We start from the raw sequence: 57,671 nt of genomic DNA, 5'->3' as shown, positions 1-57,671 counted from the left end.
TGCAGCCCTGTGGTTTCAGGGATTTTCAAGGTATGCGGTTTATTGCGGGTCTGATCTTTAGCGTCTTGCTGGCAGGTTGCGAGCAACACGTCGCGCCGGCCCTCGACCAGCAACTCTACGTCTGGCAACGCCAATGGACACCTGCGCATGAACCGGCATTGCGCGACAGTCGCCATGATTTCTCCACCCTGCGCGTACTGGCATTGCAGGCCTTTCCCGGCGAGCGGTGGCGCAGGGCACGGGTTGATCCGGCGTTGTTGAAAGCTGATGGTCGCGCTCTGATCGCAGTGATTCGCCTCGATGGCCAGTTGCAGTCGCTGGACCAGCAGCAGGTCACCGAGCAGATTCTGCAGGTCATTGCCGATTGGCAAGCGCAAGGTCTCACGCTGAACGGTATCGAAATCGACCACGATGCCGGCAATGCACGGCTGCCGGCGTACGCTGAATTCCTCAAACATTTACGTGCGGCCTTGCCGCCATCGTTGCCTTTGAGCATCACCGCGCTACCGGCCTGGCTCGATAGCGCGCAGTTGCCGGCGCTGTTGCGAAGCGTCGACAGCAGCGTGCTGCAAGTCCACGCCGTGAGCGATCCGCGGCTGGGTCTGTTCGATCCCGAGCAGGCGTTGAAATGGGCCAAGGCCTGGGCACGTATCAGCGACAAACCGTTCTATCTGGCGCTGCCGGCCTACGGCGTTGCGCTGTTGAGCGATGACGGTGGCGCGCCGGTAGTGGAAAGCGAAGTGCAACTGGAGCGCGGCGGGCAGCGCCGGGAGTTGCTCGCCGATCCGCAGCAACTCAGCCAATTGGCCAAGACTTTGCGCGAGGATCCGCCCGAGCATCTGGCCGGGCTGATCTGGTTTCGCCTGCCGCTGGCCAACGATCGTCGCGCCTGGAGCCTGACTACTTTACGCGCGGTGGCGCGGGGCGATGTGCTGGACAGTCATCTGCATCTGTCATTCATAGAGCAGGGCGGACTCTATGACATCCAGCTCGAAAACCACGGCAATCTCGACAGCCCCTGGCCCGCGCAAATCTCGCTGAAGGCGCAGGATTGCGCAGGCGCCGATGCGCTCGCCGGTTACTCGTTGCAACAAAGTGCCAATCTGCTTACCTTCACCCGCCTGCGTGACGGTCGCTTGCCGGCGGGCGGACAGCGTGCTGTCGGTTGGGCGCGTTGTGCACATATCGATCAAGGAGGTTCGCATGTTGACCCGTAACTGGCCCCGCCATCTGCTTTGCCTGAGCCTCAGCCTGCCGCTGGGGTCGGCGCTGGCCTGCGGCCCGGACTTCCCGATGCGCCTGCTCGACAACCGCGCGCAGACCTTGGCCGATCTGCCCGAAGGCAGTTTCAGCTTCGAAATCAGTCGCCTCGGTAAAACCATTGCCGGGCTGAAAAATGTCACAGCGGCGACCCATAACCCCAACGACTATGCCGAAGACAACGCGGCTGAGCTGGCGCGCGAACAGGCTGAGCAGGTGGGCCTGAGCGCCGAGCAATACGCTGTGGTCAAGCGCCTGCGCGGGCTCAGCGATGCCCATCAGGCCGAGGAACAGGGCGCCGGTCTGCCGGTGGAAATCCGTTTGTACGTCGCCGGCGCGGTGGCCTTTGCCACCGGCGATCATCAATTGGCCACGGAGTATTTCAACAAGGTGCTGGCGCTGCCGGCAGACCAGCGCCCGTTGCGCAGCACGTGGGCGGCGTATTCCCTCGGGCGCATCGCCTTCGCCATGAGCAACGAGGCGCACGATCGCATCGAAGCGCTGGAAGAAGCGCGCGATGCCTTCCGCCAGGCCCGGCAACTGAGCATCGACGGCTTCAGCGATCCGCTGGAACTGGGCGTTGCCAGCCTCGGTGAAGAGGCGCGGGCGTTGCGCAGCGCGGGCGACTGGAGCGGCGCCATCGAACTGTACGAAGCACAGAACCTGCACGATTCGGCCGTCGGTTACACCTCGCTCAAGCAACTGATGAACGAGCTGGCCGAATTGCCGGAACCTCAGCTGGCCAAACTGCTGCAGCAGCCAGCGGTGCAGCAACTGGTCACGGCATCGCTGGTCAGCCGTCAGGGCTGGTCTTTCGGTGAGCAGCCGCCGAATGAAAAGAAACTCGTCACACTCTTGCAAAACAGCACCCGTGGCAGCCTCGACAATGCCGATCGACTGGCGGCGATGAGTTATCAACAGGGCGACTACGCGTCTGCCAAGGCCTTTCTGGTAAACGCCGGGGAAGGCGGACTGGCCTGGTGGCTGCGGGCAAAACTGGCAGTGCGTGACGGCGACACGACTGCCGCTGCCGCCGCCTACGCCAAAGCCGCCCAGGCCTTTCCACAGAATGAAGACTGGGGCTATCGCCGCACGCCGGACTGGGCGTTTGAAACGGTCCAGCCAAAATGCCGGGTCGACGGCGAAAGCGCGATCCTGGCGCTGCAACGCGGCGAATACCTGCAAGCGTTCGTGCAGCTGTATCGCAGCAACAGCCTTTACTGGTTCGATGCCGCCACCGTTGCCGAGCGGGTGCTGACAGTCGATGAGCTCAAGCAGTACGTCGATGAGAATGTGCCGGCGCCGCCGCCATTGACGCAGCAGGAGCGCGACAACTATGTGCCGCTGTCGGTGGCCGCCAATCTGCGCAATCTGCTCGGTCGGCGCTTGCTGCGTGAGGGCCGTTACGAGGAAGCGGTCGGTTATTTCGCCAGTGATGATCTGCAACACAAGGCCCGGCTCTATGGCGAGCAACGGCTCAAGGCCGAGTCGGCGTGGTGGCCGAGCAAACGCGCCAGTGCGTTGTACAACGCCGCGTGGACGGCCCGGGAGTGGGGCATGGACATCCTAGGTTATGAGATGGCGCCTGATTACGCCACCTTCGGCGGCAATTACACGCTGGAGAGCACGAAGCTGGATGTCGGCCCGCTGATTTCAGCGGCGGAAGTGCAGCGCCAGCAGGCCAGCGCCGCGCAACCGGATCTGCGTTATCACTATCGTTTTGTCGCCACGGCACTGGCCAGTCGCGCCGCCGATAATTTGCCGCACACCAGTCAGGCGTTTGCTGCGGTGTTGTGCAATGCCGCCGGCTGGAACAGCAGCCTTGAAGACCAGAGTGCGCTGTATCAGCGCTACGTCAAGGAAGGCCCTTATGTGCCGTGGGCGCAAGACTTCGGCAATCAATGCCCGTATCCGGACTTCGAAAATGCCGACAAGCGCTACGTCACCCAGGTGACCGATGCCGTGCGTGAAACACTGCGGCCGTACAAGTGGCCGGTGCAGATCGTCGCGGTCATGCTGGTCGCTGTTGCTGCGCTACTGCTGATCACCCGTCGTCAGCGCAAGGTGCGCAAAGGCTAGGCCTGTTGAATGAAGCTCAGGCGTACGGCGAAGCCAATCAACAGACTGCCGAACAGCCATTGCTGAGCGCGCTGGGCGGTTGGACTGTGTTGCAGCCAACGGCCCAGTGCCGCGCCGGTCATGGCGACAACACTGTCGAACAGCAGGCCGACGCTGACCAGCACCAGGCCGAGCATGGCGAACTGTGTCAGCACCGGCGCGCCGCCGCTGACGATAAACTGTGGCAACAGTACCGAGCAGAACAGCAACGCCTTGGGATTAAGCAGGTTGGTCAGCAAACCGCGACGGATCGCACCGCGCCACTGGCGGTGGGCAGGTGCCTGCTCTTGGGCTTGCAGGCTCGGCACCAGCGAGCTGCGAAAACACTGGATGCCGATCCACATCAGATAGGCCGCGCCGGCGATGCGCACGACGTCAAACGTCCACGGCGCCGTTTTGAACAGCGCCGCTAGCCCCAATGCCGCCAGTGCCACGTGGCAGGCGCGGGCGATGGCCAGGCCCAGCGCGGTGGCCAGCGCCGCAGCTCGACCTTGCCGCGCACCGGTTTGCAACAGCAGGATCATATCCGGTCCCGGCAGTAGCAGAACCACAGCCAGCGTCAGAACGAACAGCCACAGACTTGCCACATCACACCCCCTTTCGTTGTTGATTTGCTCGGGCCAGTCTAGAGCGAGAGGGCAGGGCAGGTGCTTGCGTAGTCGGCTTCAATTGTCCACAGCTTTGGCATAACCTGCTGGTTTTCAACCGTCAGACTATCGGGATCTGCCAAAGATGAAACTCGACGCCTATGACCGCAAGATTCTCGCCGCGCTGCAACGCAACGGGCGCTTGAGCAATGTCGAGCTCGCGGAAGAAATCGGCCTGTCGGCTTCGCCGTGTCTGCGCCGGGTGCGCATGCTGGAAGAGGCGGGGGTGATCCGAGGCTACCAGGCCAATCTGGATCGAGATGAAGTCGGGCTGGGGCTGACGGTGTTTGTCGGGGTCAAGGTTGAGCGGCACAACGAAGAACGCGCCGAGGCTTTTTATGCGGCCGTCACTGCGTTGCCTGAGGTGGTCTCAGCGTTTCTGGTGTCCGGCGAATCGGACTTTTTGTTGCAGGTAGTGGTGCCTGACTTGCGCGCTTATGACCGCTTTGTCAGCGGCCATCTGCTCAAGCTTCCGGGTGTGAGCGATATTCGCAGCAACTTTGCCATTCACACAGTGAAAGCGCCGGGGGCGTTGCCGTTGGGGCATCTGCCGCTGTAGACCGGGTGGCGCCATTCGCGAGCAGGCTCGCTCCCACATGGGGAACGCATTCCAAAGTGGGAGCGAGCCTGCTCGCGAAGACGGCGGCAAGGTTTGGAACCTACATCTGCGTCGCCATCCCCTCGACATTCATCGCTGCCTGACGCAACGCTTCCGAACGCGTCGGGTGCGGATGGCAGGTCAGGGCAATGTCCTCGGCTGACGCGCTGAATTCCATCGCCACGCAAAACTCACCGATCATTTCGCTCACGCTCGGCCCGACCAGATGCACGCCAAGCACCTCGTCCGTGCGCTCGTCGGCGAGGACTTTGGCGAAGCCCTCGGTTTCGTGATTGATCTTCGCCCGGCTGTTGGCAGTGAAGGGAAACTTGCCGACCTTGTAGGCGCGGCCCTCGGCCTTGAGCTGTTCTTCGGTCTGGCCGACGCTGGCCAGCTCCGGCTGGGTGTAGATGACGTTGGGGATCAGCGCGTAATTCACCTCGCCAGCCTTGCCGTGAATCTGTTCGACGCAGGCCATGGCCTCGTCTTCAGCCTTGTGCGCGAGCATCGGGCCGGACGTGACGTCGCCGATCACCCAGACCCCGGCGGCTTCGGTGCGATGTTGCTTGTTGGCGAGCATGCCGCGTTTGTCGGTACTGAGGCCGACGTTCTCCAGCCCCAAGCCCTGGGTGTACGGCCGGCGCCCGATGGCCACCAGCACATAATCGGCTTCGATCAGCTCAGCCGTGCCACCGGCGGCAGGCTCGACGCTCAGCTGCACGCCTGTGGCGGAGCTGGTGGCACTGGTGACCTTCGAGCTCAGTTTGAAGGCGATGCCTTGCTTGCTCAGCGCGCGCTGCAAGGTCTTGCCGGCCTCGCCATCGACGCCGGGGCAGATGCGATCAAGGTATTCGACCACGGTGACCTGCGCGCCGAGTCGGCGCCATACCGAACCCAGCTCCAGGCCGATTACCCCGGCACCAATCACTACCAGATGTTTGGGCACTTCACTCAACGACAGCGCGCCGGTGGAATCGAGGATGCGCTGGTTGTCGATCTCGACGCCAGGCAGGGGAGTGGGCTCAGAACCAGTGGCAATAATGATGTCCTTGGCGCTGAGTTCGCTCTTGTTGCCTTGGGCGTCGGTCACCGTCACTTTGCCCGGGCCGTCGATATGGCCCCAACCCTTGATCCAGTCGACCTTGTTCTTGCGAAACAGAAATTCGATGCCCTTGGTCAGGCCGGCGACGCTTTCGTCCTTCTGCTTCATCATCTGCGCAAGGTTCAGCGTCGGTTTGACCTCGATGCCGAGATTGGCAAACTCCTTGCCCACCGCAGCGGCGTACAGCTCTGAGGCGTGCAACAAGGCTTTGGACGGCATGCAACCGACGTTCAGGCAGGTGCCGCCGAGGGTCGCACGTCCTTCGACGCAGGCGGCCTTGAGCCCGAGCTGGCCCGCGCGGATCGCTGCGTTATAACCGCCGGGGCCACCGCCCAGAATCACTACGTCATAGTTGCTCATGCGCTTGCTCCAGATTGCTCGATGGGGATAGCCAAGATTAGTCGCGATAAAAATTATGTGCGTAATATGAGCTGCGCCGAACATTTCGGTCAAGGCTTCAGGCAAGCGACAGCTGCGGCATCCTTGAATAAGCGTAATTGTGTACGAATATTTCACAGTTTGCGTTATATCGTAACGCTATGAACGCAGAGCCTACATTTTCGGGGTGTTATGCAAGTCGATCTTGAGTTGGACGCCACGCCAGTCAACGGATTGCCGCGCTTTCAGCAAGCAGCTGCGCAGTCACGCGAATTACGTCGGCTGGCTTATGGACTTGGCGCATTGGTCGGTTTGGGCTGGGTGCTGGCGTTTTTCGTCGGCCTGTTTGCGCCGCAGTCCCTGTGGTTGCCGTTGTTGGTCAATCAGAGCGCGGCGTTGCTGGTGCTGGTCGCCGGTCTGCAATCGGCGTGGTGGGTGACGCACTGGCGCGCGCGGGTGATGCATCCGCCAGCTTCGCAACCGACCGTTGTGGAGGAGGGCGCTGCAGCCGAGGGCTGGTACGAAAGGCTGCTGGAGCGATTGAGTCAGCAGAGCCGCCATCTGCTTGGACAAATCGGTGCGCCGACGTTGTGGCTCGGCGGCTGGGCGTTGCTGGTTCTGCTTGGTATTGAGCAGGTGTGGAATCTCACGTTGCCTGCGGCGGCCTTGGGGCTGTCGGCGAGCATCGGTGGGGCATTGGCGTTGTTGCTGGCGTTTGCCCTGCTGGTGCTGGAGCGGCAACTGGCGCAGGAACCGCCGGCGCAATGGCCGGAAGCGGCTGCGCTGGCACAACTGACCCGGGTGGTGATCATCACCCTGTTGGTCGGTGCGCTATGTCTGTTGTTTGTCAGCGAAAGCGCAGTCTGGCCGGTACGCGTAGCGGTGCTCAGCGCAGTCGTGCCAATGTTGGTTGCCGGCGAACTGCTGTTGCGCGCGTTACTGTCTGTCTTCAGCCCGCGGCGTGAACAACTCGAACCGACCCTGCTGGCGCGCAGTTTTATCGCCGATATGCTGCGCTGGCCGCCGCAGCCGTGGCTGGCGTTGCAGCATGAAATGCACAATCGGTTCGGCATCGATCTGCGGCAGATCTGGGCCTTCAGTTACATGCGCCGGGCCTTGTTGCCGGTGTTGGCAGTGGTCGCCCTGAGCGGTTGGCTGCTGACCGGCGTACATGAAATTCCCCTGCACGGTCGCGGCATCTACGAGCGCTTCGGTAAACCGGTACAGGTGTTCGGCCCGGGTTTACATGCCGGTTTGCCCTGGCCATTGGGGCGTGTGATCTCCGTTGAAAACGGTGTGGTTCATGAACTGGCAACCAGTGTCGGCGACAAGCCAATCGCCGTGCAGTCCGACTCCGCTGAAGGCCCGGCGCCGCTGACCGCCAACCGTTTGTGGGACGCCAGCCACGTTAATGACAAGTCCCAGGTCATCGCCAGCAGCCGCGGCGCGCAACAGGGCCTGCAAATCGTCAATATGGACGTGCGCTTCGTTTATCGCATCGGTTTGAACGACGAGGCGGCACTCGCCGCGACTTATAACAGCGCCGATGTACCGACACTGATTCGCAGCACTGCCAGCCGCATCCTGGTTCACGATTTTGCCTCGCGCACCCTCGACGGTTTGCTCGGCGACGACAGGGCAGGGCTGGCCGAGGAAATCGGTCGCGCAGTGCAAAGCGATCTGAACAGATTGAACAGTGGCGTGGAAATCCTCGCCACAGTCGTCGAAGCGATTCATCCACCGGCCGGCGCGGCGAATGCATATCACAGTGTGCAAGCGGCGCAGATCGGCGCGCAGGCGTTGATCGCTCGTGAACGCGGGGCGGCTGCGCAGGCCACTAACGAGGCGCAGTTGCAGGCGAGTACGGCGCGGGATCAGGCTACGGCCAATGCGCGGGAGATCAATGTAGCCGCGCAAACCGCCGACCTGAAATTCAGCGCCGAACAGAAAGCCTTCGCCAGTGCTGGCCAGGCCTTCGTGCTGGAGCAATATCTCAGCCAGCTCAGTCAGGGCATGAGTAAAGCCAAGTTGGTGATACTCGACCATCGAATCGGCGGCAGCGCAAATGCGCCAACCATCGATCTGCGTACTTTCACACTGCCGACTGATCCGTCGTCCCCCCGCACCACCGCTCAACCAGGAGCCACCCATTGAGCCAGTCGCCTGTTCATGACGTTCAAGACCACAGCGGCCACGATCACGGCCACGGCGGGCATCACCATCATCATGGTCATCACCACCATCACGGCGAGGTGCCAGAAGTTGGACCATTTCCCTGGCGGCGTATGGGCTGGGCTGCGTTGCTGGTAGCGTTTGCCATTGCCGCCGCGAGTCTGGTGCAAGTGCGCTCCGGTGAAGCCACGGTCATCACCCGTTTCGGTAGTCCGTCGCGGGTCTTGCTCGATCCCGGGTTGAATTGGCGCTGGCCGGCACCGTTCGAAGCGGCGATCCCGGTGGACTTGCGTCTACGTACCACCTCAAGTGGTTTGCAGGACGTCGGCACCAAGGATGGTTTGCGCATCATCGTTCAGGCCTACGTCGCGTGGCAGGTGCAGGGTGATCCTGAACACGTGCAGCGTTTCATGCGTGCCGTGCAGAATCAGCCGGACGAAGCAGCGCGGCAGATTCGCACCTTTGTCGGCTCAGCACTGGAGACAACGGCCAGCAGTTTCGATCTGGCCAATCTGGTCAACACTGATGCCAAACGAGTGCGCATCGGCGATTTTGAAACGCAGTTGCGTCAGCAGATCGATCAACAGTTGCTCGCTACATATGGCGTGCGCGTGGTGCAGGTCGGCATCGAGCGGCTGACTTTGCCCTCGGTCACGCTCAGCGCCACGGTCGACCGCATGCGTGCCGAGCGTGAAACCATTGCTACCGAACGCACGGCTGTTGGCAAACGCGAAGCGGCGCAAATCCGTTCCGCCGCCGAGCGCGATGCGCGAATCGTCCAGGCTGATGCGACGGTGAAAGCCGCTGACATTGAAGCGCAATCGCGAGTCGAGGCTGCGCAGATTTATGGTCGCGCCTACGCCAGCTCGCCGCAGCTTTACAACCTGCTGCGCTCCCTCGATACCCTCGGCACCATCGTTACGCCGGACACCAAATTGATTCTGCGCACCGATGCCGCACCTTTCCGCGTATTGGTCGACGGCCCACCGACGCTCGACAACAAAGCCGGATCGCAGCCATGAGCGAAGAAGTTCCACGTGGAACACATGCGTTGAACAGTCCGTGGATCCAGGCCGGACGTCTGACCTTCATCGCCCTGTATGCGATCACCGTGTTGGCGGCGCTGGCATGGGCGTTCTCGAATGTCCGGCAGATTGATCCGCAAAACCGCGCCGTGGTGCTGCACTTTGGCGCGCTGGATCGCGTTCAGAATGCCGGGCTGTTATGGGCGTGGCCGCAACCCTTTGAGCAGGTGGCTCTGTTGCCGGCGGCTGACCGGGTGATCGAGCGTCGAGTGGAAAATCTGTTGCGCAGTGACGAAGCGTTGAAGGCTGACCGGGTGGCGTCCTTCGCCACGCCATTGAGCGATGCACTCGCCGGGTCTGGTTATTTATTGACCGGCGATGCCGGTGTAGTGCAACTGGACGTGCGGGTGTTTTACCAAGTCTCCGATCCGTACGAATTCGTGTTGCAAGGCGAGCATGTGCTGCCAGCTCTCGATCGGCTAGTGACGCGCAGCGCCGTGGTCCTGACCGCCGCGCGAGATCTCGACACCATTCTGGTCGCTCGCCCGGAATTGATCGGCGCCGACAATCAGGCGGCCGAGCGCCGTGAGCGATTGCGCGGTGATCTGGTGCAAGGCATCAACGCGCGTCTCGCTGAACTGAAGGCGAGCGGGCAGGGCATCGGCATCGAGGTGTCGCGGGTGGATGTGCAATCAAGTCTGCCGGAGCCGGCGGTCAGTGCCTTCAATGCGGTTCTGACCGCCAGTCAGCAGGCTGACAAAGCTGTGGCTAACGCGCGCACCGATGCCGAGAAACTTACCCAGTCGGCCAACGAACAGGCAGACCGCACGCTCCAGGTGGCTCACGCGCAGGCAGGCGAGCGTCTTGCAAAAGCCTCGACCGATACCGCAACCGTCTCGAGTCTGGCTACGTCTGCCGACCCGCAAATGCTCCTGCGTCTGTATCGCGAGCGCATACCGAAGATCCTTGATCAGGCCGGGTCGGTCACCACCGTCAATCCGAAAGACGATTCCCGGTTGATCATTCAAGGAGCCAGTCAATGACGGCGACCACCGCTGCTCCGAGTCTCTTGTCCTCGGCCGAACAACGTCGCGCCGCGCGCCAATTGACCCTGGCGATGCTTGCGCTCGGGTTGCTGGGTCTGGGTTTGCTCTGGCGCTGGATGCTCCCGGAGCAAACCGGTGTCAGCCAGTTGCTGCTCGGTTTCGCCTCGTTGCTGGTAGCGGTTCCGGTGATGCGTTCGGCGTGGTACAGCCTGCGTTACCCAAGCCTGCACGGCATCACCGATCAATTGATTGCGCTGGCCATGCTCGGCGCCTGGGCGACCGGCGATCTACTCACCGCGGCGTTGTTGCCAATCATCATGATCTTTGGCCATGTGCTGGAAGAGCGTAGCGTCATCGGTTCCCAGGAAGCGATCAATGCGCTTGGCCGGCTGACCCGCAGCCATGCGCGCAAGCTGCAAGCGGACGGTTCGATCATCGAAGTGGACAACGGCACGCTCAGTGCTGGCGATATTGTCGAGGTGCGGGCCGGTGATCGGGTGCCGGCGGACGGTCGTGTGTTATCAGGGCAGGCGAGCCTTGATACCGCTTCGATTACCGGTGAGTCAGTGCCGGTAGAAGCTGGCGTCGGCATGCTGGCGTTTGGCGGCGCGATCAACCTCGATGGATTGCTGCGCGTCGAAGTCACCCGCACCGGTGACGAATCCACCTTGGGCAAAGTCATCGCCCTGATGCAAAGCGCCGAGCGCTCGAAACCGCCGATCACGCGATTGCTAGAACGCTATGCCGGCAGCTACATGGTGCTGGTCTTGTTGCTGGCGGCGGTGACCTGGTTCGTCACCCATGATGCACAGGCGATGCTCGCGGTATTGGTGGCGGCGTGTCCGTGTGCGTTGGTGCTGTCGGCGCCGGCCACGGCGATTGCCGGTGTCGCCGTCGCCGCGCGTCACGGGATTCTGATTCGCAGCTCGGCGTTCCTCGAAGAACTCGCCGATCTGACCTCGCTGGTGGTCGACAAGACCGGCACGCTGACGTACGGCACCTTGCGTTTGCAGTCGATCGACAGCCTGGATGCGGACACCGCCGAAGTGCAGACACTGGCCGCCAGTCTTGGCGCGGCAAGCAGTCATCCGGTGAGCCGAGCACTCGCTGGGCTGGTTGATCAGGAAGCGTATTGGCCTCTGACCAACATCCATGAGCGCCAAGGCCTGGGCGTAGTGGCGACGACAGAGAAGGGCGAAGCTGCGCTCGGTCGTCCAGAGTTGTTCGCGCAACTGGGTATCACAACCACCCTTGTTCCTGAGCACGATGGCCCGATTGCCGGCCTGGCTTTGAACGGTGCATTCCTCGCCTGGCTTTTGCTCGCCGACAGCATCAAACCGGAAGCGGGCTTTGCCTTGAGCGAATTGCGTGAACTGGGGCTGGGACGCCAGCTCCTGCTGACGGGCGATCGCCAGAGCGTTGCGCGAACGTTGGCGCTGGAAGTCGGGCTGAACGAAGTCCAGGCGCAAGCGCTTCCGGAGGACAAACTCAATCGCGTGCTCAAGGAAATCGATCACGGCTTTCGTCCGATGGTGGTAGGCGACGGCATCAACGATTCACTCGCGCTCAAGGCCGGCGTGGTCGGCGTGGCGATGGGCGCTGGCGGGACCGACATTGCTCTGGCGTCAGCCGACATCGTGTTGATCGGCAGCGATCTGCGTCGCCTCGGTACTTGCGTGCGCTTGAGTCGTCAGTGCCGGCGTACTTTGCAGGTCAACGTGATTATCGGCCTCGGCTGGACGCTGGCCATCGTGGTCTTCGCGGCGTTCGGCTGGCTTGGTGCGGCCGGGGCGATGATCGCGGCGCTGCTGCATAACCTGAGCACCCTGTTGGTGTTGGGCAACGCCGGACGTTTGCTGCGCTTTCAGGAGCCATTGCTCAGGCTCGACCCTCGGGATAAATGAAAGAAAATTCATCGAACCGCCGAGTGCGCAGGCAGTCATCTATCGTAAGGCGCGTCGTCTGTGGCGTTCAGCCGATGTGCCGATCACGATAGACAAGGCCGATCGAATCGATAGCCTGCTATTTTTCCAGGTTGGTCTACCCTCAGATCAGACGTCTGAAACAAGGGGGGATTTTCCATGCTCGCGCAACTTCCACCGGCCTTACAGAATCTGCAGTTACCGCTTCGCCTGCGACTCTGGGACGGCCATGAGTTCAATCTGGGCCCGACGCCCAGCGTAACCATCGTCGTCAAGGACCCGCAGATGGTTACTCAATTCACCCACCCAAGCCTGGATGCGCTGGGTGCGGCGTTCGTCGAAGGCAAGCTGGAACTGGAGGGCTCGATCAGCGAGGTCATCCGGGTTTGCGATGAGTTGAGCAATGCGCTGCTCGACGAAGACGAAGAGAGTCAGCCGGTGCGTGCGCATCACGACAAAGACACCGACGCCAAGGCCATTTCCTATCACTACGACCTGTCGAATGCGTTCTACCAGCTCTGGCTGGACAGCGACATGGCGTATTCCTGTGCCTATTTCGAAACCGGTAGCGAAACCCTCGAACAGGCGCAGCAAGCGAAATTCCGCCATCTGTGCCGCAAGCTGCGCTTGCAGCCGGGCGAGTATTTGCTGGATGTCGGCTGCGGTTGGGGCGGTCTGGCGCGGTATGCGGCGCGAGAGTTCGGCGTAAAGGTGTTCGGTATTACTTTGAGCAAGGAGCAGTTGGCGCTGGCGCAGGAGCGGGTCAAGGCCGAAGGTCTGGAAGATCAGGTCGAACTGCAATTGCTCGACTACCGCGATCTGCCGCAGGACGGCCGCTTCGACAAAGTTGTCAGCGTCGGCATGTTCGAACACGTTGGTCATGCCAATCTCGCCGAGTATTGCGCAACGCTGTTTGGCGCGGTGAAGGAGGGAGGCCTGGTGATGAACCACGGCATCACCGCCAAGCACACCGATGGCCGCCCGGTTGGACGAGGCGCTGGCGACTTTATCGAAAAATACGTGTTTCCCAACGGCGAGTTGCCGCATCTGGCGATGATCTCAGCCGAGATCAGTGAAGCCGGGCTGGAAATCGTCGATGTCGAAAGCTTGCGCCTGCACTACGCGCGCACGCTCGATCACTGGAGTGAGCGACTGGAGGATAACCTCGAAGCTGCGGCGAAACTGGTGCCTGAGCAAGCACTGCGTATCTGGCGTCTGTATTTGGCCGGTTGCGCGTATGCCTTTGCGCGGGGCTGGATCAACCTGCATCAGATCCTCGCCGTGAAAGCGCATCCGGATGGCAGCCACGAACTGCCCTGGACCCGCGACGACATCTACCACCCCTGAAACGGGGCGCTCAGAGTATCGGCGAAATCAGCCGGGCGATCCGCATGCCGACCTGTTGCAGGCGGTGGATCTCCCGGCTTTCTTCTTTGGCCACTTCATCGGCCAGGGCGAAATCGTCATTGAGCATGTGTTCCACGGCGGCGGCGAACTCGCTGTCGACGGTCAGCAACATCACTTCGAAATTCAGGCGGAACGAGCGATTGTCCAGATTGGCGCTGCCGATGGCGCTGATTTCGCTGTCGATCAACACCACTTTCTGATGCAGGAAACCCGGTCGATAGCGGAACACCCGCACGCCGGCACGCACCGCCTCGAAGGCATACAGGCTGGACGCGGCATAGACAATGCGGTGATCAGGCCGTGACGGCAACAGCAGGCGCACATCGACACCACGCAACACCGCCAACCTCAATGCCGCGAACACCGCTTCGTCCGGGACGAAGTAAGGGCTGGTGATCCATACGCGTTTAGTGGCTGCGTGAATGGCTTCGATGAAAAACAGCGAGCAGGTTTCGTAGGCATCCGCTGGGCCGCTGGCGAGCAATTGGCAAAGCACGCCATCCTCCGGATACGCATCTGGAAGGATCAACGGCGGCAGAGTACGAGCAGCCCAGAACCAATCTTCGGCGAACGATTCCTGCATGCAGGCCACCACCGGCCCGCGGACTTTGACGTGGGTGTCACGCCACGGCGCCAATGGTGGCTTCTCACCCATGTATTCATCGCCGACGTTATGCCCGCCGACAAAGCCGACTACGCCATCGACCACAACGATTTTGCGGTGGTTGCGGAAGTTGACCTGAAAGCGGTTGAGCCAGCCGCTGCGCGTGGCAAAGGCTTTGACCTCGACGCCGGCATCACGCAGCGCCTGCACGTAATGATGGGGCAGGGCATGGCTGCCAATGCGGTCATAGAGCAAATGAATGGACACGCCTTCGGCGGCTTTCTTCAACAGCAAATCACGCAAACGCTGGCCCAGCCGATCGTCGTGAATGATGAAGAACTGGATCAGCACGGCTTCCTTCGCTTGTGCGATCGCCTGAAAAATCGCATCGAAAGTCGCGGTGCCGTTCACCAGCAGTTGCACCTCGTTGTTCGCCAGGCACGGCATGCGCCCCAGTTTCGGCATTGCGCGCAGTGAGGCGTAGGCACTCGACGCGCGAGCGGCCAGGGCTTCTTCAACCCATGGGCGCCAGTTCAATTCTGAGATGGCCAGGCGCATCTGCTCGTTGGCCTGGCGCCGCGCCTTGATGTAGCCATCGAAGGTGCTGCGACCAAATACCAGATATGGAATAAGCGTGAGGTAGGGAATGAAGATCAGCGACAATGCCCAAGCGATCGAGCCTTGCGCAGTGCGCACGGTGAGCACCGCATGGATCGCAGCGATCGAACCGAGTGTGTGCAACAGGGCGATCAGGTAACCGAAAATGTGCGGTCCGAAAAAATCCATGGGGCAGCCTTGCTCCGTGAGATGCAATGCTTAACAGACCATGTTCTGCGGCGAATGTCTCCATTTAATCGGTGCATGAACCGACGCAACCGGCCGGCGTCTAACGGCCACAACTGATCAGGAGTTACTCGATGAACGTTCGTCTGCTGGGTTTGGCGCTGGGCCTGGGTTTGGCATTACCGGTGGTTGCGCAGGCGCAAATGCTGCAGCCGGGGTTGTGGGAAATGTCTTCGAGCAATCTGAAGGTCGATGATCAGGCCATGGATGTGCAATCGATCCTTGGCCAGATTCAAGGCCAGATCACCCCGCAGCAGCGCGCGGCGCTGGAGAAGAACGGCATCAACATCGGCGGCAAAGGCATCCGCGCTTGCCTGACGCCGCAGCAGGTTGCGACCAACGACATCCCGTTGGCCGACCCGCAATCGGGCTGCAAGCAGCAAATCACCGAGCGCACCGGCAACCAGTGGAAATTCCGCTTCAGCTGCCCGAAAGCCCAGGGCACAGGCGTGGCGACATTCCTCAGTGACCGCGAATTCACCACCGTTGCCAATGGCACCTTCAACGCCATCGGCATCAACCAGAAGGGCAGTCTCGAAACCCGTGCGGTGTGGCTGGGTCAGGATTGCGGCACGGTAAAACCCCGCGCTTAAACCCTCTGCGACGCCCACAGTTGGAACCCATTCCAACTGTGGGAGCGAGCCTGCTCGCGAATAGATCGGAAGTGCACCTCAAGTCATGGCTGACTCAACGCCTTGTACAGCGTATTGAGGTTGTATTCGAACAGCCCGGTAAAGGTGCTCGCCGGTCCACGCGCCGCCAGTGCATCCGAGTACAGCGTGCCGCCAATGTGCGCGCCGCTTTCATCCGCGATCTGCTTGAGCAGGCGCGCGTCCTTGATGTTTTCCATGAACACCGCTTTGACCTTGGCCTGGCGAATCTGCGTGATCAGCGCAGCCACTTCGGCGGCAGAGGGTTCGCGTTCGGTGGACAAACCCTGTGGCGCGATAAAGTCGATGCCATAGGCCTGACCTAGATAGCCAAAGGCGTCGTGGCTGGTGACGATCTTGCGATTGCCCGGCGGCAGCGCGCCGAGTTTGTTTTTGGCTTCGGCGAGCAGGGCATAGATCTGCTTGAGGTAGGTCTGGCTGTTGCGCTCGTAGTCAGCCTTGTTGCCCGGGTCGGCGGCGATCAGTGCCTTGGTAATGTTGGCGACGTACAACTCAGCGTTCGCCAGATTGTGCCAGGCGTGTGGATCCGGAACGGTTTCGCCATCTTCATCGAGCGAACGTGGAATCACCCCGCGACTGGCACTGATCACCGTTGCCTTACTGTCGGTGCTGGTCACCAGGCGATCCAGCCAAGGTTCGAAACCGAGGCCGTTCTTGATGATCACTTTGGCTTTGAGCAACGCCTTGGCATCGTCCGGGGTCGGCTCGTAGGTATGCGCATCGGCATCCGCGCCGACCATGTTGGTGATCTCAACGTGCTCGCCGCCGACCTGATGAACCATGTCGGCAAGGATGCTGAAGCTGGTGACCACCGGCAGTTTTTCGGCGGCTGACAATGACATCGACAGCATCAGGCTGAACAGCACGAGTAGAGCGCGCATCGGGAAACACCTCATTGGGATGTGAGCAAAGGCGGGCGGCGCAGCAAACCGTGAACCGGTCCGAACACCACCGACAGCAGATAGCCGACCCCCGCGACCAGCACGATGGCCGGGCCGCTGGGCAGCGAGTAGTAGAACGACAGCAGCAAGCCGAGCCACACAGACACGCAGCCCATGACCGCGGCGATGGCGATCAGTAGTGGTAGGCGGCGACTCCAAAATCTCGATGCAGCAGCCGGAAGCATCATCAGGCCGACTACCATCAGTGCGCCGATGGCCTGAAAGCCGATCACCAGATTCAGCACGACCAGAGTCAGGAACACCCCATGAGCCAGCGGCCCGAGACGACTGACCGTGCGCAAGAACAGCGGGTCGAGTGTGTCCAACAGCAGGGGTTTGTAGATCGCGGCCATGGCCATGAGGCTGATGGCCGAGACCCACAGCATGCCGGTCAGCGTCGGTCCATCCACGGCTAGCGCCGAACCGAACAGCAAGTGCAGAAGGTCGAGGCGCTTGCCGGCGATGCCAAGGATCAAAACGCCGCTGGCCAGTGAGATCGGATAGATCGCGGCGAGGCTGGCATCTTCTCGCAACCCCGTTCGCCGGGTGATCCAGGCCGCAAGTCCGGCCATGCTCAGCCCGGCTCCCAAGCCACCGAGGGTGAGTGCGGGAAGACTCAAACCGGCAAACCAGAATCCCAGCGCTGCACCAGGAAGAATGCCGTGGGCGACCGCGTCACCGATCAAGCTCATACGTCTGAGAATCAGAAACACGCCCAAGGGCGCCGTGCTGCACGCCAGCACCAGGCCGCCGAGCAAGGCGCGGCGCATGAACACGAATTCGCTGAACGGCTGCCAGAAATTGCTGACGGTGGCGAGCATCAGGCGACCTGCATGTGCGGTGTTGGCTGGATCAGTTCTCTGCTGGTTCCGTACACGCAGTGGCCGTTTTTGATCAGCAGGGTATGCGGAATGTGTTGGCGGACAGCCGCCAGGTCATGGCAGACCACAAGCAGTGTCCGGCCTTCGGCGTGCCAGTGGTGAATGTGCTGCCAGAGCAATTGCTGGCCGAGTTCGTCGAGTGCGGCGTGCGGTTCGTCCAGCAACAGCACCGGGGCGTCAGCAAGGCTCAGTCGCGCGAGCAGGGCACGTTGTAGCTCACCGCCGGACAGGGCCATCAACGGGCGCTGTTCGAGTCCACTCAGATGCCAGTCTTCCAATGCGTTTTTCAGTCGCTGCGTGCGCAGCTGTGTCGAGAGCCGACGGCCCCAGAAACCTGCGGCGATGAGCTCTTCGAGGCTGATTGGAAACTGCCGATCCAAATGTTGCTGTTGCGGCAGAAAGGAAATGCCGCTTTGGCGTGGAACAGCCATTTCCACCTTGCCGGCCAAGGGCTTCTGCAAACCGGCGATGACTTTCAGCAGACTGCTTTTGCCGCAGCCGTTGGCGCCGATGATTGCGGTCAGGCTGGCGCTTTCGAACTCAAGACTCAAAGGCGTCGTCAGCGGTTGGCCGGGTGCGCCCCATACCAAGGATTGACAGCGGATCATTTTTGCTCCCGTCGCCAGCTGCTTTCGGCGACGGCGTCATGGGCATGCAGGCTTTCGGCGTGGATCACGCGGATGTGGAATTGGTTGATGCCGGGCGTGCGCTGCAGTGCCAGATTGAGGCGGCGCGCGGCGTCTTCACAGAACATAAGGTTTTGCCCATTGGCGAGTGCGAAGGCTTGCTCGTCGGGGCGCTTTACTGCGGTCTGCACGGCGGTGCCGAGGGCTGCTTCAGCGTCATTGATGATCGCGGTCAGCGGTAGCTCGTCGATGAAATTGTCGAGATGCAGGTGCAGTTGCGCATAGCTGCGCTGGCTGTGCGGAGTGGCTACGATCCCTTTGGTTGAGCCAAGCCATGCCAAAACATCTGCGTGTTGCAGAGCCTTGTTGGCGAAATCGTCGACGAATTGCTGCTGGATCAATTGTCTTGCCAAGGCTGCGGAGCATGGGCACGTCGAGGAATAGGGCAGTTCAATTTTTAGTTCCACGTGGAACATTTGCTGTTTCAGGCTCGCTGAAATGGACGCCGGATAGGATTTCCAGCCGGCCAAGGGGCTGACCAACGCGGGTCGTTTCAGCAACAATTCGGTGTGAATATTCAGATACGCGCAGGCGGATAGACCTTGATGGCTTGTCAGAAAACACTTGAGTACCTGATGCAGCAAAGCGGGAGAAAGGCTTCGCTGTTCGAGGGTTTCGAGTGCCAGATACAAGCGCGACATGTGAATACCACGCGCTTCACCATCATCGAGACTCACGCCAGCGTCGACTCTGGCGCTGAGGCATTGGCCTTCAAGCACAACGGGTAGAGCAATCCCACGCATGCCTACCCAGTCGAGGGGCAGTGCCAAGCGTGCAGATTGGGCGGCGATATCCGGGAGAGTAAGAGCATTCATGGTTGAGACCGTCGTATTGATCTCTATTTACGTTACATTATAACAATCCATTCAGCGATGCTTTTTTCATGAAAAGGATTTCACTAGCAGCCCGTCATCCGGCTGCAAGTGAACCTTGCGCTGCTCCCTCCCGAGCTGGAGAAGCGGTTGATGGTTGTCCAGCCGACACGGCGGGTATAGCCAACCCAAGCCTCGCCATCGGAGGCAATACCGGTAAAAAAGGTTAATTGGCCGAAGCGGCTGTTGGTCTGCGCCCAATAGCGATGGCCGTCCTTCTCGAATCCGCGCAGGTAAAGCGTGGTGCCTACCGTATTGACGCTATAGGCATTGCCGTCGACGTCTACACACGCCAGCAGATTAGCGCTGCGTGTGCAGTGCGCCGGCCCCGGCATGTGCGCCTGTGCTTGGCTGGCCAGCGACATGGCAAAGCTCAAAAGCAGGCATTTCAACCCCTGGTTCATTGCGAGTTTCCACGATCGGTGGTGCAGCAACTTGCGAAATCTCCTCTGCCGGACTGGCAAAATCAAGTTGTTATACTATAACATAAATCGCAACCAGCCTGAGCTGCCGATCACAATCGTATGCCTTCTTTGACCCGGTTAAATGAAGCGCAACACGCCAAGCGCACCTCAAAGCGCAAATCGGCTGCCATTTATGAGGATTATCCAATGTCAGCCAAATTGCCCGTCACCGTACTTTCAGGATTTCTCGGTGCCGGAAAAAGTACACTTTTGAATTACGTACTACGTAACCGAGACGGCTTGCGCGTTGCGGTGATCGTCAACGATATGAGCGAGATCAACATCGATGGCAGTGAAGTCCAGCGCGATGTCAGCCTGAACCGTGCGGAAGAAAAGCTCATTGAGATGAGCAACGGCTGCATTTGCTGTACGTTACGCGAAGACCTGCTTGAAGAAGTCAGCAAACTCGCCCGCGAGGATCGTTTTGATTACCTGCTGATCGAATCCACCGGCATTTCCGAACCGCTTCCGGTCGCTGAAACCTTCACCTTCCGCGATGATCAGGGGCAAAGCCTCGCCGACATTGCTCGCCTCGATACCATGGTCACCGTGGTCGACGGTGTGAATTTCCTGCTCGATTACCAGGCTGCCGAAAGCCTTGCCTCTCGCGGCGAAATCCTCGGTGAAGAAGACGAGCGCTCCATCACCGATCTGTTGATCGAGCAGATCGAGTTTGCCGACGTCCTGCTGATCAGCAAAATCGACCTGATCAGCCAGCACGAGCGTGAAGAACTCACCGCCATCCTCAAGCGCCTGAATACCCAGGCTGAAATCATTCCAATGGTGATGGGCGAAATCTCACTGGAGAAAATCCTCAACACCGGTCGTTTCGATTTCGAACAGGCCGCACAAGCGCCCGGATGGCTACAGGAATTGCGCGGTGAGCACGTCCCGGAAACACAGGAATACGGCATCGCCTCCACGGCGTACCGCGCCCGCCGGCCATTTCACCCACAACGCTTTTTCAGCTTCATCGATCGGCCTTGGCTGACCGGCAACCTGCTGCGCTCCAAAGGCTTCTTCTGGCTCGCCAGCAAACCCACCGATGCCGGTAGCTGGTCGCAGGCCGGCGGCTTGATGCGGCATGGATTCGCCGGTCGCTGGTGGCGTTTCGTGCCAAAGAATCAATGGCCCGAGGATCAGGAAAGCGTCCAGACGATCATGGAAAATTGGACCCAAAGCGTAGGAGACTGCCGGCAGGAGCTGGTTTTCATCGGTCAAAACATAGATTTCCTACAACTGTCCGCCGAACTCGATGCCTGTCTGCTGACCGACGAAGAAATGGCAACGGGTGTAGAAGGCTGGCGCTTGCTGCCTGATCCATTCGGTCCTTGGCACGAAGAGGCCGCCTGATGCTCGCACTCAAAGATCAGCCGCTGCTTACCCGTCATCAGCACCAGGGCGTGACCCCGCAAACGTTGACGCGAATCCTGGAAGACCAGACCAATCTCGCCGTCTGGCAACGTCAGCTGCCCGTGCACATTGCCGATTTTGCGCAATTGGTGCTGTCACTCAACGAGCCCTTGGCCGAGTCGCTGTGTCTGGAATTGCCCGACGAAGATGCCGAACCGGATCTCGCCGGTCTGGCTGCAGGGCTGCGTGATCTGCAAGGTTTCGAAGGTTTCATGAGCGATCTTAAATGGCTGATCAGTGCCTTCGCCTGCCTGCTCGGTGCGCGGCGTATCGGCGTGCGTTTGCGTGTGCTGGACAAGGCCATGTGTCCGCGTTTCCACGTCGATCACGTGCCGGTGCGCTTGATCACTACTTACGCTGGCATTGGCAGCCAATGGCTTGAGGAGGGCGCGATGGATCGCCTGCAACTTGGCCAGGCCAATGCCGAACCGCAAGGTGCAGCGTCGATTCGCCAGCTCAACAGCGGCGACGTCGCGTTGCTCAAAGGCGAAAAATGGCACGGCAATGAAGGCTTCGGCCTGATCCATCGTTCGCCGCAACCGGCGCCCGGTGAGCGCCGTCTGCTGCTGACCCTCGACTGGCTCGGCTGAAATTCAGGGCTTGCGCCAGGCGCCCTGGCTCTGGCCTTCGCAATACGGCTTGAGATACGCCGCATCAGTGGCCACGCCGTAATAGTGGATATCCTGGCGATAGGGCATATTGGCGACTTGCGCGTTGCTGCACACGCCGAAAGCGCCGCTGGGACACTGGTCGACGTATTGCACCTCGACCTTCTGCCCGGCCAGCGTCGGTTGGCAGAAGCCGTCATTGAACAATTTCTGCGGAATCGTCCGGTTCTGCTGACAGACTTTGACGTCGAGCCGTTCGCCCTGTGTGTGCACCACGCAGGCCTGAGCCCACGCTTCACTCGACAGCAGCGCAAACAGCAACGACCATCCCGACCAGCGCATCTTCGATCTCCTCAATAACTGTCCGCAGAAAGTACCCACCATGTTGCAGAACATTCCGACCCACGTCATCGCCGGCCCGTTGGGCGCCGGCAAGACTAGCCTGATTCGCCAGTTGCTGGCGCAACGGCCTGCGGACGAACGCTGGGCGGTGCTGATCAACGAGTTCGGCCAGATCGGTCTGGATGCTGCATTGCTGACGAATGACGCCGATGGTATCGCACTGGGTGAGGTGGCCGGGGGCTGCCTGTGTTGCGTCAATGGCGCGCCATTCCAGATCGGCCTCGGCCGTCTGTTGCGCAAGGCCAGACCGGATCGACTGTTTATCGAGCCATCCGGGCTGGGCCATCCGGCGCAGTTGCTCAAGCAATTGAACGAGGCGCCGTGGCTGGGCGTGCTGGCGGTTCAGCCCTGTGTGCTGGGTCTGGACGCTCAGTCATTGCACGCGGATAGGGCCTTGCCGGACGCCCAGCAGCAAGCATTGACCAGCGCGGGTTTGCTGCTGTTGAACAAGGCGGAAAATCTCGATGAAGCGGTTCGAGAGACAATCGCCAGTCGGTTACCGCCCGTCAGACTGATTTGGACGCAGCAAGCCCAGCTATCTCTGAGCGAGCTTCCGGGGCTGGCAGTAAAAGCGAACGAAGGCGCAGGGCATCTGCCGCTGCCGACTGGATTGGCACAGCTGCCAGCGGTCTGGAGCGATCCGGCCGAACCGATTTGCCTGAGTCAGGCGCAGGAGGGTGGGTGGAGCATCGGTTGGCGCTGGCATCCGCGGCAGGTATTTGATCAAGCACGCATCGCCGATTGGCTGAGAGCGCTGGACTGGAAGCGGGCGAAACTGGTTATCCACAGCACGGATGGCTGGGTTTCGGGCAATGCGCTGGAGCATGCCGAGCTGAGTTGGCAAGCCAGCGAATGGCGAAAAGACTCAAGAATCGAGCTGATCTTCGCCGAACCGCAGAATATCGAACAGCTGCAAGCCGGTTTGGCTGAATGCCGGATTCAGTGAGTCAGCTCAGGGCTTCCACTTGGTATGTTCCTGGCGCCACTGGCTCAGCTCGATGACTTCGGCGCGAGGCTTGTGCACTTCGACTACCGGCGGCGTATCGTCGAACGGCGCCGGGTAGGGTGCCAGTTCAATCTGCGCACTGTGCGCGCCGAACTGGGTGACGGTGCCGTTGTGGCGGCTTTCGCCGGTCACGGTGAACTCGAAGTTGTAGACCCGCGCCAGTCGCCGGCGACCGTTGGCATCCCTGATCAGACCGATCTTTTTCAGCGCGACGTTACCGTCCAGCAGTTCAACGCCAACATTGGTGCAATGCTGCTTGACCCGCTCCAGCGCGCGCTCGCGCAAGCCGTGGTTGTGCCATAGCCAGGCACCAGCGGCGGCGAACAGCATCAGCACGAAGATGTTTTCCAGGGTCAGCATCTACATCGAACTCCAAATGATGGCGTCAGCTTAACTGCCTCGCCGGTCTGTCGTACAGGCTGTGTTTCGTCGCATACTGCGCGGCTTGAATTTCAATCGTTTTACGGAATGACCCGAATGAAACGTACGCCTCATCTGCTCGCCATCCAGTCCCACGTGGTGTTTGGCCACGCCGGCAACAGCGCTGCGGTTTTTCCGATGCAGCGGGTCGGGGTCAACGTCTGGCCGCTCAACACCGTGCAGTTTTCCAACCACACCCAGTATGGTCAGTGGGCCGGTGAGGTGCTGGCGCCGCAGCAGATCCCCGAGCTGATCGAAGGCATCGCCGCAATTGGCGAGTTGGGCAATTGCGACGCGGTGCTGTCCGGCTATCTCGGCAGCGCCGCGCAGGGACGGGCGATTCTCAGCGGTGTGGCGCGGATCAAAGCGGTCAATCCGAAGATGCTGTACCTGTGTGATCCGGTGATGGGCCATCCAGAGAAGGGTTGCAGCGTGCCCACCGAGGTCAGCGATTTCCTCCTCGATGAAGCTGCGGCCGTGGCGGACATCATGTGCCCGAACCAGTTGGAGCTGGACAGTTTTTCCGGGCGCAAGCCGCAGTCGCTGTTCGATTGCCTGGCGATGGCACGGGCGCTGCTGGCGCGCGGGCCGAAAGCGGTACTGGTCAAGCATCTGGATTATCCGGGCAAACCGGCGGATGGCTTCGAAATGTTGTTGGTGACCGCCGAGGGCAGCTGGCATCTGCGCCGTCCATTGCTGGCGTTTCCACGTCAGCCAGTGGGCGTCGGCGATCTGACCTCTGGTCTGTTCCTGGCGCGGGTGTTGCTGGGCGAAAGCCTGCTGGCGGCATTCGAATTCACCGCAGCAGCAGTGCATGAGGTGTTGCTGGAAACCCAGGCGTGCGCCAGTTATGAGCTGCAACTGGTGCGGGCGCAGGATCGCATTGCGCATCCGCGGGTGAAGTTCGAGGCTACAGCGATCAGTCTCTGAGACCGAGTCGTCTTTATTCGCGAGCAGGCTCGCTCCCACAGGAAGAATGCATTCCAGATGTGGGAGCGAGCCTGCTCGCGAAAGCGATCAATTGAGCGCTATCCGTTTCAGGCGTCGCCCTTGATTTCCTGATAACGCTTTTCCAGCTCTTGGCGAATCTGCCGGCGCTGCTGCGCCTGCATGAAGCGGCGCTTGTCTTCGCTGTTCTGCGGTTGCAGCGGTGGCACGGCGGCCGGTTTGCGCTGATCATCCACCGCGACCATGGTGAAGAAGCAGCTGTTGGTGTGGCGCACCGAGCGTTCGCGGATGTTTTCGGTGACCACTTTGATGCCAACTTCCATCGACGTGTTGCCGGTGTAGTTGACCGAGGCCAGGAACGTCACCAGTTCGCCAACATGAATCGGCTCGCGGAAAATCACCTGATCCACCGACAGGGTCACCACGTAGCGCCCGGCATAACGGCTGGCGCAGGCGTAGGCCACTTCGTCGAGGTATTTGAGCAGGGTGCCGCCGTGGACATTGCCAGAGAAGTTGGCCATGTCGGGGGTCATCAGTACCGTCATCGACAGCTGGGCGTTTCCGGGTTCCATAACGTTCTCACGGATCAAGGCTGATTGCAGGAAGCGCCTCTGCGGGCACCTGGTGGCTTTTCAAAAAGCACCGTTATCGGGACGCCGCGCGGCGGGCCGCCGTCACGCTGGTAGCGATCTGTTTCCATATATTGCACCGGCTTCCAGAGCGAAGTCGCGGTGTTAACCTGCAAAAGCCCTGCCCAAGGGCAATTCCTACATTAAAAGCGGATTTTTACCCTGCTCGCGCAGAATGTCTGACGTCTGTCCGCGCGCCTCGTCATCAAGGAGCCCACGCCATGCATGCCATCAGTTTCATTCAGGATCTGGCAGTGATCATGCTGGTCGCGGGGGTGGTAACCGTGCTGTTTCATCGTTTCAAGCAACCGGTGGTGCTCGGCTACATCGTCGCCGGCTTCATCATCGGCCCGCATACGCCGCCGTTCGGCCTGATTCACGACGAAGAAACCATCAAGACCCTGGCCGAACTCGGGGTGATCTTCCTGATGTTCTGCCTTGGCCTGGAGTTCAGCCTGCGCAAGCTGTTCAAGGTCGGCGCCACGGCGTTCATTGCCGCGTTTCTCGAAATCATCCTGATGATCTGGATCGGCTACGAAATCGGCCGCTGGTTCGACTGGAACACCATGGATTCGTTGTTCCTCGGCGCGATTCTGGCGATCTCCTCCACCACCATCATCGTCAAAGCGCTGAATGACCTGAAGATGAAGAACGAGCGCTTTGCGCAGTTGATCTTCGGTGTGCTGATTGTCGAGGACATCCTTGGCATCGGCATCATCGCGCTGCTGTCGAGCATCGCCGTCAGCGGCACGGTGAGTTCGGGTGAAGTGTTTTCCACGGTCGGCAAGCTGTCGCTGTTCATGATCGTCGCGCTGGTCATCGGCATTCTGTTGGTGCCGCGTCTGCTGGCTTATGTGGCGAAATTCGAAAGCAACGAGATGCTGTTGATCACCGTGCTCGGCCTGTGTTTCGGCTTCTGCCTGTTGGTGGTCAAGCTTGAATACAGCATGGTGCTCGGGGCTTTCCTGATCGGCGCGATCATGGCCGAGTCCCGGCAATTGCTGAAAATCGAACGGCTGGTCGAGCCGGTCCGCGACCTGTTCAGCGCAATCTTTTTCGTCGCCATCGGGCTGATGCTCGATCCGCTGATTCTCATCGAATACGCCTGGCCGATTGCGGTAATCACCGTGGCCGTTGTGCTGGGCAAGATGTTGTCCTGCGGCCTCGGTGCGTTTATCGCTGGCAACGACGGACGGACCTCACTGCGGGTCGGCATGGGTCTGTCACAGATCGGCGAATTTTCCTTCATCATCGCCGCGCTGGGCATGACCTTGCAGGTGACCAGCAACTTCCTCTACCCAGTCGCTGTGGCCGTGTCGGTGATCACCACGCTGCTGACGCCGTACCTGATTCGCGCGGCGGACCCGCTGTCGATCAAGCTCTCGGCCGCTGTGCCCAAGCGGCTCGGGCGGGTGCTGGGTATGTATGGCGAATGGTTGCGCAGTATTCAGCCGCAGGGCGAGGGTGCGCTACTGGCGTCGATGATCCGACGGATCCTGTTGCAGGTCGGGGTCAATCTGGCACTGGTGATTGCGATCTTCTTTGCCGGCGCATACTTCGCCGAGCGCATGTCGTTGTGGCTGCAGGACTGGATCAGCGATCCGAGCTGGCAGAAGGCACTGATCTGGGGCGGAGCGTTGTTGGTCTCGCTACCATTTCTGATCGCGGCTTATCGCAAGCTCAAGGCGCTGTCGATGCTGCTGGCGGAGATGGGCGTCAAGCCGGAGATGGCCGGGCGTCACACGCAGCGAGTGCGCCGGGTGATCGCCGAAGTGATCCCGATCCTCTCGCTGCTGGTGATTTTCCTGCTGTTGGCGGCCTTGTCGGCCAGTATCCTGCCGACCAACAAGCTGCTGGTGCTGATCGCCGTCGTCGCGGCCGCCGTAGCGGCGCTGCTCTGGCGCTGGTTCATCCGCGTGCATACGCGGATGCAGGTGGCGCTGCTGGAAACCCTCGACAACCACAAGGAGTCGTCGGGGCATTGACCCTCAGGGGCGTTTGGCGGCTCAGCTTTCCAGCCAGACGTCCCGCGCCCAGTGCCACACCGATTCCCATGATTCTTCGGTGATCAGCTCTTCTTCGCCGGACCACAGCACCACGGTGCCGTCTTCTTCAACGCAGTAGTAGTCGTCGCCGTCCTGGCAGATCGGGATCAGGTCGCGCGGCACGCCGGCGTCCCAGGCATTGGCGGCAACGTCCGGCAGATAGGTGTGCGATTGCGGGTCGGTGACGGTCACCGGCTCGAGGCTGCCATAGACCACGTCGCTGACGGTCAGCAAAAACTCTTTGAAGACGAACGGAATGTTGATGAAGAGTTCTTCTTCGATCTCCACCAATTGGTCTTCGTCTGGCAATTCCAATGGAACCGGCACGGGTTCGTTGGCTTCGCGCAGTTGTTCGATGATTTCTTCCACGTCCGGGATCCTCTTGCTTGAATGGCGCGGTTTATATGGGCCGGTTTATACAGTAGCTCGCCATAGATGCAACCGTGAAATGAAAAACCCCGGCCGAGGCCGGGGTTCTGTTACCGCAAGTGAAGCGCAGCAGGGATCAGCCGTTCTGGCGGATACCGGCGACCAGCCAAGGCTGGTTGTCGCCCTGCGGACGTTCCATGTTCCAGCTTTCGCTGAACACTTCGCCCTGGTCGAAACGCGAAGTTTTCGACACGCCGGTGAAGGTCAGGGTGGCGATGGTCTTGTCGGCACGATCGTCGACGCCGTCCAGCTGCACCTGCAGGTTGTCGATGTAGGTCGACTGGAAGCCGTCGCCCAGATCCGCACGCTCACGCTTGAGGAACTCAAGCATTTGCGGGGTCACGAACTCGGCGATCTTGTCCATTTCGTTGGCGTCCCAGTGCTGCTGCAGCGACTGGAAGTGGCTGCGCGCAGCTTCAAGGAAGCGCTCTTCGTTGAACCAGGCCGGTGCGTTGATCACTGGACGGGTGGCAGCCGGAGCAGCCGAACCACCGAAGATCGAACCCATGGCGGCAGGCTTCTGCTCGAACACTTCACGCTGCATCGGCGCGCCGGCCGGAGCGAATTGCTCCTGCTGCTTGCGACGACGGGCGGCGATGAAGCGGAAGATCACGAACGCGATCAGCGCCATGATCAGGATGTCGAAGATCTGCATGCCCTGGAAGCCGTCGCCCATGAACATCGACGCGAGCAGGCCACCGGCGGCGATGCCCGCCAATGGGCCGAGCCAGCGCGACGCACCGCCGGCCTTGGCCGCGGCGCCAGCAGCACCGGCAGCGCCAGCGGTCGCTGCTGCGCCGCCCACGCCTGGAGAAGAAGGAGCCATCTGGCTGGTCTGGTGCGTCGGCGCAGCGCCGGCGCTTTTGCCACCACCAAAGCGCTTGGCGTTGGCGTCGAGGCTCATCGTCAGGCCGATGCACAACGCCATGGCGATGCTAAGAAAACGTTTCATAAAGGGTATTCCCGTTTTGTGGAGACACGCGCGCCATGTTGCACAGCTGAAGTGTTACTGGCTAGCGAGAGAGTGTTTCGGGCTTTTGCCTGACAGGTCGCGTTCAGCTTGGCGAGGCAATCAGCCGATGTACTTTTGTCTGTAGGAAAAGGCGATAGGTTCAGAGGGATTGATGCACTTGCGCCGCATAACCTGTGGGAGCGAGCCTGCTCGCGAAGGCGTCGTGTCAGGCAAATGATTGCTTGATGTGACAGCGCTTTCGCGAGCAGGCTCGCTCCCACATGGGTTGAGTGCCGGTGATTAGATCGCTTCCAGCTTGGCGTAGCCGAGCATCAGCCACTTGCTGCCTTCGCTGAAGTTCACCTGTACCCGGGCCTGGGCGCCGGAGCCTTCGAAGTTGAGGATCACGCCCTCGCCGAAGATCGAGTGACGTACGGCCTGACCGAGCACAAAACCGGTTTCCGGAATCTCGCTGCCGCTGAACAGGCTGCTGCCGCTCATCGACTGGTTGCCGCCGAACGGTCGGCTGACGCTGTTGGACAGACGCACTTCCTGAATCAGGCCTTTCGGCACTTCCCGTACGAAACGCGACACCTTGTTGTAGGTTTCGCTGCCGTACAGGCGCCGGGTTTCCGCGTAGGTCATGACCAGATTCTGCATCGCCCGGGTGATGCCCACATAGGCCAGACGGCGCTCTTCTTCAAGGCGACCCGGTTCTTCCAGGCTCATCTTGTGAGGGAACAGGCCTTCTTCCATGCCCACGAGGAACACGTAAGGGAATTCCAGGCCTTTGGCGCTGTGCAGGGTCATCAGCTGCACGCTGTCTTCGTGCTCGTCGGCCTGAGTATCGCCGGCCTCCAGCGATGCGTGGCCGAGGAACGCCGCCAGTGGCGTCAGTTCTTCGTCTTCTTCGGTGTTCTCGAAGTTGCGTGCGGCGCTGACCAGTTCCTCAAGGTTTTCTACCCGGGCTTGGCCTTTCTCACCTTTTTCCGCTTCGTGATAAGCGATCAGGCCGGACTGCTCGATGACGGTTTGCGTCATCAGGTGCAGCGGCATCTCGGCGCACTTGGCGGCGAGGTTCTCGATCAGTTCGATGAACGCACCGAGCGCACTGGCGGCGCGACCGGTCAGGCCTTTGTTGGCCACCAGTAGGCGCATCGCTTCCCACATCGACACGTCGCTGTGCCGCGCATGCTCGCGAATCGCTTCGACAGTTTTCTCGCCGATGCCCCGCGCCGGCACGTTGATCCCCCGCTCCAGCGCCGCGTCGTTGCCGCGACCTTCAAGCAAGCGCAGGTAGGCCATGGCGTTCTTGATTTCCGCGCGTTCGAAGAAGCGCTGACCGCCATAGATGCGGTACGGGATGCGCTCGCGCAGCAGGGCTTCTTCAAGCACCCGCGACTGGGCGTTGGAGCGGTACAGAATGGCGATATCGCTACGGGCCAGACCAGTTTTCAGCGCGCTTTCGATGGTTTCCACCACGTAACGGGCTTCGTCGTGCTCGTTGAACGCGGCGTACAGATTGATCGCTTCGCCGTCGCCACCGTCGGTCCACAGCTCTTTACCGAGACGCCCGGTGTTGTTGGCGATCAAAGCGTTGGCGGCTTTGAGGATGCCGGCAGTGGATCGGTAGTTCTGCTCCAGACGAATCGTCTCGGAGTCCGGGAAGTCGGAAGAGTACTGATGGATGTTCTCGATCTTCGCCCCGCGCCAGCCGTAAATCGACTGGTCGTCGTCGCCGACCACCATCAGGCTGTCGCCGCCCTTGCCGAGCAGGCGCAACCAGGCGTACTGCACGGCGTTGGTGTCCTGGAACTCGTCGACCAGAATATGCCGGAAGCGCTTTTGGTAATGCGCCAGCAGGCCCGGGTGATCGCGCCACAGATCGAGGGCGCGCAGCAGCAGTTCGGAGAAATCGATCACACCGGCACGCAGGCACGCCGCCTCGTAGGCTTCGTAGATGCCGCGCATGGTGGCCAGGAACAGGTCGCCGCTGGCCTGAATGTGTTGCGGCCGCAGACCTTCGTCTTTCTGGCCGTTGATGAACCACTGCGCCTGACGCGCCGGCCAGCGTTGCTCGTCCAGGCCCAGCTCGCGGATCACCCGCTTGACCAGACGCTGCTGGTCATCGCTGTCGAGAATCTGGAAGGTCTGGCTCAGGCCCGCCTCCTGCCAGTGAGCCCGCAGCAAGCGGTGCGCGAGGCCGTGGAAGGTGCCGACCCACATGCCGGCCGGGTTGATGCCCAGCAACTGCTCGATGCGATGGCGCATCTCGGCAGCGGCCTTGTTGGTGAAGGTCACCGACAGGATGGAGTGAGGCGAGGCGTTTTCGACCTGGATCAACCAGGCGATACGGTGCACCAGCACTCGGGTTTTACCGGAACCGGCGCCGGCCAGGACCAACTGACGGCCAACGGGGGCTGCTACGGCCTGGCGTTGGGCATCGTTGAGGGAGTTCAGCAGAAGGGAGAGATCATCGCGCATCGGGGCATTCTAGGGTGCGCCGCAGGCCCGGGCAAACCGTGCGTTGCATTAGCCGATGAAAGTGCTGCCGATGACGACCGGTCGGTCACTGGCTGCAGGCTTCGGCCCGTCTCGCCTGAGGGGTTGCAGTAGTGCGCAAGCGACGGAAAATTTACCTGCAATTGTGCTCGGCAGCAGTTTGGCAAAGGGATCGGCTTGTGTATGCTCCGTGCACGTTTCGGGCGCACGCCCTCCTTATAAGAACAAGAACGTTGCCCATGATCCTCAGCGCCGAACTGTCGGGGCCCTCCGTGGACCCCCGGGTGATCCGCAAGCACTATGCCGTCGAAATGGCGGTGGAGCGCACGCGTCTGCTGTATCAGGGCTCGTTGTTGCCCACGCTGTTCATGTTGATCAATGGTCTGGTCTGCGCCGCTTTGCTCTGGAGCCCGCAGCGCTACTTCGTGGTCAGCGTCTGGCTGGTGTGGCTGCTGTCGCTGGTCGCGCTGCGGGTGATTCAGGTGGCCGCGTTCGATTCGGCGATTCCTGATCGTCAGGCCCAGCCGATCTGGTTCCGCATGTTCCTGCTCGGTTCGACCATGACCGGTCTGACGCTGGCCGGAGCCGGCATCGCTCTGGTGCCCGCTGACAACTTCATGCAGCAAGCCTGGGTGTTCGGCCTGATCGGCGCGGCAACGCTGTCGGCCAGCGTCGCCTACGCGGTGAGCCTGCCGGCGTTCCTCTCGTTTACCTTACCGTGCCTGCTGCCAGCGATCGGCTACCTGTTCTGGGGCGGCGACGATCAGGCCCGGGGCTGGGGCTGGCTGGGTCTGATCCTGCTCGGTTCGCTGAGCGTGGTGGCGTGGCAGGTCAATCGGCTGATCGACCGTGGATTGCTTCGGCGCTTCCAGAATCAGCACCTGATCGAGCATTTGCAGCAAGCGCAGACGCGCAGCGAACAACTCAATCAGGAGCTTGGCAAAGAGATCGAACAGCGCCGCTGTGCCGAGGCGCAATTGCGTGAAGCGCAGGTCGATCTCGAAAATCGCGTGGCCCAGCGCAGCCGCGAACTGGATGCCGCCAATCAGGCCCTGAGCAAAAGCGAAGCGCGCCTGGCGCTGGCACTCAAGGCCAGTGAGCTCGGATTGTGGGACTGGAACCTGCAGACCGACGAAGTTCACCACACACAGATTCAGGAACTGTTCGGCCTCGCCCCGGAGTACGTCACGGCGCTGCTGCGCGACCTCAAGCCGCGACTGCACCCTGAAGATGTGCCGTCACTCAAGTTCGCCCTGGTCGAGCATCTGAAGGGGCGCACCGAGGATTATCAGGTCGAATATCGTCTGCGCCACGGCGACGGCCATTGGGTGTGGATCGAGGACCGTGGCCGCGCCGTAGAGCGCAGCGCCAACGGCCGGGTGATCCGCATGGTCGGCACTCGCCGCGATATCAGCGCCAGTAAAAGCCTCGAAGAGCAGCAACGACTGGCGGCCACGGTGTTCGAAGCGGCCAGCGAAGGCATCGTGATTCTTGACCCGGATTACGCGCTGATCGCGATCAACCAGGCTTTCAGCCGGGTTACCGGTTACGAGATCGACGACATGCTCGGGCGCAACGTCGTCGAGTTGCCGTGCAGCCGTGATGCCCGTCGTCACTATGTGGCGATCCGTCATGCGCTGGAGCAGTACGGCAGCTGGCAGGGCGAACTCGTGGAAACCCGCAAGAACGGCGAGCTGTATCCGCAGTGGCTGCAACTCAATGCCGTGCGTGATAGCCGGGGCAATGTCAGCCATATCGTCGGCTTCTTCGCCGATCTCTCGGCGCGGCGGGCGTCGGAAGAGCGCATGCGCTATCTGACCCATTACGACGAGCTCACCGGCCTGGCCAACCGTTCGCTGTTCCGCGAACGCCTGCACGAAGCCCATCAGCGGGTGCGCCAGGGCGGGCGCCGCAGTCTGGCGTTGCTGCACATCAATCTCGATCGCTTCAAATTGCTCAATGACAGCCTCGGCCACGAAGTCGCCGATCAGCTCCTGCAGAAGATGGCCCGGCGGCTGGTCAATGCCTTGCCGGAAGCCGACACCATTGCGCGCCTGTCCGGTGACGAATTTGCCGTGCTGTTCGATGCCTACGGCAATCTGTCGAGTCTGGCACGGGTCGCGACGCGGTTGTCGGCCAAGCTGCGTTTGCCGCTGAGCGTCGACGGGCATGAATTGGTAGTCAGCGCTTCGATGGGCATCAGCCTGTTGCCGGACAACGCGCGGGAAATCTCGGCGCTGGTCAGCCAGTCGAACATGGCCATGCAGCATGCCAAACATCTGGGCGGCAACAATTTCCAGTTCTTCACCGACAGCCTGCAAGCCAGCACACTCGAACGTTTGCAGCTGGAAAACCACCTGCGCAGAGCCATTGAAGAACAGCAACTGACGGTGTTCTACCAACCGAAACTGTGCCTGCAAACCGGCCGCATGAATGCCGCTGAAGCGCTGGTGCGATGGGATCATCCGAGCATGGGCCAGGTGCCGCCGGCGGATTTCATTGGCCTGGCCGAAGAGACCGGTCTGATCAGGCCGATCGGCGAATTCGTTTTGCGTCAGGCGTGCTGGCAAGCGTGCGAATGGCAGCGCCAGGGCCTGGCGCCGATCCGCGTGTCGGTGAACCTGTCGGTGCATCAGTTGCGTCAGGGCAAACTGGTCAGTCTGGTCCGGCAGGTGCTGGAAGAAACCGGGCTGGCGCCGCACTACCTCGAGCTGGAGCTGACCGAAAGTCATTTGCTCGACAGCGTCGAACACATCATTGCGACGTTCCAGCAACTGCGCGATCTGGGAGTGAAACTGGCGATCGATGATTTCGGTACCGGGTATTCGTCGTTGAGTTACCTCAAGCGCATTCCGGTGGATTACGTGAAGATCGATCAGGCGTTCATTCGCGGCTTGAGCGAGGGCAGTGCGGACGCAGCGATCACTCGCGCGATCATCGCCATGGCCCACGGGCTGGCCCTGAAAGTCGTGGCCGAGGGCGTCGAGCGTGAGGATCAGCTGGCATTTCTGCGCGCCGAACACTGCGACGAGGTGCAGGGTTATCTGATCAGCCGGCCGGTAGACGCTGCTTGTCTGGCCGGGCTTTTGCGTGATCAGAAAAACCCGCAGTAAGGGCTACATGCTCCTCAGCGTGCCTGACGCCGGGACATCGAGTTACGCATTGAGCAGGCAAAATGCCCATTCATGTAGTATAACTACAAGCTTGCTACATCCTTGCCCACAAGAAGAGTCCAGCCCCTTGAATCTGCTGCAACACATCGCCCAGTCACGTCACCTGTTACGCAAGTCGGAGCTCAAGGTCGCCGACCACGTGCTGCTTGACCCTGCGGCAGTGATGCACAGTTCCATGGCCGACCTGGCTCACAGCGTCGGCATCAGCGAGCCGACCATCGTGCGCTTCTGCCGCGCCATCGGTTGTTCCGGCTTTCAGGATCTCAAACTGAAACTGGCTCAGAGCCTGGCCGCCGGCGCCAGCTTCGGCCAGTTCGCGATCCACGAAGATGACTCAGTCGCCGACTACAGCCTGAAGATTTTCGACACCACGCTGCACACCTTGATGGAAGTGCGCGAGAAGCTCGACCCGGTCGAGTTGCAGCGCGCAGTGACGCTGATGTCCCAGGCGCAGCGTGTCGAGTTCTACGGCTTTGGAGCGTCCGGTGCGGTGGCCGCGGATGCACAGCACAAGTTCTTTCGTTTGCTGCTGACCGCGGCGGCGTATTCCGATCCGCACATGCAGGCGATGTCGGCTGTGACGCTGAAGCCTACCGATGTGGCGATCTGTATTTCCCAGTCAGGGCGCTCCAAGGATTTGCTGATCACCGCTAACCTCGTTCGCGAGAGCGGGGCATCGCTGATCACCCTGTGCCCGAGCCAGACGCCGTTGGCCGAACTGTCGACCGTCAATCTGGCGATCGATGTGCACGAAGACACCGAGATCTACACGCCGCTGACCTCGCGAATCGCGCACCTGGTGGTGATCGACGTGCTGGCGATGGGCGTGGCCATGGCGCGCGGGCCGAGCCTGGTCAATCACCTCAAGAGCGTCAAGCGCAGTCTGCGCAGTTTGCGTTTGTCTCCAAAAGCCGTGAAAGCCCTGGATGATTGAGCAAGGTCGTTCCAACCTTGTTCGCGAGCAGGCTCGCTCCCGCAGGGGACCTCCCGAGAACACAAACTCTGGGTCATAACGGGATCAAATGTGGGAGCGAGCCTGCTCGCGAAAGCGTCTTCAACAACAGCACATCCCTGCGCACATTTCATCACATTGTCATCCCCGCGCAGCCAAACCGTCATCCCCCACGCCTATCGTGAAACTCCCGTACTCGCCCTGGGAGACTCGAAATGGCTCAGCCCTACGAAGAACGCAACAGCGCCGCGAAAACCCGTCGTCAGCAGGAAGATCAGCGCCGCATGGAATTTCGCCGCGCAATCGAAGATCGCTTCCAACTTCGCCAGCTTCAGGCCGAGATCGGCGATTTTCCCGAGATCACGCACTGGCAGGCGACGCCCGCAGCTTCCCGTCGAAACGCTCAACCAACGCAATAATCTGCGCCCGCTCGCTGCGGATGAACGCCAGGAAGGCGTGCGCCACCGGTGACAGCCGCTTGGCTTTGGCCTGCACCAGACACCAGCTGCGCAGCAGCGGCAACTCTTCGACCGGCAGCTCGACCAAGCCGCCGGTCGCCAGCTCCAGGTTCAGGGCGTGGCGCGTCAGCAGCGCCAGGCCCAGACCCGCCACCACGCATTCGCGCTGGGCTTCGGCGGACGCTACCTCCTGGGTCTGGGTGAAGTGCACGCGCTTTTCCTTGAAGTATTCCTCGCAGGCCAGACGCGTGCCAGAACCCGTCTCGCGGATCAGCAGCGTATACGGCTCCAGATCCTGCAAGCGCAACGGGCCCATGTGCGCCAGCGGGTGATCCGGGCGCGCCACGGCGACAATCGGATTGTTGAGAAACGGCAGAAATTCCAGGCCCATGTCCTGCGGCACCATCGACATGATCACCAGATCATCGCGGTTGTCCGAGAGGCGGCGGATGACCTGGCCACGGTTGACCACGGTCAGCTGCAAATTGACTTCCGGATGCTGGCGCTTGAACGCAGCAAACAGATGCGGCACGAAATATTTGGCGCTCGATTCCACTGCCAGTTTCAGCTGACCCTGCAGCGAACCCTGCATGTCCGACAGTTGCATATCGAGGTTTTCCAGCCGCCCGAAAATGTCGCGACTGGCACGCTGAAGCGCTTCCGCCGCCTCGGTCATGTAGAGTTTTTTGCCGACATAGTCGAACAGCGGCTGACCGATCAGCTCTTCAAGCTGCCGAATCTGTAGGCTCACGGCCGGTTGTGTGAGGGACATTTCCTCGGCGGCGCGGCTGTAGGAGCGTAGATCACACACCTCATTGAAGATCTGCAACTGACGCAATGTCATACGCATCAATGACTTACGCATTTTATTCAGGCTCTCAAGGCACACGGATGTTCCGACTATAAGTGTTTACTTATGCCTGACCCAATTTTTATTCATTTTTGTTAATCCCTCAGCGGCGCTAGTGTGGACCTGCGACTGAATTGAAACATTTGGTCACGCGTCGACCTGGCTCCAGCAGGTCGTGGTGCCACCGGCTCAAGGGAACCTCCAAGTGATAAAAAAGATCCTGATCGCCAACCGTGGTGAGATTGCCGTACGCATCGTACGAGCCTGCGCCGAAATGGGCATTCGCTCGGTTGCGATTTTCTCCGACGCCGATCGCCATGCCTTGCATGTGAAGCGTGCGGACGAGGCCCACAGCGTCGGTGCCGAGCCACTGGCCGGTTACCTGAACCCGCGCAAGCTGGTGAACCTCGCCGTGGAAACCGGCTGCGATGCGCTGCACCCCGGCTACGGTTTCCTGTCGGAAAACGCCGAGCTGGCGGAAATCTGCGCTGAACGCGGTATCAAATTCATCGGCCCGTCGGCGGAAGTCATCCGGCGCATGGGCGACAAGACTGAAGCGCGGCGCAGCATGATCAAGGCCGGCGTACCGGTGACGCCCGGCACCGAGGGCAACGTCTCCGGCATCGAAGAAGCCTTGGTTGAGGGCGACCGCATCGGTTACCCGGTAATGCTCAAGGCCACCTCCGGTGGTGGCGGTCGCGGTATCCGTCGCTGCAACAGCCGCGAAGAACTCGAACAGAACTTCCCCCGGGTCATCTCCGAAGCCACCAAGGCGTTCGGTTCGGCGGAAGTGTTCCTGGAAAAATGCATCGTCAATCCCAAGCACATCGAAGCGCAGATCCTTGGCGACAGCTTCGGCAACGTCGTGCACCTGTTCGAACGTGACTGCTCGATCCAGCGCCGCAACCAGAAGCTCATCGAGATAGCGCCAAGCCCGCAGTTGACCCCGGAACAACGCGCCTACATCGGCGACCTGTCGGTCCGTGCGGCCAAGGCAGTGGGTTACGAGAATGCCGGCACCGTGGAGTTCCTGCTCGCCGAGGGCGAGGTGTACTTCATGGAGATGAACACGCGGGTGCAAGTGGAACACACCATCACCGAAGAAATCACCGGCATCGACATCGTCCGCGAACAGATTCGCATCGCCTCCGGCCTGCCGCTGTCGGTGAAGCAGGAAGACATTCAGCACCGAGGCTTTGCGTTGCAGTTCCGTATCAACGCTGAAGACCCGAAGAACAACTTCCTTCCAAGCTTCGGCAAGATCACCCGTTACTACGCCCCCGGCGGCCCGGGCGTGCGCACCGACACGGCGATTTACACCGGTTATACCATTCCACCGTTCTACGACTCGATGTGCCTGAAACTGGTGGTCTGGGCGCTGACCTGGGAAGAGGCGATGGACCGTGGCTTGCGTGCCCTTGATGACATGCGTTTGCAGGGCGTGAAGACCACCGCCGCCTACTACCAGGAAATCCTGCGCAACCCGGAATTCCGTAGCGGCCAGTTCAACACCAGCTTCGTTGAAAGCCACCCGGAACTGACCAACTACTCGATCAAGCGCAAACCCGAAGAGCTGGCCCTGGCCATCGCCGCCGCCATCGCCGCCCACGCAGGCCTGTGAGGAATACAAGAATGAGCAAGAAAATCTTCGTAACAGACACCATCCTGCGCGACGCTCACCAATCGCTGCTCGCCACCCGCATGCGCACCGAAGACATGCTGCCGATCTGCGACAAGCTCGACAAGGTCGGCTACTGGTCGCTGGAGTGCTGGGGCGGCGCGACGTTCGACGCCTGCGTGCGCTTTCTCAAGGAAGACCCGTGGGAGCGCCTGCGCCAACTGCGTGCGGCGCTGCCCAACACCCGTCTGCAAATGCTCCTGCGCGGGCAGAATCTGCTCGGCTATCGCCACTACAGCGATGACGTGGTCAGAGCTTTCGTCGCCAAGGCAGCGGTGAACGGCATCGACGTGTTCCGCATCTTCGATGCGATGAACGATGTGCGTAACCTGCGCGTGGCCATCGAAGCGGTGAAGGCGGCCGGCAAACATGCGCAAGGCACCATCGCCTATACCACCAGCCCGGTGCACACCATCGATGCTTTCGTCACCCAGGCCAAGCAAATGGAGTCCATGGGTTGCGACTCGGTGGCGATCAAGGACATGGCCGGTCTGCTGACTCCATACGCCACCGGTGAACTGGTGCGCGCGTTGAAAGCCGAGCAGTCGCTGCCGGTGTTCATCCACTCCCACGACACCGCCGGTCTGGCCGCCATGTGCCAGCTCAAGGCGATCGAAAACGGTGCCGACCACATCGACACCGCAATCTCCAGCTTCGCCTCGGGCACCAGCCACCCGGGCACCGAATCAATGGTCGCCGCGCTCAAGGGCACCGAGTACGACACCGGCCTGAATCTGGAACTGCTCCAGGAAATCGGCCTGTACTTCTATGCCGTGCGCAAGAAGTACCACCAGTTCGAAAGCGAATTCACCGCCGTCGACACCCGTGTGCAGGTCAACCAGGTGCCGGGCGGGATGATTTCCAACCTCGCCAACCAGTTGAAAGAGCAGGGCGCTCTGAACCGCATGAGCGAAGTGCTCGCAGAAATCCCGCGCGTGCGTGAAGACCTCGGCTTCCCGCCGCTGGTGACCCCAACCTCGCAAATCGTCGGCACCCAGGCGTTTTTCAACGTGCTGGCCGGCGAGCGCTACAAGACCATCACCAACGAAGTGAAGCTGTATCTGCAGGGCGGCTACGGCAAGGCGCCGGGCGTGGTCAATGAAAAACTGCGGCGTCAGGCGATCGGCAGCGAAGACGTCATCGACGTGCGCCCGGCCGATCTGCTCAAGCCGGAAATGACCAAGTTGCGTGCCGATATCGGCGCACTGGCCAAGTCCGAAGAAGACGTACTGACCTTCGCCATGTTCCCGGACATCGGCCGCAAGTTCCTCGAGGAGCGTGCCGCCGGCACCCTCACGCCGGAAGTGCTGTTGCCAATCCCGGAAGCGGGCGCGGTTGCCTCGGCGGGCGGCGAAGGCGTGCCGACCGAGTTCGTCATCGACGTCCACGGCGAAACCTATCGCGTCGATATCACCGGTGTCGGCGTCAAGGCTGAAGGCAAGCGCCACTTCTATCTGTCCATCGACGGCATGCCGGAAGAAGTGGTGTTCGAGCCGCTCAACGAATTCGTTGGCGGCGGCAGCAGCAAACGCAAACAGGCCTCGGCACCAGGCCATGTCAGCACCACCATGCCCGGCAACATCGTCGATGTGCTGGTCAAGGAGGGCGACACCGTCAAGGCTGGCCAGGCGGTACTGATCACCGAAGCGATGAAGATGGAAACCGAAGTCCAGGCCGCCATTGCCGGCAAGGTCACCGCGATTCATGTGGCCAAGGGCGACCGGGTCAACCCGGGCGAAATCCTCATCGAGATCGAAGGCTGAGATAACAGTCGCGATCCAACGCTTTAAACCTCGGGGGAGCATGTGCTCCCCTTTTTTTGCCTGTAATTTTCGACCTTGTCAGGTCATTGCCAGGGATCACATGTGGGAGCGAGCCTGCTCGCGAATGCGCCAGGTCAGCCAATAGCATCTTTGTATGATCCAGCGCTTTCGCGAGCAGGCTCGCTCCCACAGGAGGCGTGCTTAATGCATCAGAACGCCATGCGCCATTGACCCGCCACGCCATACGATCGGCTGTCATTACCCAGCTCACCCGTTAAGCCCACGCCCAGTGTGTGCGCCGCCGAAAGACCAAGGTCGAGCCCCGCATCCACCGCGAGGCTGTTCCGATCCAGTGCCGCCCCGGTCACTTCAAAGCGCTTGCCGCCCTTGCGCAGTTGCTGGCGGGTGTCGCTGTCGATCTCGCCGAAGGTATGTTTCCAGCCTGCGCTCAAGCGCGGGGTCAAATGCATGCCGTTATCCAGCGTATTGATCTGCGCAAGCCGCAGGCCAAAGGTGCTGCTGAAGTTGTCGCGAGTCTGCCCGAAGACTTTCAGCGCCGCGTCGCCGCCCTTTTCGTTGTAGCTGTCGCGTTGATAACGCTGATAGCCGAGGCTGGCGTAGGGCTCGAGGGTGACGCTATCCCGGCCCAGATTGAACCCGGCTTCGGCGAATGCCTGTTGAGTATGGGCGTCGTAGTTGACCTTGAGACGATCGCTGAAACCCTTGAACGCGACCCGCCGTGTGCTGCTGCCGTCATGGCTGGCGTAGGTCGCGCCGAGGCGCAGTGACAGCGGGCCATCCTGACGCATGGCGTAGGCGCCCAAGTGCCAGCTGTCGAGGTCGCCGTCGTACTGGCGGGCATCGAATTTCGTCTGCGATTTGCCGCCAATCAGGCCGACATGCCAGTGCTCGTCGAGTCGCCAGTCAGCGCCCACGACCAGCCCTTGCGTGGCATGTTGGAGGATGCCGTCAGCGTCGCGATCAACCTTGCCGCCCTGGCCCAACGCCTGAATCCACACCCGCCCGGAGTCTTCGCTGCCTGCGGCCTGACGCGGTGAACTGCGCGAGCCGTAGGTCAAGGCGGAATGATTGTCCAGCTGCCGCATTGCCGAAAGCATGCTCGCACTGACCGGGGTGATACTGCTCAGCGTGGCTTTGGCGAGGTTGGCATTGCTGCCTGCGGCAAGTTGATCGAGGGCGATGGGCGCGGTGGTTTTATCGCTGGTCAGCAGTGCGGCGACGGCCCTGTTGGTGCCGATATCGAAAGCTTGAGTGGAAGCCCCTCGATTATCCAAGCTCTGCGCAATCGAACGAGCACTGCGCGTTCGGGCCAGTTGTTCGAACCCTACATCGTTGCGCACGTAGTGCAGGTTCACCGCGTTTGGCTCATAGGAGAGCGTTGGTGTCATGTAGGCCAGATTGGTGGTGACCTCACCGAACTCGCCATCAATGACGTTTGCAGACAACAGCCGATACTCATTGGTGCGAGCGTAGTCGCCCGGTACGCCATAAATCTCGACACGCGCACCTCCCAGGCTCGCGGTGCCCTGAACATGCACGGGATCTGAGCCGCGGTCGGCAGATACGCCGTAAGAAAACACAGCGTCCTGATGGAGCGTCAGATTGCCTTTGATATTGGGAGAGCCGTGTTGCTGGCTGGCAAGCAGAGTTCCTGCGACATACAGTCCCGTCACATGTCCATAACCGCCAAAAACCGCTCCCGGGTCGACATCGACACCATTGATCGATGCGTAGTTGAGCAGCACGGCGTCGGCTTTGACGTCAGCATCACCCCCGAAAGCGTGACGCAGGGTCCACTGTCCACGTGCGATACGCATGGCTGAGAAATTGCGCGTCTCACCGATCTCGCCGCCTTCTACGGCATTGAACAGCAGCCCGTTCGCACCCTTGCCACCTTCCAGGCGACCGTCCCATCGGGCGCCCTTATTGATCACCAGCAGGTCATCTCCATCGCCCAGTTGCAGGGATACGCCGTCGATATTCTCGAGCGGGCTCGAGACAAAAGAGCGCTGCGTCGTGATCGCCAACATGTCGCGTTCAAACGGGTCGACGAGGTCGAATTCCTCATCGCCGGTTTCCTCCGCCACGAACTCTGGAAACTCCAGCCCTTCATAAAAGGCCGGACTGAAATCTTCGATCGCAACCGTCGCGCGTATGGCATCGACCGAAGGCGCTTCAGAGGCCTGCCCGGGCGACGGAGAAGTGTGCTCCAGCGGGCCGATGAATTCCTTGATCGCAAACAAGTCATCAGGATCCACTTTCGGTGTGGGTGTTTTCTTCTTTCGAGGCTTGGCGGTTTTGTCTTCGCTGATCTGCGCAGAAACCTGGACGTCAGGTAGCTGTTCGATGGACGCCTCGGCAGATCCGATCGTCAGCGCGATCGCCAGAGCGAGGTGATGGGGACGGTATTTGTGTAGGGCAGGCATCGAGTTCAACCTCCTTGTATGAAAGGCTCAACTCTATTGCTGCGTTGAAAAAAACGATGTCGGTCGGTTCCTGATGCTGTGCAGGCGACGTCGGATCGTTCTGTCGAAAATCCTCTCGGGATTTCGCAAACAAGGCTTTTGCGCGGTGGCGGCGGTTCGTTTTCCTACAGCCGATATCGGGTCACAGCGACATACGTCGGGGGACCATCCGCATTGTTTTGCGTCGATTGAAGCCCCAGCGGCTGCCGTCTGCATTTTGTTGCAGTTTAATTACCAAAGCTGTCATCACGCTGCATTAAATTGCGTCTTTCACAAAACGAATCTGCCGCGTCATGAGTAAACTCAAATCTGCACGGAACCTTACTGTCCTTGATCGCATGGCGCTTATCGACAGCATCAAGGAATCATTGGCCGAAGGCACTCTGGAAATCGGTGACGCCGTGCGCCGTTTACGGGTCGAAGTCACCGGTCTGCATCAGACTCAGTTCGCGAAGATGTGCAAGATTTCAGTGCGCACGCTGGTGCATATCGAACATGGCGAAGGCAATCAGACCCTGAAGTCGCTGAACGCGGTGTTCCGCCCGTTCGGCATGAAAATGGGCGTTGTGCGGATACGTCGGGACACCGTTTGAATACGCTTCAGCCACGCCGCACATACGCCTTGCCGTAATGCCGCTCCATCCGTGCCTGAATCAGCTCCAGCCCGATCGACATCAGCCAGTAGATGATCGCCGCCGTGGTGAGCATTTCGATGTAGCGATAGCTTGAGCGCCCGTAGGACTGGGCGAGAAACATGACTTCCCAGACACCCATCACCGAGATCAGCGACGAGTCCTTGAGCATCGAGATGAACTGGTTGGTAGTCGGCGGGATAATCGTGCGCATGGCCTGGGGCAGGGTGATGCGCCAGAAGATCACGCTTTCGCGCAGGCCCAGCGCCAGGGATGCTTCGCGTTGGCCGTGATCGACGCCGAGGATGCCGGCGCGGAAGATTTCGCTCAGGTAGGCGCCATAGTTCAGCGACAGGGCAATGATGCCGGCGACGATGGCGCCGGGGACGATGCCCAGTTGCGGCAGGCCGAGGTAGATCAGCAGGATCTGGATCAGCAGCGGCGTGCCGCGAAAGAACGAGGTGTAGAAACTGGCGATGCCGAACGCCACGGCGCTGTTCGACAGGCGCGCCAGCGCGGTGATGAAACCGAGCAGCGACGAGGCGATGATCGAGCAGGCGCACAGAAACAGCGTCAGCGCTGCGCCTTGCAGGAAGCCGTTCGGCGCCAGCTTCAGGCCAACGAGGTTGGGCAGCTTGTCGAGGATGATCGCGAACTTCAGGTCGAAGCTGAGGAAGAATCCGGCAAACAGGCAGAACAGCGCCGCCCACGTCAGGTACAGGCGCGTACGGAAACCAAAGAGCTTTTGCAGGCGTGTTTCAGCCACCGGTTGCGGTGGCTGTGGCGGGGTCGGAAAGGAAGTCATTGGCTGATATCGGCGCCGATCCATTTCTGCGACAGCTTGCTCAGGGTGCCGTCCTGTTTCAGTTGCGCGAACACCTCGCGTACCTTGGCGTCCCACTGCGGGTCACCCTTTTCGATGGCTACCGAATTGGGCTCCGAGTACAGCGGTTCGCCGGCCAATTTGAAGCGCTGGTCCTGGTTCAGGCGCGGCTGCGCGGTGACCAGATTGGTGAGGATCGCATCCAGGCGCACGCCGGCGCCCAGGCCCAGATCCTGGAAGGCGACGTTGTCGGTGTCGTACGGAGCGATCTGCACATCCTCGAACGGATATTGCAGCTGCGTATCCTCGGCGCCTTCGATGATCAGGTTCTTGTTCAAGTAACTTTCATAGCTCGAGGCGCTGGTCAGGCCGACCTTTTTGCCGCTCAGGTCCTTGGCGCTGTGGATGCGCTCGTCCTTGGCATTGACCACGATTACCGCTGGCGAGGCGTAGTACTCGACCGGGAAGTCGAACACTTCGGCGCGGGCCTTGCTCGGGGTCATCGAGCAGATGCAGATGTCGTAGCGCCCGCTCCAGCGGCCGGCGGCGATCACGTCCCAGGACGGCGTTTCGAGACGCAGTTTGACGCCAAGCTTGTCCGCCACAGCTTTGGCAACGTCGACATCGAAACCGTCGAGTTGATTCTGCTCATTGAGAAACGAGAAGGGCGGATAGCTTTCCATGAGCACGCCGACCAGCTCTTTTTTCTGTTCGACACGATCCAGCGTCGCGCCGCCGAAGGCTTGGGTGGAGGCCAGAATGGTCAGGCCCAGGGCCAATAGCGGTTGGAGTTTCACAGTCGCTTCCTGTTGAAAAAGAGGTTGTTATTAACCGAGTGGTGCGTATTAAATAGTTATAAGAACGACTCTGATAGTGAGTTATTTTCATAAGCATATGAGTGAAAAGCATATGGGCGCAGCGAACAGGGTCATTCTCGATGGCGGCATGGGCCGCGAGTTGCAACGCGCCGGCGCGCCGTTTCGCCAACCGGAGTGGTCGGCACTGGCGTTGAGTGAAGCGCCGCAGGCGGTCGAGGCGGTGCATGCCGCTTACATCAACAGCGGCGCGGACGTGATCACCAGCAACAGTTACGCGGTGGTGCCGTTTCACATTGGCGAAGCGCGCTTTGCGGCTGAAGGCCAGGCGCTTGCGGCACTGGCGGGGGAGTTGGCACGGCGGGCGGTGCAGGCATCCGGCAAGTCAGTGCGTGTTGCCGGTTCGTTGCCGCCGCTGTTTGGTTCGTATCGTCCGGATCTGTTCGAAGCGGATCGCGTGACCGAGCTGCTGACGCCGCTGGTCAATGGGTTGGCCCCGCATGTTGATCTGTGGCTGGCGGAAACCCAGAGTTCAATTATCGAGGCACGCGCCATTCACGCCGGGTTGCCGAAGGACGGCAAACCGTTCTGGCTGTCGTTCACCCTCAAGGATGAAGACACCGATGAAGTGCCACGCCTGCGCTCCGGTGAGCCGGTAGCCGAAGCGGCTGCGCTGGCGGCTGAACTCGGCGTCGAAACCCTGCTGTTCAACTGCAGTCAGCCCGAAGTGATTGGCGCGGCCATCGACGCGGCGCGCGCAACCTTTGAGCGTCTCGGCGTCACGATCAATATCGGCGCGTATGCCAACGCGTTTCCTCCGCAACCGAAAGAAGCCACGGCCAACGACGGGCTCGACCCGTTGCGTGACGATCTCGATCCGCCGGGGTATCTGCACTGGGCGCTGGACTGGCAACAGCGCGGCGCCAGTCATCTGGGTGGTTGCTGCGGGATCGGCCCGGAGCACATTGCGGTGCTGGCGCAAGAACTGCGTCGTTAAGAAAGACCCCGCCAATTGTGGGAGCGAGCCTGCTCGCGAAAGCGGTCAGTCAGTCAATATTTCAGTGACTGGCACAGCGCCTTCGCGAGCAGGCTCGCTCCCACAGGGGCTTTGTGATGATCAGCTACGGCACTCGGCCAAGCCTTTCACCTGGCCATCAGGCGTCTGGTTTTCATCGCTCAGCCAGCGCTCGAACCCAGCACCGATCGCCGGCCATTCCGCATCCAGAATCGAATACCACGCGGTGTCGCGGTTCTGCCCCTTGACCACCATGTGCTGGCGAAACACGCCTTCGAAACTGAAGCCCAGACGCTCGGCCGCGTATTTGGAGCGGGCGTTGCCGTTGTTGCACTTCCACTCCAGGCGCCGGTAACCCAGCTCGAACGAATACTTGGCCAGCAGGTACACCGCCTCGGTGCTTTTCGGCGAGCGTTGCATTGGCGCACCGAAAGTGACGTGGCCGATTTCGATGCGGCCCTGCGCCGGGACGATCGACATCAGGCTGAGGATGCCTTGCACCTGACCAGTCGCGCGGTCGATGACGCTGAAGAAATATGGGTCGCTGTTGGCCGCATGATTGTTCAGCCAGTCGTTGAACGCGCTGCGCTCGCGAAACGGACCGTAAGGCAAGTAATCCCAGAGCTTCGGATCGGCACCCGGCCCTTGGAGGGCGGCGTAAAGCTGCTCGGCATGGCGCGCCGGGTCGAGTTTTTCCAGGCGGATGAAACGGCCTTCGAGGAGGGTGGTGGAAGGGGCGGGGACGCCTTTCCAGTCAGCGAGTGAAGCGGTCATGTGCGCGTCTCCTTACAGTGCCTTGCGAAATTGGATGAAGCCCGGGCGTTCAGCGATGCGCTCGTAGAGCTGGATCGCGGTGGCGTTGGTTTCATGGGTCAGCCAGTGGACTTTGCAGCAACCATCGGCTTTGGCGGTAGCGTAGACATGCTCAATCAACAGCCGACCGACACCGGTGCCACGGGACTCGGGCACCACCAGTAGATCCTGCAGATAACAGGAGTTTTCGATGCTCCAGTTCGAGCGGTGATAGATGTAATGCACCATGCCCAATGCTTTGCCATCGGCCCAGGCGAGGGCGGCGTGGGTCGGTTCGTTCGGGTCGAGAAAACGCTGCCAGGTGCTTTGGGTGACAGCGTCCGGCAGTTCCGTGTTGTAGAAGCGCAGGTACGCCTGCCACAGCGGCAGCCAAGCGGCGTGGTCGTTGGCGCTGACCGGGCGAATATCGATCTGAGTCATGCGGATTTCCTTAGCGCATCAAGCGGGCGAGGGTTTGATCATTGGCGTCGGGGCTGGCGGCGAGACCTTCGCGCACCCCGGCAATATCTTCGGCGCTGCGGTTCTGGCTGAGCTTGCGTTTGCCCTCGAGGCGGTCGATGGGAATGGCAAAACCGACGATGGCCTTGAGCATGGCGTCGATGTATTCGGCTGGCGCATCGTCCACCGACCATGGCTGGGCGCGGCCCGCTTCGTGACGGTCAGTGAGGGTGCTGACGATGTCGAGCAAGCGGCCGCCATCACTGAAGGTCTCGGCCTGACCGTAGGCGTGCACGGCGATGTAGTTCCAGGTCGGCACGACCTTGCCGTGCTCGGCCTTGCTCGGATAGAAGCCCGGGCTGACGTAGGCGTCCGGGCCGGCAAAGATCAGCATCGCCTCGGCGCCGTCCCGCAGGTCCTTCCACTGCGGATTGGCCTTGGCCAGATGGCCGTAGAGCGTGCCGTATTCACCCTGCTCGCGATGCAGCAGCACCGGCACGTGGCTGGCTTGCAGGCCGCTTTCGCCGTGACTGACCAGAATGGCCAGGCGCGTGGCGAGGATCAGTTCGTGCAATTGGGACAAGTCTTCGATGGCAAAGGCGCGTGGCGTGTACATGGACAGATTTTCCTTGGCGAATGCCTGCATCCTAGGCAGGCTATTGGTCCGTTGTAAGAGCCATTGCCGAGTCATTTCATAGGTCCATTCGCCATGCCTGATTTGCCACCCTTGTCGATGCCTTTCAATCCGGCCGGTATCGAGCTTGATCGCCGCCAAGGTCTGAGTCGCCAGCTCTATCAGTCTTTGCGCCTGCGGGTGCTGGATGGGCGTCTGGCCAGTGGCACGCGATTGCCGGCCAGCCGAGATCTGGCCTCGGCGCTGGGCATTTCCCGCAACAGCGTGGTGCGCGCTTACGATCAGTTGTATGCCGAGGGCTTTATCGAAGGGCGCGTGGGCGACGGTACTTACGTGGCGCAATTGGCTCACGCATCCACGCCTGAGAAAAAACTATCCACAAATTCATCCACAGGCTTGTCAACAGGCTTACCCACAGCCTTATCCACAAACTGGCTGGATTTACCTGTGAATCCATCCAGCAAAGTTATCCACAGTGACGGATTTTCCCGCATTGAAAAGCATCATTTGCCGCGACCACCGAGCGGTCCGCCGCGGGCTTTTCGGGTGGGTGTGCCGGCATTCGATCTGTTTCCGTTCGAGGTCTGGGCCAAGCTCAACGCGGCTTTCTGGCGTAAACCGGATCTACAGCAGCTGTGTTACGGCGACCCGGCCGGGGACGCGCGGCTGCGCGGCATGATTGCTGCGTATTTGCGCAGTTCGCGCGGCATGCAGTGCACGGCTGAGCAAATTGTGATCACCAGTGGCGCGCAGCAGGGCATCAGCCTTTGTGCACAGCTGCTGGTCGAGCCTGGGGACGGCGTGGCGATCGAGAATCCGGGCTATCGCGCCGCCGGACATGCCTTCGCTGTAGCGGGGGCGAAATTGCATGGGGTGGCGGTGGACAGCGACGGCATCGATTGCAGCGCCATGGCTCAGCTCAGCGATTGTCGGGTTGCTTACGTCACGCCGTCCCATCAGTACCCGACCGGCGTGGTGATGACCCTGGCCCGGCGTCTGGAGTTGCTCGCCTGGGCCGAGCGTGTCGGCGGCTGGATCGTCGAGGATGATTACGATGGCGAGTACCGCTACACCGGCGCACCGCTGGCGCCGTTAGCGGCACTTGATCGTCAGGGGCGTGTGCTCTACGTCGGCACGTTTGGCAAAGTCGCTTTTCCGGCGTTGCGCCTGGGTTATCTGGTGCTGCCGCCCGCGCTGGTCGACGCGTTCGCGCAACGCCGCGCCGTCGATGTGCGGCATTCGGAAGTCAGCACGCAAGCGGTGATGGCCGAATTCATGGCCGCCGGGCATTTCCAGCGGCATATCCGCCGCATGCGTCGGGCGGCACTGAGTCGGCGCAATTGCCTGCTCGAAGGCTGGCCGACTGTGATCGCCGGTGTCGGCCGGCTGCCTGCCGTGTCTGCCGGGTTGCACCTGACCGTGCCGGTCGACAGCATCGAGCGCGAGCAACAACTGATCGCGCAAGCCGCTGATGTCGATGTCGAGATCAACGGCTTGAGCAGTTACTGGCTACCGGATTCGTCCACGGCCATGGATCAGCGCGCGGGACTGGTGCTGGGTTTTGCCGCCGTGCCGGAGCCTGCGATCAGAACGGCGCTGACGCGGTTGCGACAGGCGTGGCGGGAGTGAAGAACAGTGCCTCGGCCGAGCGACTGGAAATCTCGCTGCGATGGATCTGGATCAGCGCCTGATTATCCAGAAGACCCGGCGCGTAAGCGCCACCCATTCGTTGTTGAGCGACTGTTTTCATGTGTCCGCGCACGAAGGCTCCAAGGGCGGCGCCGACGCTGCTGTAGTGGAAGTGCGCGTAGCAAAGGACCTTGGCGGTGTGAGCATCACGAACCTCATATTCGTCGAGAAAGTCATGCTCATGGCGGCGCAGACGACGTCGGGTCAGGATTTTGGAGATCTTCACTTCCCCCTTGTCCTTGAGCCACTGGACCCCGGCCGCCGTCGGCGGTTGCTGCTTGACCAGCCGGATACGCGTGCTGGTGCCTTTTTCCTCCAGCGTCTTTGCCGCTTTGTCGAGCGCGTGGTTGAGCGTTTCAGAGGGTTCACGCAGGCTGGCGGTGAGGTTGCTGGCGGTCAGCGCCTCATCGATCGCGGCATTGGCTTTGCGCAGCAGCGCGGCCTGGTTGTGATATTCCTCTTCGACCTCCACGGGAATCCGCGAGCCACGTTTGAGGCGCGCCTCGATGCGCCGGTGAAATGCGGCCAGACCGTCAATCAGCGCCTGACCTTCGGTTACGGCGTTACTCAGGCTGACCGCGACTGTCGGCGGTGTCGCTGGCGCCGTGCGTTGCTCCACCCAGAGACCGGGGGTTTGCTCTTCGAACGTAGCGATGACGCCTGTCAGGCTGGAGCGTACTTCGATCAGATCGGTGTCATGTCCGTCGAGACTCTTTTTTCGTTCGCCAACCAGCGTCCCCCTTGATCGGGTCTGAATGATCCGTCGATTCGAGGATGACGCCGAGGGTCGCGACGAGCCGGCCTGCGGCACCAGCAGATGCCGGTAGCGCAGCAGCTCGGCCAGTTTGCTGTCAGCGCTGGCCTTGAACGCGAGCACGCGCGTCTGCACTCGCTTGAGTCGGTCCAGGTAAATGTGTTCAGGGTACTCGATGAGCAGATCATCGAAGCGCCGGTCGACGGCGGAGAACTGTTCGCTGACGTTACTCAGGGCGTCGATGCGATCTCGCAGATTGCTCAGGCTTTCATCAGCGCTCAGGTCAAGCGAACTCTGGATATTGAGCGCGGCATCGGCGATCACGTTGGCCAGTGCATGATAGGCGTCCGTGTGGAGCTGGGTGTCGCCGGGCTTGATGCAGACTTCCTGACCCAGACTGATCTGCAATTGCTTGAGCTCGGTCACCGAGTAATCCGGCCAGGCGTCCTTATAGTCGCGCATTGCCTCGACGGCTTCTTTTCCCAACAGGGTCATGTCATTGAAGCAGCTCTGTGCCGCCTCCATTTTTTCGATGATGCCTTCGGTGATATCAGACATTTCCAGGTAAGGCCGAACAGATGCATCTGATCCTGATCCGGTGTCGACGCCGGCCATGGTCTGCATCGCCAGGACGCGCCGCTGAAAATCCGTTGAATGCTGCTCAAGCCACTCATGCCCAATGAGCAGCTGCATCTGCAGGCGCTCGCTCATCACGGTGCGATAGTTGGGAATGGGCTCCTTGAGATTGAGCTCCTTGATCAACTGGATGTTGGCTGCGTATTCCTTGTGTTGCGCTTCCAGGGTGTCGATATAACGCCTGCGAGCCTCTACCTGATCTTGTGAGGACGCTTCGCGCAGAGCGGTGCGATCCGCTTCGAGACGGGTTTGCCTGGTCGGCAGGATTTTTTCGAACACGATGTTTTTGTCGTATAAAGCTTTCGCATCTTTCTCCCGGCTTCCTCGCGCTACCCGGCGAACGCTCTCCAGGCCACCAGCACGCAGGCGCAGACGCAGATCTATGACCCATTCACCGCCGGCGGTACGCGCCAGTGTCGGGCCGGCACGTTGTGGTTGCCGGCCTGAATCGATGATCTGTACCTGACCCTGCTCATTGCGCGTGACTTCGAACCACCGCTCGCCAACCTGTGCGAACCATTTTTTCTGGAGTTCATACAGGCCTCGATGCGCACCTTCGCGGGCGGCTGCGCCCAGGCCTTTGGGTTTGTCGACCTTGAACGCGTCGAGAAGCGCGGCAAGCGCTGCCGGGGAACGTTTCAGTGCGGTGACGATGTCGATGGACGTGGTGTGGGCGCTGGGCAACTCGCCGCTGGCCAGGTCTGGCAGGCGCAACGCTTTGACAACCTTGCCGACGGGATTCACCGTGGTCGTTGGTTCCTCTATCGCAGCGATGGATTTCAATTCCGGTGCGGCGCTGACCGCCGCACGGTGCGCCAGGACCATGCCCAACGCGAGAAGGATGTCGGCAATCGCGGTCCAGGCGATCTTGCCGGACGATTCATTGGCCACGTCGGTGACTTCCTGCAAGTCGTCCATGATCTGCCAGATCCACGCTGCCGCGCCGACGCTGCGGCCCAGGAATGGCAGGGCGGCGTTGAGCATCAACCAGCCACCCTGTTTGAGCGTTGCCCAGCGAGCCTCGGCATCGGAGACCGATTGCCGGTCGGCCTGCGTAATGAGGGCCTGTACGTTGTTTTCATGCAACGTCGCCGGTACATCGCGGGCTATCACCTCAGTGCCCAGCTCGACGGGGCCGGACATATCGAGCGCGGTGGTGGGATTGACTAGTAATTGCGGGATCGTCCACACCGACGGCAGCCTCGCGGTAAAGACGAACTGGCTGTAATTGAAGCGTACGTCGTCCGGCAGCCAGGCCAATACCGAGTCGCGCAAATGCCGCGAGTGCTGGATCGCATAGAGCAGATTGGCGTGCCCCGGATATTGCAGCAGTGCCATGTCGAACAACGGGCGATAGAGCACGCATGGCCCTTTGTTCGCTTCGCGCGGACCGATGACGTACATGTTGGCGACGCGGTCAGCGGTCGAGCTGCTGCGACGAGCAATGAACGCCAACGGCCGAATGACGATTTCCTCGCCGTCGACATGGCGTTCCGCATCCGTCGTGGCCAGTGCTGCCACTACGTATCGATAACCCGTTTCATCAATGCCGGCCTTGTGCTGAATCTTGTGTTGCAACGCCAGCAGCGGCAGCTCGATGCGCAGCTGGCTGGTGTACAGCGTTTGCAGCGCCGATGCTTGTTCTGCGTCGTCGATCAGCAGCGCCTTCAAGTGCGCCGGGTAGGTCTTGCCAATGTCGACAGTGCTGACCAGCTTTTCCAGGCAGGCCACCGTCATCCAGTCGGGCAAGGCGCCGCCGCTCTTGTAGCGCACGGTCTTGTTGCCCAGTGGCAGTCCTGCGAGGTTTTGCAAGGCCAGTTCCAGCAGGGTCAGGGTTTGCGTCTGAGTGTGACCCGGCAACACGAACGTGCCCCAGACCACCAGGCTGGTGATGGTGATTTCAATGTCATCGATCTTGATGTCTTTCGCGCCTGGCTGTTCCTTGAGCAGCTGCTGCTTGAGGGCGTTACGGGTGAAGGTCTGCAGGCTGACGACCTCATCCTGAAAGGACTTGCCGTGGTTTTCGTGATGCACCGTTGTCAGGTTCAGCAGGTGTCGGCTGTAGCGGGTCTGGTCCATGGGCAAAGCGTCGTTCAGCCAGTCCGGCAGCATCGGACGCAGACGTTCGAAGTGTGGTTCCAGGCGCGCTGGCGGTTGCGCGGGTTTGCCGGCCGTGCCGGTATGCGGATAGAACCGGTTGAGCGGCGAATCCTGGAAAAAACTGATCTCGCCCAGAGCGTCGGCCTCCAGTGAAATCAGGGCGCAGGCCTGATGGTCGAAGAAATTGCCCTGCGGTTCGACCAGTCGCCATTTGAGGTCTTCGCCCGCTGTAGTTGAACCGAAACGTTGCAGCAGATCTGCGCCGAGCTCTTGCAGCGAGTCGAAGTGCTGAAAACCCTGGGTCACGGCGTAGGTGAGGATCAGCGTGCGCTGTGCAACCGTGCCGATCAGGACCGCTGTGTCGAGCAGGGCACAGTGCTCCCGCTGATCGCCGTCTCCCCGGTCAAGATCAATCAGGCATGCTCGGACCGCATATGGGGCGGGCGCCAGCCGCTGTTGCGGATCGGGTTCGGTGTACACCGCCAGAGCCATGGCGATCTGATCGGCGTCCCAGCCAAGGCTTGAATCCGGCTGCCACAAGTTGCGCAACGCTTGCGACAGCTGTTGCCAGCGCGGCTGCCCGGGATAGGTGAACTCGTCCCAGTAATCAACGTGCTGTTCCTTGTAAGCAATGAACAGTAGCGGTGCCAGTTCATTGAGCAGCAACCCGATGGCATCGATCCGCACCGGCAGTTTCACGGCTGCCGGCCAACCGGGTTGCTGGGTCAGATAATCTTCACCATCAAGGTACGTCACGGTCGTGCCGGACAGACCCAGACGCACCAGTGCATCGGTCAGCGATTCGACCTTCGGGCGACCGGAGACGACTTCCTCGCCCTCGATGATCCACGCAGGCTGCACGACCATGGTCAGGCGCGGGTCAATGTCCAGGTTCGGATACAGGGTTCTGAGGGACTGGCGCAGCGTTTTCGTAGCGACTTCGCGAAGCGAAGGGCCGGTGACCAGTTGGGTGACGATATCGACGGCACTGGCTTTAGGGATTTCGGGCATGGCGATTCCTGCTCTGTCGGCGCGCCGGAAGGGCGACGGATCAGCGCAAGGTAAAAGGCGCGCCGCTTGGGCGTGCGGTACATAGATCTGTCAGGCAAAAAAAGACCCGCATGTGCGGGTCTCCGTGCAAGGGGCGGGTGTCAGGTCCCGGATTTGATTTTGGTCCAGGCCCGCGTGCGCGCCCGTTCGGCATCCCGCGGCAGCGGTTGCAAGGTGTAGAGCGTGCTCATTGCCGCGTCGGTCGGGTACAGGTTCGGGTTGTTGCGGATCGCCGGATCGACCAGGCCGGTGGCGTCCTTGTTCGGGTTTGGATAACCGACAAAATCGCTGACCGGGGCAATCACCGCCGGTTGCAGCAGGTAGTTGATGAAGGTGTAGGCGTCCTCGGTGTTCTTCGCGCCTTTGGGAATCGCGAGCATGTCGAACCAGATCGGCGCGCCTTCGTTGGGCAAGCGCATATCGACCACCACGCCGTTTTTCGCTTCCTTGGCGCGGTTGGCCGCTTGCGAGAAGCTGCCGGAATAACCGACGGCCACGCAGATGTCGCCGTTGGCAATGTCAGCCATGTACTTGGAGGAATGGAAGTACGTCACGTAAGGGCGGATCTTCATCAGCAGCGCTTCGGCCTTGGCGTAATCCGCCGGATTCTTGCTGTTGGGGTCGAGACCGAGGTGTTGCAGAGCCAGCGGCAGAATCTCCGACGGCGAGTCGAGCAGGGCGACGCCGCACTGCTTGAGCTTGCTGATGTTTTCCTCTTTGAAGATCAGGTCCCAACTGTCCACGGGCGCGTTGTCGCCCAGGGCTGCCTTGATCTTGGCCGGGTTGAAACCAATCAGGATGGTGCCGTACATGTACGGCACGGCGAACTTGTTTCCCGGATCATTGGCTTCGATCAGCTTCATCAGTTTCGGATCGAGGTGATTCCAGTTCGGCAGTTTGCTGCGATCCAGCGGCTGGAACACCCCGGCTTCGATCTGCTTGGCGAGGAACACGTTGGACGGCACCACCACGTCATAGCCGGAGTTGCCGGTGAGCAGCTTGGCCTCGAGCGCTTCGTTGGTGTCGAAGATGTCGTAGATCAGTTTGGTCTGGCTGTTCTGTGCCTTGAAGTCGTCCAGCGCCTTGGGCGTGATGTAGTCGAACCAGTTATAGACGCGCAGCGTGCGTTCTTCGGCGTGGGCGCCAGCGCTCAGCAGGGTCGCGCACAGCGCCGAGGCGATCAGTGGCTTTTTCATTGTTCAAAACCTTCCAGCACGTTCACCGCGTTGATGCCGATTTCTTCCACCGCGTAGCCGCCTTCCATGACGAACAGGGTCGGCTTGCCGAGGGCGGCGATGCGTTTGCCCATGGCCAGGTAGTCCGGGCTGTCGAGTTTGAACTGCGAGATCGGGTCGTCCTTGAACGTGTCGACTCCGAGGGAGACGACGATGATGTCCGCGCCGTAACTGTCGATCTCGTCGCAGGCCTGATCCAGCGCCGCGCTCCACACATCCCAGCCGGAACCGGCCGGCAGCGGATAGTTGAAATTGAAACCTTCACCGGCGCCTTCGCCGCGCTCGTCGTCGTAACCGAGGAAGAATGGAAACTCCGCTTCTGGATGGCCGTGGATCGAAGTGAACAGCACGTCGCTGCGTTCGTAGAAAATCGACTGGGTGCCGTTGCCATGGTGGTAGTCGACGTCGAGGATCGCGACCTTCTGGTGGCCCTGATCGAGGAAGGCCTGCGCGGCTATCGCGGCGTTGTTGAGGTAGCAATATCCGCCCATCAAATCACTGGCGGCGTGATGTCCCGGCGGACGACAGAGGGCGAAGGCTGCGCGTGCGCCACCCTGGATTTCAGCTTGCGCGGTGAGCGCCACTTGCGCCGCGCTGTAGGCTGCTTGCCAAGTGCCGGCGGTAATCGGCGCGCCGCCGTCGAAGCTGTAATAACCGAGCTGGCCATGCAGGCTGGTCGGTTTGATCGCACGCAGCGTGCGCGCCGGCCAGGTGTAGGGCAGCAAGTCGCCGTCAGTGTTGAACTCGGTCCAGCGCTGCCATGCACCTTTGAAAAACTTCAGATAGTCGCGGCTGTGAATGCGCGCAATCGGCTCCAGGCCGAAATCCTTCGGCGCTTCGACCGCACCGAGGTTTTGCTTGTGCACGCGTTGCAGCACATGGTCGGCACGCGACGGCATCTCGAAGCACGGCTTGAGCTGGCCATCGATGAGTTCGCAGCGGCCATGGTGCAAGTGGTGATCGTCTGAGTAGATCGTCAGCATTTGTTGTTCTCCGCAAGGCTGATTCGGTGACGTCCAGTGTTGCGGCGCAACTTGAAACGGAGAACGTCGAGAGCGGCCAAAAGGGGATCGATATGGCCAAAACCTCTGACCGCAATTCGCCCCTTGTTCATGCAGGCTCATGCCTGGAGCAGACATCAATGCGGTCTGAACTGACTCGGCGCCACGCCACTCCAGCGCACAAACGCATGGCGGAAACTCGCGGTCTCGCTGAAGCCCAGCGTCTCGGCGATCCGATAGATCGGCAACTGGTCTTCACACAGCATCTGCTTGGCCCGTTCGAAGCGCAGTTCATCGAGCAGTTCCTGATAGCTGCTGCCCATGTCTTTCAAATGCCGGCGCAGGGTGCGCGGTGAGCACTTCATCTGCTGTGCCAGACCTTCCAGTCCCGGCGCGGCATTCAATTGTGCGCTGAGCAACTGCCGAATCCGCCCCAGCCAGGCTTGGCGTCCGGTGAACTCCAGATTCTGTTTGCGGCAACGTTCGGCCATGGCCTGATGGGTGATCGCGTCGGCCAGCGGCAGCGGCCGATCGAGCCAGTGGCGGTCGAAGGCGAAGGCGTTGTCCTTGGCCGAAAAGTGCAGCGGCGAGTCGAAAGGCTCGGCGTAGCTGGCGCGATAGTCCGGCGCTGCATGTTCAAAGCGCGTGGCGCGCAGCGGCAGCGGATGGCCGAGCAAGTCGTCGCAGATGACTTTCAGTGACACCAGACAGAATTCGGCGTTGAACACCGCCATCGCCGCGCTTTCACGGTAATCAGCAGCGACGAACCAGACCTGCTCGCCATCGTCTTCCAGGCTCAGTTCGAACAACGTGCCCAACAGCGCCGGATAACGGATTGCCAGCCGCAAAGCGTCACCGAAGGTGGCACAGGTCAGCAGGGCGTAACCGAGCATGCCGTAACAGGACACGTGCATGCGCCGGCCCAACTCAAGGCCGATGTCACGTTTGAGCGCGACTGCGTTGGTGCAGACCTGCATCTCTTGATGGGTGGTGATGCGCGTATCGGCACGCTGCAGATCCGCCGCCACGATGCCGCTGCCAGCCAGCAGCGCCTCGCTCGACAGGCCTTCGGCCTTGAACGTGTTGAGGATCAGCGAGACCGCGTTGAGGGTGGTGAGGTGGGAGTGGAGCATGGGATCTTCCAGCCTGGAGGTGGCTGGAACGCAGCAAGTTGCATGCCGCAGGCCCTCACCCCAGCCCTCTCCCAGAGGGAGAGGGGGCCGAACGGGGGATATTGCAGAAATACACCGACGTGAGACACCGCCGCCGAATCCATAATCGACACTGTTTATCAGGTCGGTGTATAGCGCAGGACACTACGATCAGTTCCCTCTCCCTCTGGGAGAGGGTTAGGGTGAGGGGCAATCCAGCGCCGTGCTCAGATCAACTCACCACACAAATCCAGTTCGATCAATCGACGCACTTCAGCCGTTTCCAGCCCTGCCCCCAGCAAGCCATGCAACTTGCCGAACGCCGCCTCGCGCGTCATGCCGCCACCGGACAACACGCCGACACCCCGCAAGCGGCTGCCAGCCTCGTAGACATCCAGCTCGACCCCACCTTCATGGCATTGCGTCACTGCAACCACCACCACGCCGTTATCCCGTGCGCGGCCAAGGCTGGCGAGGAACTCTGGATTGTCGCTCGGCCCGGTCCCGCTGCCGTAGCATTCCAGCACCAGACCT

The 57,671-nt window shown here is 60.9% G+C and carries 48 protein-coding genes (1 of these 48 only partly in view); 22 read left to right on the top strand and 26 right to left on the bottom strand.

Translation table 11 applies throughout. The annotated features are described in order from the left end of the window. Positions 1-32 precede the first annotated feature (32 nt). The gene (locus OC605_RS07950) at positions 33-1,217 is read left to right on the top strand and encodes a DUF3142 domain-containing protein (protein WP_262136641.1); all 1,185 of its coding nucleotides are present in this window, start codon (positions 33-35) and stop codon (positions 1,215-1,217) included. Then, complete coding sequence (locus OC605_RS07945; RefSeq protein WP_262136640.1) at positions 1,204-3,339, top strand: hypothetical protein; 2,136 nt, start codon at positions 1,204-1,206, stop codon at positions 3,337-3,339. The genes OC605_RS07950 and OC605_RS07945 overlap by 14 nt, the downstream gene beginning before the upstream one ends. Here the strand turns inward: OC605_RS07945 and OC605_RS07940 are convergent. Further along, a complete protein-coding gene (locus OC605_RS07940; protein ID WP_186568733.1) occupies positions 3,336-3,965 on the bottom strand; it encodes a LysE family translocator in 630 nt (209 codons plus the stop codon). The two genes, OC605_RS07945 and OC605_RS07940, sit on opposite strands and share 4 nt — an antisense overlap. 145 nt (positions 3,966-4,110) lie before the next feature. Here OC605_RS07940 and OC605_RS07935 point away from each other — a divergent pair, with 145 nt between their 5' ends. Further along, complete coding sequence (locus OC605_RS07935) at positions 4,111-4,584, top strand: Lrp/AsnC family transcriptional regulator (RefSeq protein WP_041476556.1); 474 nt, start codon at positions 4,111-4,113, stop codon at positions 4,582-4,584. Between the two features lie 100 nt (positions 4,585-4,684). Here OC605_RS07935 and lpdA read toward each other — a convergent pair whose 3' ends face one another. Further along, the gene (gene lpdA, locus OC605_RS07930; protein WP_122612806.1) at positions 4,685-6,085 is read right to left on the bottom strand and encodes a dihydrolipoyl dehydrogenase; all 1,401 of its coding nucleotides are present in this window, start codon (positions 6,083-6,085) and stop codon (positions 4,685-4,687) included. A gap of 210 nt (positions 6,086-6,295) precedes the next feature. Here lpdA and hflK (OC605_RS07925) point away from each other — a divergent pair, with 210 nt between their 5' ends. The 5 genes from hflK (OC605_RS07925) to cfaB all read left to right on the top strand — a co-directional run bounded on the left by hflK (OC605_RS07925) (position 6,296) and on the right by cfaB (position 13,615). Then, complete coding sequence (gene hflK, locus OC605_RS07925; RefSeq protein ID WP_262136639.1) at positions 6,296-8,257, top strand: protease modulator HflK; 1,962 nt, start codon at positions 6,296-6,298, stop codon at positions 8,255-8,257. Next, entirely contained in the window at positions 8,254-9,297 is a 1,044-nt protein-coding gene (gene hflC, locus OC605_RS07920) for a protease modulator HflC (protein ID WP_262136638.1), read from the top strand. Before hflK (OC605_RS07925) ends, hflC begins: the two co-directional genes overlap by 4 nt. Further along, positions 9,294-10,343 (top strand): protease modulator HflK, encoded by a 1,050-nt coding sequence (gene hflK, locus OC605_RS07915; protein WP_262136637.1) that lies wholly within the window; start codon positions 9,294-9,296, stop codon positions 10,341-10,343. Before hflC ends, hflK (OC605_RS07915) begins: the two co-directional genes overlap by 4 nt. Then, a complete protein-coding gene (locus OC605_RS07910; RefSeq protein WP_262136636.1) occupies positions 10,340-12,250 on the top strand; it encodes a cation-translocating P-type ATPase in 1,911 nt (636 codons plus the stop codon). Before hflK (OC605_RS07915) ends, OC605_RS07910 begins: the two co-directional genes overlap by 4 nt. Before the next feature lie 177 nt (positions 12,251-12,427). After that, positions 12,428-13,615: a C17 cyclopropane fatty acid synthase CfaB gene (gene cfaB / locus OC605_RS07905; RefSeq protein ID WP_122506284.1), complete on the top strand. Its 1,188-nt coding sequence runs from the start codon at positions 12,428-12,430 to the stop codon at positions 13,613-13,615. 10 nt (positions 13,616-13,625) lie between these two features. Here cfaB and cls read toward each other — a convergent pair whose 3' ends face one another. Continuing rightward, positions 13,626-15,065 carry a cardiolipin synthase gene (cls, locus tag OC605_RS07900; protein ID WP_262136635.1) on the bottom strand — a complete coding sequence of 480 codons (1,440 nt, stop codon included), beginning with the start codon at positions 15,063-15,065 and terminating at the stop codon, positions 13,626-13,628. A 131-nt stretch (positions 15,066-15,196) separates the two neighbouring features. Between cls and OC605_RS07895 the strand changes: the two genes are divergently transcribed. Then, a complete protein-coding gene (locus tag OC605_RS07895; RefSeq protein WP_016772436.1) occupies positions 15,197-15,715 on the top strand; it encodes a DUF3617 domain-containing protein in 519 nt (172 codons plus the stop codon). 83 nt (positions 15,716-15,798) lie between these two features. On the opposite strand, the gene OC605_RS07890 is transcribed toward OC605_RS07895, so the two are convergent. The 5 genes from OC605_RS07890 to OC605_RS07870 form a co-directional block, all read right to left on the bottom strand. Beyond that, positions 15,799-16,674, bottom strand: a complete 876-nt coding sequence (locus OC605_RS07890) for a metal ABC transporter substrate-binding protein (protein ID WP_217879065.1) — start codon at positions 16,672-16,674, stop codon at positions 15,799-15,801. A gap of 11 nt (positions 16,675-16,685) precedes the next feature. Next, on the bottom strand, positions 16,686-17,555 hold the full coding sequence (locus OC605_RS07885) for a metal ABC transporter permease (RefSeq protein ID WP_217879064.1): 870 nt from the start codon (positions 17,553-17,555) through the stop codon (positions 16,686-16,688). Next, a complete protein-coding gene (locus OC605_RS07880; RefSeq protein ID WP_122698756.1) occupies positions 17,555-18,223 on the bottom strand; it encodes a metal ABC transporter ATP-binding protein in 669 nt (222 codons plus the stop codon). Before OC605_RS07880 ends, OC605_RS07885 begins: the two co-directional genes overlap by 1 nt. Next, positions 18,220-19,116 (bottom strand): GTP cyclohydrolase FolE2, encoded by an 897-nt coding sequence (gene folE2, locus OC605_RS07875; RefSeq protein WP_123441888.1) that lies wholly within the window; start codon positions 19,114-19,116, stop codon positions 18,220-18,222. The genes OC605_RS07880 and folE2 overlap by 4 nt, the downstream gene beginning before the upstream one ends. A gap of 83 nt (positions 19,117-19,199) precedes the next feature. Then, positions 19,200-19,577 (bottom strand): hypothetical protein, encoded by a 378-nt coding sequence (locus OC605_RS07870; RefSeq protein ID WP_024014861.1) that lies wholly within the window; start codon positions 19,575-19,577, stop codon positions 19,200-19,202. A gap of 207 nt (positions 19,578-19,784) precedes the next feature. Here OC605_RS07870 and zigA point away from each other — a divergent pair, with 207 nt between their 5' ends. Beyond that, positions 19,785-20,990 (top strand): zinc metallochaperone GTPase ZigA, encoded by a 1,206-nt coding sequence (zigA, locus tag OC605_RS07865; RefSeq protein WP_262136634.1) that lies wholly within the window; start codon positions 19,785-19,787, stop codon positions 20,988-20,990. Beyond that, a complete protein-coding gene (locus OC605_RS07860) occupies positions 20,990-21,640 on the top strand; it encodes a DUF1826 domain-containing protein (RefSeq protein ID WP_039757254.1) in 651 nt (216 codons plus the stop codon). The genes zigA and OC605_RS07860 overlap by 1 nt, the downstream gene beginning before the upstream one ends. Positions 21,641-21,643: 3 nt before the next feature. On the opposite strand, the gene OC605_RS07855 is transcribed toward OC605_RS07860, so the two are convergent. Continuing rightward, on the bottom strand, positions 21,644-22,000 hold the full coding sequence (locus OC605_RS07855; protein WP_133335547.1) for an NADH:ubiquinone oxidoreductase: 357 nt from the start codon (positions 21,998-22,000) through the stop codon (positions 21,644-21,646). A 40-nt stretch (positions 22,001-22,040) separates the two neighbouring features. Here OC605_RS07855 and OC605_RS07850 point away from each other — a divergent pair, with 40 nt between their 5' ends. After that, positions 22,041-23,006 (top strand): CobW family GTP-binding protein, encoded by a 966-nt coding sequence (locus OC605_RS07850; RefSeq protein ID WP_262136633.1) that lies wholly within the window; start codon positions 22,041-22,043, stop codon positions 23,004-23,006. 6 nt (positions 23,007-23,012) lie between these two features. Here OC605_RS07850 and OC605_RS07845 read toward each other — a convergent pair whose 3' ends face one another. Further along, positions 23,013-23,426, bottom strand: coding sequence for a DUF3301 domain-containing protein (locus tag OC605_RS07845; RefSeq protein WP_038861179.1), 414 nt, complete (start codon positions 23,424-23,426; stop codon positions 23,013-23,015). Between the two features lie 117 nt (positions 23,427-23,543). Between OC605_RS07845 and pdxY the strand changes: the two genes are divergently transcribed. Further along, positions 23,544-24,416: a pyridoxal kinase PdxY gene (gene pdxY / locus OC605_RS07840; protein ID WP_262136632.1), complete on the top strand. Its 873-nt coding sequence runs from the start codon at positions 23,544-23,546 to the stop codon at positions 24,414-24,416. Positions 24,417-24,523: 107 nt separating this feature from the next. On the opposite strand, the gene OC605_RS07835 is transcribed toward pdxY, so the two are convergent. Continuing rightward, complete coding sequence (locus OC605_RS07835; RefSeq protein ID WP_016772447.1) at positions 24,524-25,006, bottom strand: acyl-CoA thioesterase; 483 nt, start codon at positions 25,004-25,006, stop codon at positions 24,524-24,526. A 278-nt stretch (positions 25,007-25,284) separates the two neighbouring features. Here OC605_RS07835 and OC605_RS07830 point away from each other — a divergent pair, with 278 nt between their 5' ends. Further along, a complete protein-coding gene (locus OC605_RS07830) occupies positions 25,285-27,048 on the top strand; it encodes a cation:proton antiporter (protein ID WP_110599748.1) in 1,764 nt (587 codons plus the stop codon). A gap of 21 nt (positions 27,049-27,069) precedes the next feature. Here OC605_RS07830 and OC605_RS07825 read toward each other — a convergent pair whose 3' ends face one another. The 3 genes from OC605_RS07825 to uvrD form a co-directional block, all read right to left on the bottom strand. After that, on the bottom strand, positions 27,070-27,477 hold the full coding sequence (locus OC605_RS07825) for an SMI1/KNR4 family protein (RefSeq protein ID WP_007954245.1): 408 nt from the start codon (positions 27,475-27,477) through the stop codon (positions 27,070-27,072). A 136-nt stretch (positions 27,478-27,613) separates the two neighbouring features. Beyond that, the gene (locus OC605_RS07820; protein WP_262136631.1) at positions 27,614-28,489 is read right to left on the bottom strand and encodes a Tim44 domain-containing protein; all 876 of its coding nucleotides are present in this window, start codon (positions 28,487-28,489) and stop codon (positions 27,614-27,616) included. A 300-nt stretch (positions 28,490-28,789) separates the two neighbouring features. After that, positions 28,790-30,973, bottom strand: a complete 2,184-nt coding sequence (gene uvrD, locus OC605_RS07815) for a DNA helicase II (protein ID WP_262136630.1) — start codon at positions 30,971-30,973, stop codon at positions 28,790-28,792. Between the two features lie 257 nt (positions 30,974-31,230). Here uvrD and OC605_RS07810 point away from each other — a divergent pair, with 257 nt between their 5' ends. From OC605_RS07810 to OC605_RS07800, 3 genes are all read left to right on the top strand, one after another. Next, positions 31,231-34,104 (top strand): EAL domain-containing protein, encoded by a 2,874-nt coding sequence (locus OC605_RS07810; protein ID WP_262136629.1) that lies wholly within the window; start codon positions 31,231-31,233, stop codon positions 34,102-34,104. Between the two features lie 127 nt (positions 34,105-34,231). Continuing rightward, positions 34,232-35,098, top strand: a complete 867-nt coding sequence (hexR, locus tag OC605_RS07805; RefSeq protein ID WP_007962240.1) for a transcriptional regulator HexR — start codon at positions 34,232-34,234, stop codon at positions 35,096-35,098. Between the two features lie 233 nt (positions 35,099-35,331). After that, entirely contained in the window at positions 35,332-35,535 is a 204-nt protein-coding gene (locus tag OC605_RS07800; protein ID WP_186568767.1) for a PA3496 family putative envelope integrity protein, read from the top strand. Here the strand turns inward: OC605_RS07800 and OC605_RS07795 are convergent. Next, positions 35,477-36,439, bottom strand: a complete 963-nt coding sequence (locus OC605_RS07795) for a LysR family transcriptional regulator (protein ID WP_133335559.1) — start codon at positions 36,437-36,439, stop codon at positions 35,477-35,479. The genes OC605_RS07800 and OC605_RS07795 overlap by 59 nt on opposite strands. Before the next feature lie 190 nt (positions 36,440-36,629). Between OC605_RS07795 and OC605_RS07790 the strand changes: the two genes are divergently transcribed. Both OC605_RS07790 and oadA read left to right on the top strand, forming a co-directional pair. Next, positions 36,630-38,045 carry an acetyl-CoA carboxylase biotin carboxylase subunit gene (locus OC605_RS07790; protein ID WP_024014853.1) on the top strand — a complete coding sequence of 472 codons (1,416 nt, stop codon included), beginning with the start codon at positions 36,630-36,632 and terminating at the stop codon, positions 38,043-38,045. 11 nt (positions 38,046-38,056) lie between these two features. Next, positions 38,057-39,865: a sodium-extruding oxaloacetate decarboxylase subunit alpha gene (oadA, locus tag OC605_RS07785; protein WP_186568768.1), complete on the top strand. Its 1,809-nt coding sequence runs from the start codon at positions 38,057-38,059 to the stop codon at positions 39,863-39,865. 209 nt (positions 39,866-40,074) lie between these two features. Here oadA and OC605_RS07780 read toward each other — a convergent pair whose 3' ends face one another. Next, positions 40,075-42,312: an autotransporter domain-containing protein gene (locus OC605_RS07780; RefSeq protein ID WP_262136628.1), complete on the bottom strand. Its 2,238-nt coding sequence runs from the start codon at positions 42,310-42,312 to the stop codon at positions 40,075-40,077. 332 nt (positions 42,313-42,644) lie between these two features. On the opposite strand from OC605_RS07780, the gene OC605_RS07775 reads away from it, so the two are divergent. Further along, positions 42,645-42,944, top strand: a complete 300-nt coding sequence (locus OC605_RS07775; RefSeq protein WP_262136627.1) for a helix-turn-helix domain-containing protein — start codon at positions 42,645-42,647, stop codon at positions 42,942-42,944. Positions 42,945-42,951: 7 nt separating this feature from the next. Here OC605_RS07775 and OC605_RS07770 read toward each other — a convergent pair whose 3' ends face one another. After that, complete coding sequence (locus OC605_RS07770) at positions 42,952-43,788, bottom strand: amino acid ABC transporter permease (protein ID WP_016772457.1); 837 nt, start codon at positions 43,786-43,788, stop codon at positions 42,952-42,954. Then, positions 43,785-44,603 carry an ABC transporter substrate-binding protein gene (locus OC605_RS07765; RefSeq protein WP_262136626.1) on the bottom strand — a complete coding sequence of 273 codons (819 nt, stop codon included), beginning with the start codon at positions 44,601-44,603 and terminating at the stop codon, positions 43,785-43,787. The genes OC605_RS07770 and OC605_RS07765 overlap by 4 nt, the downstream gene beginning before the upstream one ends. Positions 44,604-44,715: 112 nt before the next feature. On the opposite strand from OC605_RS07765, the gene OC605_RS07760 reads away from it, so the two are divergent. Next, on the top strand, positions 44,716-45,618 hold the full coding sequence (locus OC605_RS07760; RefSeq protein WP_073470869.1) for a homocysteine S-methyltransferase family protein: 903 nt from the start codon (positions 44,716-44,718) through the stop codon (positions 45,616-45,618). 120 nt (positions 45,619-45,738) lie between these two features. On the opposite strand, the gene OC605_RS07755 is transcribed toward OC605_RS07760, so the two are convergent. Genes OC605_RS07755 through OC605_RS07745 form a run of 3 tightly spaced genes read right to left on the bottom strand, consistent with a single transcriptional unit; the run spans position 45,739 to position 47,503 of the window. Continuing rightward, on the bottom strand, positions 45,739-46,410 hold the full coding sequence (locus OC605_RS07755; RefSeq protein ID WP_186568772.1) for a GNAT family N-acetyltransferase: 672 nt from the start codon (positions 46,408-46,410) through the stop codon (positions 45,739-45,741). A gap of 12 nt (positions 46,411-46,422) precedes the next feature. After that, a complete protein-coding gene (locus OC605_RS07750) occupies positions 46,423-46,869 on the bottom strand; it encodes a GNAT family N-acetyltransferase (protein ID WP_137214449.1) in 447 nt (148 codons plus the stop codon). 10 nt (positions 46,870-46,879) lie between these two features. After that, entirely contained in the window at positions 46,880-47,503 is a 624-nt protein-coding gene (locus OC605_RS07745) for an FMN-binding negative transcriptional regulator (protein ID WP_186568773.1), read from the bottom strand. Positions 47,504-47,596: 93 nt separating this feature from the next. Here OC605_RS07745 and OC605_RS07740 point away from each other — a divergent pair, with 93 nt between their 5' ends. Further along, the gene (locus tag OC605_RS07740) at positions 47,597-49,150 is read left to right on the top strand and encodes a PLP-dependent aminotransferase family protein (RefSeq protein ID WP_262136625.1); all 1,554 of its coding nucleotides are present in this window, start codon (positions 47,597-47,599) and stop codon (positions 49,148-49,150) included. Here the strand turns inward: OC605_RS07740 and OC605_RS07735 are convergent. The 5 genes from OC605_RS07735 to OC605_RS07715 all read right to left on the bottom strand — a co-directional run. Beyond that, positions 49,107-53,711 (bottom strand): dermonecrotic toxin domain-containing protein, encoded by a 4,605-nt coding sequence (locus OC605_RS07735; RefSeq protein WP_262136624.1) that lies wholly within the window; start codon positions 53,709-53,711, stop codon positions 49,107-49,109. The two genes, OC605_RS07740 and OC605_RS07735, sit on opposite strands and share 44 nt — an antisense overlap. A gap of 140 nt (positions 53,712-53,851) precedes the next feature. Beyond that, the gene (locus OC605_RS07730; RefSeq protein ID WP_262136623.1) at positions 53,852-54,946 is read right to left on the bottom strand and encodes a polyamine ABC transporter substrate-binding protein; all 1,095 of its coding nucleotides are present in this window, start codon (positions 54,944-54,946) and stop codon (positions 53,852-53,854) included. Then, a complete protein-coding gene (locus tag OC605_RS07725; protein WP_262136622.1) occupies positions 54,943-55,968 on the bottom strand; it encodes a histone deacetylase family protein in 1,026 nt (341 codons plus the stop codon). Before OC605_RS07725 ends, OC605_RS07730 begins: the two co-directional genes overlap by 4 nt. Before the next feature lie 155 nt (positions 55,969-56,123). Then, positions 56,124-57,119 (bottom strand): AraC family transcriptional regulator, encoded by a 996-nt coding sequence (locus OC605_RS07720; RefSeq protein WP_122612781.1) that lies wholly within the window; start codon positions 57,117-57,119, stop codon positions 56,124-56,126. Between the two features lie 245 nt (positions 57,120-57,364). After that, positions 57,365-57,671: the 3' portion of an asparaginase gene (locus OC605_RS07715; protein WP_073470874.1), read on the bottom strand. It continues 698 nt past the right edge of the window; the window shows 307 of its 1,005 coding nt (coding positions 699-1,005); the start codon falls outside the window, past its right edge — the gene reads right to left on this strand; the stop codon is at positions 57,365-57,367.

The organism is Pseudomonas sp. Marseille-Q5117 (assembly GCF_946901175.1).
Taxonomy (GTDB): domain Bacteria; phylum Pseudomonadota; class Gammaproteobacteria; order Pseudomonadales; family Pseudomonadaceae; genus Aquipseudomonas; species Aquipseudomonas iranensis.
This window is presented reverse-complemented; position numbering and strand designations above follow the sequence as displayed.

What these genes read in the sequence shown, in the direction of transcription:
- OC605_RS07950 (WP_262136641.1), top strand. Translation starts at nt 33, where the DNA reads ATGCGGTTTATTGCGGGTCTGATCTTTAGCGTCTTGCTGGCAGGTTGC.
- OC605_RS07945 (WP_262136640.1), top strand. Translation starts at nt 1,204, where the DNA reads ATGTTGACCCGTAACTGGCCCCGCCATCTGCTTTGCCTGAGCCTCAGC.
- OC605_RS07935 (WP_041476556.1), top strand. Translation starts at nt 4,111, where the DNA reads ATGAAACTCGACGCCTATGACCGCAAGATTCTCGCCGCGCTGCAACGC.
- lpdA (WP_122612806.1), bottom strand. Translation starts at nt 6,085, where the DNA reads ATGAGCAACTATGACGTAGTGATTCTGGGCGGTGGCCCCGGCGGTTAT.
- hflK (WP_262136639.1), top strand. Translation starts at nt 6,296, where the DNA reads ATGCAAGTCGATCTTGAGTTGGACGCCACGCCAGTCAACGGATTGCCG.
- hflK (WP_262136637.1), top strand. Translation starts at nt 9,294, where the DNA reads ATGAGCGAAGAAGTTCCACGTGGAACACATGCGTTGAACAGTCCGTGG.
- OC605_RS07910 (WP_262136636.1), top strand. Translation starts at nt 10,340, where the DNA reads ATGACGGCGACCACCGCTGCTCCGAGTCTCTTGTCCTCGGCCGAACAA.
- cfaB (WP_122506284.1), top strand. Translation starts at nt 12,428, where the DNA reads ATGCTCGCGCAACTTCCACCGGCCTTACAGAATCTGCAGTTACCGCTT.
- cls (WP_262136635.1), bottom strand. Translation starts at nt 15,065, where the DNA reads ATGGATTTTTTCGGACCGCACATTTTCGGTTACCTGATCGCCCTGTTG.
- OC605_RS07895 (WP_016772436.1), top strand. Translation starts at nt 15,197, where the DNA reads ATGAACGTTCGTCTGCTGGGTTTGGCGCTGGGCCTGGGTTTGGCATTA.
- OC605_RS07890 (WP_217879065.1), bottom strand. Translation starts at nt 16,674, where the DNA reads ATGCGCGCTCTACTCGTGCTGTTCAGCCTGATGCTGTCGATGTCATTG.
- OC605_RS07885 (WP_217879064.1), bottom strand. Translation starts at nt 17,555, where the DNA reads ATGCTCGCCACCGTCAGCAATTTCTGGCAGCCGTTCAGCGAATTCGTG.
- OC605_RS07880 (WP_122698756.1), bottom strand. Translation starts at nt 18,223, where the DNA reads ATGATCCGCTGTCAATCCTTGGTATGGGGCGCACCCGGCCAACCGCTG.
- folE2 (WP_123441888.1), bottom strand. Translation starts at nt 19,116, where the DNA reads ATGAATGCTCTTACTCTCCCGGATATCGCCGCCCAATCTGCACGCTTG.
- OC605_RS07870 (WP_024014861.1), bottom strand. Translation starts at nt 19,577, where the DNA reads ATGAACCAGGGGTTGAAATGCCTGCTTTTGAGCTTTGCCATGTCGCTG.
- zigA (WP_262136634.1), top strand. Translation starts at nt 19,785, where the DNA reads ATGTCAGCCAAATTGCCCGTCACCGTACTTTCAGGATTTCTCGGTGCC.
- OC605_RS07860 (WP_039757254.1), top strand. Translation starts at nt 20,990, where the DNA reads ATGCTCGCACTCAAAGATCAGCCGCTGCTTACCCGTCATCAGCACCAG.
- OC605_RS07855 (WP_133335547.1), bottom strand. Translation starts at nt 22,000, where the DNA reads ATGCGCTGGTCGGGATGGTCGTTGCTGTTTGCGCTGCTGTCGAGTGAA.
- OC605_RS07850 (WP_262136633.1), top strand. Translation starts at nt 22,041, where the DNA reads ATGTTGCAGAACATTCCGACCCACGTCATCGCCGGCCCGTTGGGCGCC.
- OC605_RS07845 (WP_038861179.1), bottom strand. Translation starts at nt 23,426, where the DNA reads ATGCTGACCCTGGAAAACATCTTCGTGCTGATGCTGTTCGCCGCCGCT.
- pdxY (WP_262136632.1), top strand. Translation starts at nt 23,544, where the DNA reads ATGAAACGTACGCCTCATCTGCTCGCCATCCAGTCCCACGTGGTGTTT.
- OC605_RS07835 (WP_016772447.1), bottom strand. Translation starts at nt 25,006, where the DNA reads ATGGAACCCGGAAACGCCCAGCTGTCGATGACGGTACTGATGACCCCC.
- OC605_RS07830 (WP_110599748.1), top strand. Translation starts at nt 25,285, where the DNA reads ATGCATGCCATCAGTTTCATTCAGGATCTGGCAGTGATCATGCTGGTC.
- OC605_RS07820 (WP_262136631.1), bottom strand. Translation starts at nt 28,489, where the DNA reads ATGAAACGTTTTCTTAGCATCGCCATGGCGTTGTGCATCGGCCTGACG.
- uvrD (WP_262136630.1), bottom strand. Translation starts at nt 30,973, where the DNA reads ATGCGCGATGATCTCTCCCTTCTGCTGAACTCCCTCAACGATGCCCAA.
- OC605_RS07810 (WP_262136629.1), top strand. Translation starts at nt 31,231, where the DNA reads ATGATCCTCAGCGCCGAACTGTCGGGGCCCTCCGTGGACCCCCGGGTG.
- OC605_RS07800 (WP_186568767.1), top strand. Translation starts at nt 35,332, where the DNA reads ATGGCTCAGCCCTACGAAGAACGCAACAGCGCCGCGAAAACCCGTCGT.
- OC605_RS07795 (WP_133335559.1), bottom strand. Translation starts at nt 36,439, where the DNA reads ATGCGTAAGTCATTGATGCGTATGACATTGCGTCAGTTGCAGATCTTC.
- oadA (WP_186568768.1), top strand. Translation starts at nt 38,057, where the DNA reads ATGAGCAAGAAAATCTTCGTAACAGACACCATCCTGCGCGACGCTCAC.
- OC605_RS07780 (WP_262136628.1), bottom strand. Translation starts at nt 42,312, where the DNA reads ATGCCTGCCCTACACAAATACCGTCCCCATCACCTCGCTCTGGCGATC.
- OC605_RS07775 (WP_262136627.1), top strand. Translation starts at nt 42,645, where the DNA reads ATGAGTAAACTCAAATCTGCACGGAACCTTACTGTCCTTGATCGCATG.
- OC605_RS07770 (WP_016772457.1), bottom strand. Translation starts at nt 43,788, where the DNA reads ATGACTTCCTTTCCGACCCCGCCACAGCCACCGCAACCGGTGGCTGAA.
- OC605_RS07760 (WP_073470869.1), top strand. Translation starts at nt 44,716, where the DNA reads ATGGGCGCAGCGAACAGGGTCATTCTCGATGGCGGCATGGGCCGCGAG.
- OC605_RS07755 (WP_186568772.1), bottom strand. Translation starts at nt 46,410, where the DNA reads ATGACCGCTTCACTCGCTGACTGGAAAGGCGTCCCCGCCCCTTCCACC.
- OC605_RS07750 (WP_137214449.1), bottom strand. Translation starts at nt 46,869, where the DNA reads ATGACTCAGATCGATATTCGCCCGGTCAGCGCCAACGACCACGCCGCT.
- OC605_RS07745 (WP_186568773.1), bottom strand. Translation starts at nt 47,503, where the DNA reads ATGTACACGCCACGCGCCTTTGCCATCGAAGACTTGTCCCAATTGCAC.
- OC605_RS07740 (WP_262136625.1), top strand. Translation starts at nt 47,597, where the DNA reads ATGCCTGATTTGCCACCCTTGTCGATGCCTTTCAATCCGGCCGGTATC.
- OC605_RS07735 (WP_262136624.1), bottom strand. Translation starts at nt 53,711, where the DNA reads ATGCCCGAAATCCCTAAAGCCAGTGCCGTCGATATCGTCACCCAACTG.
- OC605_RS07730 (WP_262136623.1), bottom strand. Translation starts at nt 54,946, where the DNA reads ATGAAAAAGCCACTGATCGCCTCGGCGCTGTGCGCGACCCTGCTGAGC.
- OC605_RS07725 (WP_262136622.1), bottom strand. Translation starts at nt 55,968, where the DNA reads ATGCTGACGATCTACTCAGACGATCACCACTTGCACCATGGCCGCTGC.
- OC605_RS07720 (WP_122612781.1), bottom strand. Translation starts at nt 57,119, where the DNA reads ATGCTCCACTCCCACCTCACCACCCTCAACGCGGTCTCGCTGATCCTC.